This window comes from Clostridium sp. MF28 (assembly GCF_002969175.1).
In the GTDB taxonomy this organism is placed as follows: domain Bacteria; phylum Bacillota; class Clostridia; order Clostridiales; family Clostridiaceae; genus Clostridium; species Clostridium beijerinckii.
In genome coordinates this window covers 632,501-690,171 of the sequence record NZ_CP014331.1, presented here as the reverse complement: position 1 = coordinate 690,171, position 57,671 = coordinate 632,501, and the positions used below count along the sequence as shown (strand labels likewise).

Annotated in this window: 45 protein-coding genes, 5 pseudogenes, 1 riboswitch and 1 other annotated feature (2 of these 52 running past the window's edge); of the genes and pseudogenes, 38 read left to right on the top strand and 12 right to left on the bottom strand. The window is 29.4% G+C overall.

Translation table 11 applies throughout. The annotated features are described in order from the left end of the window. The 8 genes and pseudogenes from AXY43_RS02830 to helD all read left to right on the top strand — a co-directional run. A protein-coding gene (locus AXY43_RS02830) for a methyl-accepting chemotaxis protein (RefSeq protein ID WP_039771431.1) crosses the window boundary here: on the top strand, positions 1-1,182 show its 3' portion. Its footprint begins 927 nt before the window's first position; 1,182 of the gene's 2,109 nt are visible here — the last part of the coding sequence; the start codon falls outside the window, past its left edge; it ends in the stop codon at positions 1,180-1,182. 201 nt (positions 1,183-1,383) lie between these two features. Beyond that, positions 1,384-1,638: an SHOCT domain-containing protein gene (locus tag AXY43_RS02825; protein WP_105410949.1), complete on the top strand. Its 255-nt coding sequence runs from the start codon at positions 1,384-1,386 to the stop codon at positions 1,636-1,638. 113 nt (positions 1,639-1,751) lie between these two features. Then, positions 1,752-2,467: pseudogene (locus tag AXY43_RS02820) on the top strand (response regulator transcription factor). Continuing rightward, positions 2,464-3,879, top strand: coding sequence for a HAMP domain-containing sensor histidine kinase (locus tag AXY43_RS02815; RefSeq protein ID WP_105410948.1), 1,416 nt, complete (start codon positions 2,464-2,466; stop codon positions 3,877-3,879). Before AXY43_RS02820 ends, AXY43_RS02815 begins: the two are co-directional and overlap by 4 nt. 118 nt (positions 3,880-3,997) lie before the next feature. Then, on the top strand, positions 3,998-4,471 hold the full coding sequence (locus AXY43_RS02810) for a spore coat protein (RefSeq protein ID WP_012059143.1): 474 nt from the start codon (positions 3,998-4,000) through the stop codon (positions 4,469-4,471). Between the two features lie 238 nt (positions 4,472-4,709). Continuing rightward, on the top strand, positions 4,710-5,255 hold the full coding sequence (locus AXY43_RS02805; protein ID WP_039771421.1) for a metal-dependent hydrolase: 546 nt from the start codon (positions 4,710-4,712) through the stop codon (positions 5,253-5,255). 23 nt (positions 5,256-5,278) lie between these two features. Further along, complete coding sequence (locus AXY43_RS27490; protein WP_185677397.1) at positions 5,279-5,464, top strand: hypothetical protein; 186 nt, start codon at positions 5,279-5,281, stop codon at positions 5,462-5,464. Positions 5,465-5,658: 194 nt separating this feature from the next. Continuing rightward, complete coding sequence (gene helD / locus AXY43_RS02795; protein ID WP_105410947.1) at positions 5,659-7,926, top strand: RNA polymerase recycling motor HelD; 2,268 nt, start codon at positions 5,659-5,661, stop codon at positions 7,924-7,926. A gap of 208 nt (positions 7,927-8,134) precedes the next feature. Here helD and AXY43_RS02790 read toward each other — a convergent pair whose 3' ends face one another. Beyond that, complete coding sequence (locus AXY43_RS02790; protein WP_105410946.1) at positions 8,135-9,511, bottom strand: DUF2334 domain-containing protein; 1,377 nt, start codon at positions 9,509-9,511, stop codon at positions 8,135-8,137. A 264-nt stretch (positions 9,512-9,775) separates the two neighbouring features. Between AXY43_RS02790 and AXY43_RS02785 the strand changes: the two genes are divergently transcribed. From AXY43_RS02785 to AXY43_RS02740, 10 genes and pseudogenes are all read left to right on the top strand, one after another. Then, complete coding sequence (locus tag AXY43_RS02785) at positions 9,776-10,201, top strand: SHOCT domain-containing protein (protein ID WP_241397522.1); 426 nt, start codon at positions 9,776-9,778, stop codon at positions 10,199-10,201. 80 nt (positions 10,202-10,281) lie between these two features. Further along, a complete protein-coding gene (locus AXY43_RS28610; protein ID WP_241395459.1) occupies positions 10,282-10,614 on the top strand; it encodes a 4Fe-4S binding protein in 333 nt (110 codons plus the stop codon). 25 nt (positions 10,615-10,639) lie between these two features. Next, positions 10,640-11,401 carry a 4Fe-4S binding protein gene (locus tag AXY43_RS02780; RefSeq protein ID WP_341457880.1) on the top strand — a complete coding sequence of 254 codons (762 nt, stop codon included), beginning with the start codon at positions 10,640-10,642 and terminating at the stop codon, positions 11,399-11,401. A 397-nt stretch (positions 11,402-11,798) separates the two neighbouring features. Further along, a complete protein-coding gene (locus tag AXY43_RS02775) occupies positions 11,799-12,092 on the top strand; it encodes a hypothetical protein (protein ID WP_039771416.1) in 294 nt (97 codons plus the stop codon). Positions 12,093-12,551: 459 nt separating this feature from the next. Then, positions 12,552-13,208 (top strand): 4Fe-4S binding protein, encoded by a 657-nt coding sequence (locus AXY43_RS02770; protein ID WP_105410945.1) that lies wholly within the window; start codon positions 12,552-12,554, stop codon positions 13,206-13,208. Positions 13,209-13,349: 141 nt separating this feature from the next. Further along, positions 13,350-13,490: pseudogene (locus tag AXY43_RS02765) on the top strand (Crp/Fnr family transcriptional regulator); the annotation flags it as partial. 55 nt (positions 13,491-13,545) lie between these two features. Then, positions 13,546-13,866 carry a rhodanese-like domain-containing protein gene (locus AXY43_RS02760; protein WP_105410944.1) on the top strand — a complete coding sequence of 107 codons (321 nt, stop codon included), beginning with the start codon at positions 13,546-13,548 and terminating at the stop codon, positions 13,864-13,866. Positions 13,867-13,930: 64 nt separating this feature from the next. Then, positions 13,931-14,176: pseudogene (locus AXY43_RS02755) on the top strand (FAD-dependent oxidoreductase); the annotation flags it as partial. 704 nt (positions 14,177-14,880) lie between these two features. After that, a complete protein-coding gene (locus tag AXY43_RS02745; protein WP_105410943.1) occupies positions 14,881-17,367 on the top strand; it encodes a CoA-disulfide reductase in 2,487 nt (828 codons plus the stop codon). 189 nt (positions 17,368-17,556) lie between these two features. Further along, a complete protein-coding gene (locus AXY43_RS02740) occupies positions 17,557-17,919 on the top strand; it encodes a DsrE family protein (RefSeq protein ID WP_017209146.1) in 363 nt (120 codons plus the stop codon). Between the two features lie 60 nt (positions 17,920-17,979). Here the strand turns inward: AXY43_RS02740 and AXY43_RS02735 are convergent, their stop codons facing one another. The 7 genes from AXY43_RS02735 to dapB form a co-directional block, all read right to left on the bottom strand. Beyond that, on the bottom strand, positions 17,980-18,345 hold the full coding sequence (locus AXY43_RS02735) for a DUF4363 family protein (RefSeq protein WP_105410942.1): 366 nt from the start codon (positions 18,343-18,345) through the stop codon (positions 17,980-17,982). A gap of 14 nt (positions 18,346-18,359) precedes the next feature. Then, positions 18,360-19,088: a DUF421 domain-containing protein gene (locus tag AXY43_RS02730; protein ID WP_012059136.1), complete on the bottom strand. Its 729-nt coding sequence runs from the start codon at positions 19,086-19,088 to the stop codon at positions 18,360-18,362. A gap of 412 nt (positions 19,089-19,500) precedes the next feature. After that, positions 19,501-20,292, bottom strand: a complete 792-nt coding sequence (locus AXY43_RS02725; protein WP_012059135.1) for an SDR family NAD(P)-dependent oxidoreductase — start codon at positions 20,290-20,292, stop codon at positions 19,501-19,503. 583 nt (positions 20,293-20,875) lie between these two features. Further along, positions 20,876-22,456: a ClC family H(+)/Cl(-) exchange transporter gene (locus AXY43_RS02715; protein WP_039771399.1), complete on the bottom strand. Its 1,581-nt coding sequence runs from the start codon at positions 22,454-22,456 to the stop codon at positions 20,876-20,878. 247 nt (positions 22,457-22,703) lie between these two features. Further along, the gene (gene ablB / locus AXY43_RS02710; protein ID WP_105410941.1) at positions 22,704-23,558 is read right to left on the bottom strand and encodes a putative beta-lysine N-acetyltransferase; all 855 of its coding nucleotides are present in this window, start codon (positions 23,556-23,558) and stop codon (positions 22,704-22,706) included. Further along, positions 23,545-23,727 (bottom strand): hypothetical protein, encoded by a 183-nt coding sequence (locus tag AXY43_RS02705; RefSeq protein WP_241395457.1) that lies wholly within the window; start codon positions 23,725-23,727, stop codon positions 23,545-23,547. Before AXY43_RS02705 ends, ablB begins: the two co-directional genes overlap by 14 nt. 76 nt (positions 23,728-23,803) lie before the next feature. Continuing rightward, the gene (gene dapB, locus AXY43_RS02700) at positions 23,804-24,667 is read right to left on the bottom strand and encodes a 4-hydroxy-tetrahydrodipicolinate reductase (protein WP_105410940.1); all 864 of its coding nucleotides are present in this window, start codon (positions 24,665-24,667) and stop codon (positions 23,804-23,806) included. A gap of 119 nt (positions 24,668-24,786) precedes the next feature. Next, positions 24,787-24,918: riboswitch (cyclic di-AMP (ydaO/yuaA leader) on the bottom strand. Positions 24,919-25,231: 313 nt separating this feature from the next. On the opposite strand from dapB, the gene AXY43_RS02695 reads away from it, so the two are divergent. Both AXY43_RS02695 and nhaA read left to right on the top strand, forming a co-directional pair. Then, on the top strand, positions 25,232-25,849 hold the full coding sequence (locus AXY43_RS02695) for a GGDEF domain-containing protein (protein ID WP_023975804.1): 618 nt from the start codon (positions 25,232-25,234) through the stop codon (positions 25,847-25,849). 86 nt (positions 25,850-25,935) lie between these two features. After that, positions 25,936-25,991: a sequence feature (sodium ion sensor (DUF1646 type); this cis-regulatory element may regulate processes involved in with the transportation of sodium ions), on the top strand. A gap of 104 nt (positions 25,992-26,095) precedes the next feature. Next, positions 26,096-27,310 (top strand): Na+/H+ antiporter NhaA, encoded by a 1,215-nt coding sequence (nhaA, locus tag AXY43_RS02690; protein WP_087701626.1) that lies wholly within the window; start codon positions 26,096-26,098, stop codon positions 27,308-27,310. Positions 27,311-27,398: 88 nt separating this feature from the next. On the opposite strand, the pseudogene AXY43_RS27485 reads toward nhaA, so the two are convergent. Beyond that, positions 27,399-27,547, bottom strand: a pseudogene (locus AXY43_RS27485) (YvrJ family protein). A 356-nt stretch (positions 27,548-27,903) separates the two neighbouring features. Here AXY43_RS27485 and AXY43_RS02685 point away from each other — a divergent pair. From AXY43_RS02685 to AXY43_RS02625, 12 genes are all read left to right on the top strand, one after another. Continuing rightward, a complete protein-coding gene (locus tag AXY43_RS02685) occupies positions 27,904-28,602 on the top strand; it encodes a FadR/GntR family transcriptional regulator (protein WP_105410939.1) in 699 nt (232 codons plus the stop codon). 146 nt (positions 28,603-28,748) lie between these two features. Further along, positions 28,749-29,276: a GNAT family N-acetyltransferase gene (locus AXY43_RS02680; RefSeq protein ID WP_242986158.1), complete on the top strand. Its 528-nt coding sequence runs from the start codon at positions 28,749-28,751 to the stop codon at positions 29,274-29,276. 596 nt (positions 29,277-29,872) lie between these two features. Continuing rightward, complete coding sequence (locus AXY43_RS02670; RefSeq protein WP_039771389.1) at positions 29,873-30,064, top strand: cold-shock protein; 192 nt, start codon at positions 29,873-29,875, stop codon at positions 30,062-30,064. Positions 30,065-30,300: 236 nt separating this feature from the next. After that, entirely contained in the window at positions 30,301-31,875 is a 1,575-nt protein-coding gene (locus AXY43_RS02665) for a DEAD/DEAH box helicase (protein WP_077869077.1), read from the top strand. A gap of 563 nt (positions 31,876-32,438) precedes the next feature. Beyond that, positions 32,439-33,425: an efflux RND transporter periplasmic adaptor subunit gene (locus tag AXY43_RS02655; protein WP_105410938.1), complete on the top strand. Its 987-nt coding sequence runs from the start codon at positions 32,439-32,441 to the stop codon at positions 33,423-33,425. Positions 33,426-33,440: 15 nt separating this feature from the next. After that, complete coding sequence (locus tag AXY43_RS02650) at positions 33,441-34,094, top strand: HlyD family secretion protein (RefSeq protein ID WP_039771381.1); 654 nt, start codon at positions 33,441-33,443, stop codon at positions 34,092-34,094. An 8-nt stretch (positions 34,095-34,102) separates the two neighbouring features. Next, complete coding sequence (locus AXY43_RS27480; protein ID WP_243099162.1) at positions 34,103-34,999, top strand: DHA2 family efflux MFS transporter permease subunit; 897 nt, start codon at positions 34,103-34,105, stop codon at positions 34,997-34,999. Continuing rightward, entirely contained in the window at positions 34,996-35,646 is a 651-nt protein-coding gene (locus AXY43_RS27475; RefSeq protein WP_243099161.1) for a hypothetical protein, read from the top strand. The genes AXY43_RS27480 and AXY43_RS27475 overlap by 4 nt, the downstream gene beginning before the upstream one ends. A gap of 474 nt (positions 35,647-36,120) precedes the next feature. Then, the gene (locus AXY43_RS02640; protein WP_039771377.1) at positions 36,121-37,575 is read left to right on the top strand and encodes an ATP-binding protein; all 1,455 of its coding nucleotides are present in this window, start codon (positions 36,121-36,123) and stop codon (positions 37,573-37,575) included. Between the two features lie 174 nt (positions 37,576-37,749). Continuing rightward, positions 37,750-38,448, top strand: a complete 699-nt coding sequence (locus AXY43_RS02635) for a response regulator transcription factor (protein WP_039771375.1) — start codon at positions 37,750-37,752, stop codon at positions 38,446-38,448. Positions 38,449-39,125: 677 nt separating this feature from the next. Then, complete coding sequence (locus AXY43_RS02630; RefSeq protein ID WP_105410937.1) at positions 39,126-40,388, top strand: efflux RND transporter periplasmic adaptor subunit; 1,263 nt, start codon at positions 39,126-39,128, stop codon at positions 40,386-40,388. A gap of 12 nt (positions 40,389-40,400) precedes the next feature. Continuing rightward, positions 40,401-43,493, top strand: a complete 3,093-nt coding sequence (locus AXY43_RS02625; protein WP_039771371.1) for an efflux RND transporter permease subunit — start codon at positions 40,401-40,403, stop codon at positions 43,491-43,493. 240 nt (positions 43,494-43,733) lie between these two features. On the opposite strand, the gene AXY43_RS02620 is transcribed toward AXY43_RS02625, so the two are convergent. Next, positions 43,734-45,329, bottom strand: coding sequence for an NHL repeat-containing protein (locus AXY43_RS02620; protein ID WP_105410936.1), 1,596 nt, complete (start codon positions 45,327-45,329; stop codon positions 43,734-43,736). 601 nt (positions 45,330-45,930) lie between these two features. On the opposite strand from AXY43_RS02620, the gene AXY43_RS02615 reads away from it, so the two are divergent. From AXY43_RS02615 to AXY43_RS02595, 5 genes and pseudogenes are all read left to right on the top strand, one after another. Further along, complete coding sequence (locus AXY43_RS02615) at positions 45,931-46,872, top strand: IS982 family transposase (protein ID WP_105410935.1); 942 nt, start codon at positions 45,931-45,933, stop codon at positions 46,870-46,872. A 425-nt stretch (positions 46,873-47,297) separates the two neighbouring features. Next, positions 47,298-49,196, top strand: coding sequence for a sigma-54-dependent Fis family transcriptional regulator (locus tag AXY43_RS02610; protein ID WP_105410934.1), 1,899 nt, complete (start codon positions 47,298-47,300; stop codon positions 49,194-49,196). 355 nt (positions 49,197-49,551) lie between these two features. Next, a complete protein-coding gene (locus tag AXY43_RS02605) occupies positions 49,552-50,553 on the top strand; it encodes an NAD(P)-dependent alcohol dehydrogenase (protein ID WP_105410933.1) in 1,002 nt (333 codons plus the stop codon). Between the two features lie 81 nt (positions 50,554-50,634). Further along, positions 50,635-50,775: pseudogene (locus tag AXY43_RS02600) on the top strand (sulfide/dihydroorotate dehydrogenase-like FAD/NAD-binding protein); the annotation flags it as partial. 440 nt (positions 50,776-51,215) lie between these two features. Next, the gene (locus tag AXY43_RS02595) at positions 51,216-51,944 is read left to right on the top strand and encodes an MORN repeat-containing protein (RefSeq protein ID WP_179208008.1); all 729 of its coding nucleotides are present in this window, start codon (positions 51,216-51,218) and stop codon (positions 51,942-51,944) included. Positions 51,945-52,218: 274 nt separating this feature from the next. Here the strand turns inward: AXY43_RS02595 and AXY43_RS02590 are convergent, their stop codons facing one another. Together AXY43_RS02590 and AXY43_RS02585 are read right to left on the bottom strand one after the other, a co-directional pair. After that, positions 52,219-53,271, bottom strand: coding sequence for a galactose ABC transporter substrate-binding protein (locus tag AXY43_RS02590; RefSeq protein WP_105410932.1), 1,053 nt, complete (start codon positions 53,269-53,271; stop codon positions 52,219-52,221). A gap of 254 nt (positions 53,272-53,525) precedes the next feature. Continuing rightward, on the bottom strand, positions 53,526-55,544 hold the full coding sequence (locus AXY43_RS02585) for a Na+/H+ antiporter (protein ID WP_105410931.1): 2,019 nt from the start codon (positions 55,542-55,544) through the stop codon (positions 53,526-53,528). A 695-nt stretch (positions 55,545-56,239) separates the two neighbouring features. Between AXY43_RS02585 and AXY43_RS02580 the strand changes: the two genes are divergently transcribed. Continuing rightward, on the top strand, positions 56,240-57,671 hold the 5' portion of the coding sequence (locus AXY43_RS02580; RefSeq protein WP_105410930.1) for a methyl-accepting chemotaxis protein. The gene runs 572 nt beyond the window's last position; 1,432 of the gene's 2,004 nt are visible here — the first part of the coding sequence; the start codon lies at positions 56,240-56,242; the stop codon falls past the right edge of the window.

Sequence of the window (57,671 nt, the reverse complement as noted above, 5' to 3'; positions counted from 1 at the left end):
ACATTAGAAAGCTATAATAAAATATTTAATGTTATTTTAATTTCAGCAGTTTTATCATTATTAATTGTTATTGCTGTAATACATATTGTAATTAAAAGAATGACAAAAGGAATAAGATACGCGGAAGAACAAATGGAGTTACTGGCTAAAGGAGATCTTACAGTAGAGGTTGACAAAAAATATGTGGATAGAGAAGACGAAATAGGAAAAATGTTTAAGTCTATAAATGAAATGCAAAAATCATTAAGGAATATAATAACTGGTGTTAAAGGTGAATGTAATGTGGTTTTAGATTCAATAAACTTTACACAAGATAATATAGTAGACTTAAATAACCAAATTTCAGATGTATCCGCTACAACTGAGGAGTTATCTGCAAGTATGGAGGAAACGGCAGCATCTACAGAGGAAGTAAATGCTTCATCAGTAAATATGAAATCCATAATAAAGACTATGGAATCAAGAGTTGGAAGCGGAGAGGTAACTGCAAAGGAAATTGAGGAAAGAGCTAAAAAACTTAAATCTGACGCATTGCAATCAAGGGAGCAATCTAGCAGCATAACTTTGAAAATGCAAGAAAGCTTAAGCGTTGCAGTGGAGAAATCTAAAGCAGTAGATAAAATAAATGAATTAACAGCTAGGATATTAGAAATAACCGAGCAAACAAATCTATTAGCACTAAATGCAGCAATAGAATCAGCAAGAGCAGGAGAAGCTGGTAAAGGATTTGCAGTTGTTGCAGATGAAATAAGGAAGCTTGCTGAAAACTCAAAAGAAACGACAATGGAAATACAGCAGATAAATAAAGAGGTTGTTATGGCTGTGAATGACCTTAAAGGAACATCAAATGAAGTAATTAATTTTATTGGAACTCAGGTGATGAAAGATTATGACAAACTTGTAGACACAGGGGAACAATATAGAAATGATGCTATTGTATTTAATGAATTAGTTAGCACTATAGGTGAAATATCAGACGAGCTTATTAATTCCACAGAAGATATTATAACAGCTATAAATGAAGTTGCAGAGGCAACTAATGAAGGCGCTACAGGAACAACTTTAATTGCAAATAAGTCAAATGAGGTAGTTAATTTAACAGAAGAAGTTGTAGAACAAACACATAAGACAAAAGAATGTGCAGATAAATTATTAGAAGCAGTATCCATATTTAAGATATAGGGAATTAACATCGAAAAATAGAAGCTTGTAAAGGCTTCTATTTTTTATATAAAACTAATCTACTTTAAATTTTGAAACTTGTCTTTGATTTAATCGGGCACCAGATTTTTTAACTAAATCTCCATAATTCCTCCATAATTGACTTATATAATTAGTTACATAGAAAATAATTAATTTATAAGTGTAAGGAGGAAGTTATATATGTTTTGTAGTGGTTTTGGAGGATATGGCGGTTTTGGGGCAGCAAGCTCTATAGGATATGGGGGAATGTTTTTAGCTATTGGAGTTAGAATGTTAATATTTATTACATTAATTGTGCTTGCTTTTAAATTATTTAAAAACTACACCAATAAATCTAATGATGCAATGAAAATCCTTAATGAAAAATTTGCTGGAGGAGAAATAACTCAAGAAGAATATTTGAAGAGAAAATCAGTACTTTCACAAAAGAATTAGGTTTATTATTAAGATTAGAGTGGAGAGATGTTTATAATTTATTGTCTAGCTCTAGTCTTTTTTATAGGCTTACACTATAATATAATCACAAAAAGAGAGTTGGGGGTGTAAATGTGAATAATAAATTCAAAATATTAGTTGTAGATGATGAACAAAATATATTAGATGTAATAAAGGCATACCTCGAAAAAGATGGCTTTGATGTTATTACAGCCATGGATGGTAAAAGTGCGTTAGATATATATAGTAACGAAAATATTCATTTGATTGTTTTAGATTTAATGCTTCCTAAAATGACGGGTGAAGAAGTATGCAATAGAATCAGAGCAATATCGAGTGTTCCCATTATAATGCTTACTGCAAAAGCAGAAGAGTACGAGAAAATAGAAGGCATATCGATGGGAGCTGATGATTACTTAACAAAACCATTTAGTGTTCGTGAGCTTGTAGTAAGGGTTAGGGCATTGTTAAGGAGAGCTTACAGAGATTTTTCTCCAATGGCAGATATTTTGATTTTTAATAACGGAGATTTGGAAGTAGATATTAAAAAGATGGTAGTTAAGAAGCAAGGCGTGGTTGTAAATTTGACAGCAATGAATTTAAAATTTTAATAATTTTTCTTTCAAATCCAGAACAAGTATTTTCAAGAGAAAAATTAGTAGAAAAAGCTTTTGGAGCAAACTACGAAGGGTTTGACAGGACAGTTGATTCTTATATTAAAAATATTCGTCAAAAAATAGAAAGTAATCATAAGGAACCTACGTATATAACAACTGTATATGGAATGGGATATAAATTCATTCCGAGTAATGATGAGGTAAAAAAATGAAGGTATCTTTAGTGAAGAAATTGTCTTTAGGCTTTGTTTTAGCAGTATTGGGTTCGATAATTTTAGCAAGTGCTATATCAAATTATACAGTAGGGAATAAATTTAAAGACTACTTAGTTGATGAACACAAAGAAAAAATAGATAATGCAGTAAAAATCATAGATGACCTATATGGTGGACAAAAAAACTTTTCACAAATAAATAATGATGAAATTCAAAGGTATGCTGAATTACAGGAATTATATATAGAAATTAGGGATTTAAATGATAATACAATATATACTTCAGGAAAATCTTATTTGCAGCATAGAGGAATGATGGGAAATGGAAACATGATGGGACCTATGGCTGGAATGATGCGTAATTATTCTGGGATAAACATGGGGGAATACACTGAAGAAAATTATCCTCTAAATATTGATGAAAAGGAAGAAGGCAAGATAATTGTGGGTTACTTTGGAACTTCTTATTTATCTTCTGCATCAGTAACGTTTATAAGTACATTAAATCACTCATTTTTGATATCAGCTATTGCAGCTTTAATATTTGGAGTTATTATCAGCATAATCATTTCAAGACAAATATCAAAACCTTTAGCCAAAATAACGGAAACTGCAAACGAAATGAGAAAGGGTAATTTAAATGTAAAGGCAGTGGTAAATTCAAGTACTAAAGAAATAGTTGAGCTGTCTGATTCTATGAATTATCTTGTAGAATCTTTAAATAGTCAAGAAATGCTAAGAAAAAGATTAACTTCAGATATGGCGCATGAATTAAGAACCCCTTTAACTACATTAAAAACTCATATAGAAGCATTTGCAGATGGAATTTGGCAGCCAACTAGTGAGAGATTTGAAGTTTTTTTTGAAGAAATTGATAGAATGACTAAAATGATTGATGACCTTCGTGATCTATCAAAACTTGAGCAGACTAGTATAGGATTAAATAAAAGCAGGATTAATATTTCTAAAGAATTAGAAAAAATTATATATACCTTTAAACCACTTTATGGCAAGGAAAATTATGAGTTAGATACCAGTATAACTCCTAATATAGTAGCAATGATTGATGTGGATAAATTTAAACAGATTATGACTAATTTGCTTTCAAATTCTTACAAATATCTAAAACCTAACGGAAAAGTAAAAGTTGAATTAAAAAAGGAAAATGAGAATGTAGTCATTAAAGTTATTGATAATGGGATTGGAATACCTGAAAAAGATATACCTTATATTTTCGAGAGGTTTTATAGAAGTGATTTATCAAGAAATAAAAATACTGGAGGATCAGGTATAGGACTTACAATCACAAAAGCGTTAGTTGAAGCCCATGGAGGGAATATATATTTAGAGAGTAAAATTAATCAAGGTACTAAATTTACTATTCATTTTCCGTTAAACCATCAATTATAACTGGTCAAAGAAGTTATAATATAGCTTTAGCGATTTAAAAGAAGAGGAAGATAAATTTTAATTATAAATGAATAAAAAATAGAACACTTTCAAAGAATAAAAATGGAGGTGTTTTATTATGCAAGTAAATTTAACGCAAAAAGAAAAAATGTTACTAGAAGACCAGAAAAGTCATGAAGAAATTTGTATACAAAAATATTCAAATTATGCTAATCAGGTACAAGATCCACAATTGAAACAAATTTGCAAGAATAATGAGCAAATTGAAAGGAGCCATCTTAATACAATTAATCAGTTATTAAGTGGCAATGTTCCTCAGATGAATCAACAACAAGGTGGGCAACAAAAGCAAGGTGTTGATCAAGATATAAATAAATCTCAAAGTACTACAAGTAATTTGTCAGATAAGGAAATATGCTCAGATTTATTAATGACAGAAAAATATGTGTCAGGAGCTTATGATACTGCAATTTTTGAATTCAAGGATACTGAAGTACGAGATGTATTAAATCATATACAAAAAGAAGAACAAAAGCATGGAGAATCTATATTTAAGTATATGGAGAGTAAAGGCATGTATAATGTTCAATAATTAAAAAACATTATTAAAAGTATAAGAAAGTTTAGCTTTTTTTAGGCTGAGTTTTTTTGTACTTTTAATAATTTATATCTATGTTTTATAGGGTAAAATTGACTACATAAGAGTTTTAGTGATAAAATTTAATGAAAAGTTATTTTGTTAAATTAGTTGTAACAAAAAAATAGATTATATTGTAATTAAAAAACTAGAACCGATAAAAAATAGTTTTTATAATAATGGAGGAAAATGAATGATTTTTTTTGGACATTTGGGGTTAACAACTGAAGCGATAAAGGCATATGAGGTGATTTTACATAAAGATAATAAGTTAAGTGGCAAGGAAGTTTTTGTTGATTATAGATATGTTTTGATTGGATCAATATTACCTGATATTATTGATAAGCCAATTGGTGCTGGGGTATTTCGCAGTGTATTTCATAATAGCCGAATATTTGGACATACCTTGATGTTTTCTCTAGTTCTGATTTTGATAGGCATATATATGATAAATAGAAATGGAAAAAATAATATTTTATTCTTGGGTATCGCCAGTTCTATTCATTTAGTATTAGATAGCATGTGGTTATATCCTAATATATTGTTTTGGCCATACTTGGGATGGAAGTTTCCTGCAAGACCAGAAGGTAATTGGGTAAATAGCGATATTGTTAGACTTATCACAGATCCAACTTATTATTTACCTGAATTAATAGGCTTTGCTATTATTGCATATTTCTTTATAAGACTTTTTAGGAGAAGGCAAATAAAATGTTTTTTAAATAAAGGAAAGTTATAGCGTTAATCATGATAGGTATACTTGTGGGGAAAGAAATGACTTTTGATGAAGCAACTAGTAAGATAGAAGATTGGGAAACATCTGGTATATCTAAACTTTTAGATAAGAGTAAAGTACTCGAAGTAATATTATATTTACAGAACGTTAAAAACTCAAGTGATTCCAATAAGAAATTAATTGAGTTTTTAATTTTATGTTTTGGTGTTTAAAAAACCAACTGCAAGCGAGTAGTTCTGACTGTATTTAGTAAAATAATATACATTGATCTAGAAGTGAAAATTTATTAGAAAATTTAAATTATTAATTCGAGATATTATGGTATAATACCTAATTATAGTAATTTATCTTAATGGAAGGAAAAGTATAATGAATTTTGCTACCTGTCATTATATAGTGTGTAAATATGGATACAATTTTGAATGAAGAAAGAGACGTATTACTGCAGAAGAAAGATATAATAAAACAAGAATTAAAAGAAAAGAAACAAAAATTTGAAGAAGTAGGGGAAAAAATTAAAACTTTAAATAAACAAGTAAAGAGCTTTAGTGAAGAAAAGCAGGCTAATGAAAGAATATTTAGTTATTTATCTCAAGATATTGAGAAATATGAAGAGTCTTTAATAGAGCCTTATTTTGGTAGAGTAGACTTTAGAGAAAATATGGGGTTTACTGAAAGTATATACATTGGGAAAAAAGGTATAAGTAATAGCAAAGATGGAGAAGAAATTGTTGTTGATTGGAGAGCTCCAGTTGCGGATCTTTATTATAGCGGAACTGGTGGAGATGCGTATTACAAAGCACCACAAGGAATAGTTGAAGGAAAGCTAGAATTAAAAAGAAAATTTTTATATAAGAATAGTGATATAGAAAAAGTATTTGATGAAGGAATAAATAACATCATTATAAATGAAGAAGAAGGACAAAATTTAGTTGATGAGTTTTTAAAGATAAATCTTGAAGAAAGCAGTGGGAAAAAGCTAAAAGAAGTTGTTGCAACAATTCAGAAAGAACAAAATGAAATAATAAGATGGCCTAAAAATCTGCCTATAATAGTACAGGGGTCAGCAGGTTCGGGTAAGACAACAATAGCGTTACACAGGTTAGCTTATCTCATTTATAGATATAAAGAAAGCATGAGTGGAGATGAAATTTTAGTTTTAGCTCCTAATAAACTATTTCTAAGTTACATTTCAGATATTTTACCTAGCCTTGGAGCGGAAGAAGTAAATCAAAGTACTTTTGAGGAAATGGTATTATCAAAGTTAAAACTAAAAGGAAAAGTTTATAATAAGGATGAAAAATTATTAAAGATAATAGAAGAAAATGATGAAAATCTAAAAAAGCTTATTGTAAATTCAAGCAAAGTTAAAGGAACCATGCTATTTAAAACAATGCTTGATAGATATATAGCATTAATGGAAAGAGATGCAATTCATATTGAAGATATTAAAGTTGGAAATGAGATATTATTTCATAAAAAAGAAATAATGAGGTTATATATAAAAGATTTAAAAGCTTATCCTATTAACAAAAGAAAAAAGGAGATAAAAAGATATTTAAATTTGAAAATAAAAGAAAGAATAGAAAGCCTATTAATAGAAATAGATAATGAATGGGAAAAGAAAATAAGAGAAATAAGAAGAGAAAATGAAGATTCACTGGAAAGAAGAAAATTGCTTATAAGTCGATATGAAGAGAGAGACAAAATAAAGGAAAATGTAAAAACTAACGGTAAAAAGGAATTTAATAATTACTTTAAAGATTGGAAGGATATAAATTCTAGAGATATCTATTATAATTTTTATAATGATGAATTATTTGAAACAGCAACTGGAAGTAAGATTCCTAAGGTATTGGCAGATTATATGAAGGAAGAATTTAATAGTAATTTTGAGAAGAATATAATCGATGAAGATGACTTGCCAGCTCTTGCATATATAAGAATTTTACTTGAAGGAATTGATGAGGAAGAAAAATTTAAATATATTATAGTGGATGAAGCTCAGGATTATAGCCCATTCCAAGTATATTTAGTTAATAGTTTTGCTAAAGGTAATGCGTTAACCTTAGTAGGGGATTTAGCTCAAGGTATTTATTATTATAAAGGTCTAAAGACGTGGGAAGATATAACCAAACAAGTATTTGAAGGAAATGCAACCTACATTCAATTGACGCAAAGCTATAGATCAACAGTTGAAATAATTGATTTTGCAAAGAAAACATTACAATCTCAAAACTTAGGACTAAAGGATGCTAAACCAGTTTTAAGACATGGTGAAAAGCCTAGAATAGTAAAAATTTCGAGTGGATATGAGTATATTTCAGCTATAGAGAAAATCATTAATGAAGTGCAGAACCACGGAAAAAGAACAGTAGCAATAATTACAAAAAATATGTTACAAGGTGAAGAGATATACAAACTTCTAAAAGGAAAAAGCAAATATAATTTTGAACTAATATTAGGCAAGGAAAAAGAAATAGCAGAAGATCTAATAATAATCCCATCATATTTAACAAAAGGATTGGAGTTTGATTGTACAATAATATTGAATCCAAGTGAAGACAACTATAAAGAAAACATTTTAGATGAAAGGTTATTATATGTTTCTTTAACTAGGGCATTACATTTAGAATATATAATAATAAAAGATGAAGCTACAAATTTAATTTAGAGAGAATTTATCTGCTATAAAAGTTACTGGAAAGGAAAGAACATATAGGCTAATACATTACTTAAAGTTATAGAAGTTTAGGTTGATTATATAATAAAAGATTATTAACATATGCCGTTTATATATTATGATTATATTATTAGTGGCATATGTCAATAATCTTTATTAAGTAAAAAAGAGAAATAAATAAATTTGAAAGTTTTTGAATTTATTTATCTATAAGTTCATCAATATGAACTGTAACATAATTATCGGATTTAAGAGTTTTAACTATTTTTTGCAACGGAGAATTTTCATCATAGGTTACATTAAGTTTATTATCATCAATATTAAAATGTATATAATTTAATTCAACAAATGGATGATAATAAAAACTATGAAGTATATCAGGATCATCATTATTAAGCCCATCAGTTATGGATGTAGGGTCTGAATTGTGTACATATCCTAAAGGTGTTGGAACAAATAAATGGTAGTCATCTAAATTATATATATTGTTTCGTGTACTGTCGAAAGGTTCATATATAAATTGAAAATAATCTTCAATAACGTTTCTTTGAAGTTCAGTTTCCCCATAATGAGGACTTTCGTAGTAAGAAATAGGAATATTTAAAGCACTTGCAGTATCAATTCCCTTTTCGACTATATCACGTACTTGATCAACTGTATTATTCACATCTTTAGTCATTTCATTACCAGGTCCACTTTTTTCATCATCATGTTGATGAGTATAACCATGCAGTCCTATTTCACCACCTTTATTAATGAGATAATCTAATAGATTGACAAATCCAACATTTGTTATATTGTCAGTTGTCAATAAATCATTATCAATATTCTCAGTAGGAGATTTAAATCTAGGAATCCAGCTAACGTGATATTTCATTCCTTGTGAATAAAAAAGATTCGCCATTAATTTTATTTTTGTTTGATTTTTATCACTAGAATAATTACCTCCACATCCGAAATCTTCTAATCTTATTAAAGCAACTTTATCACTATAAGATATTGAAGAGTTTTTAGGTATTGAGACGCTGTTATCAAGTAAGCTTATATTATTGTTTTTAAAGTCAAAAATAGCAATTAAATTAAAAAGTTCCTCTATATCAGAAATAGAAATATAGTTAACGCCATCATTATTTATCAGATCCCCACGAAGAGAGCCTGTCCTAGAATTTTTAGTATAAGAATTTTCAGTTAAAGAAATTGTATTATCTTTGTTAGATAAAGAAATTTCATTATTTGAAATATCAATAGTATAGTTGAGTTTATTACAAATAAAATTGAGTGGTATATAGTATCTCTGTGATTTAAGCAGCATAGGAACATTAGTAATATTAGATTCATCTAAAATATTTAAACTTATGCTGTTAACCTTTGTTACAGGTCTATCTTCGAATTTGATTTTTGGAGTATATGTGCTTTTAAAAGTATTATCTGGAAGTGAACTAGCATATACAGTATTGTTTATAACAGTTAAATCCTTATCTAAAAACTTGTAGTAAAAAAGTGGATGAAAGAATATAAAAACTGATAAAGATATTGATAATATTAAAAAAATGGATACTTTCTTTTTCTTCTGCATAAATTTTTTCGCCTCTTTATTAATAAAATAATTTCCAAAAAATATACTACTACAAGTTTGTGGCAAATAGTTGTCATAAATATATGCAAAGCAAATAGAATATTCAAATACTTAAATATTTTGAATGTCTTGGAAATGTTTTTAATAGATATTTCTGAAGAATACGACAATGTATATTCTTCAGAATATGTGCAGCTGAAAATTAAGAGCATTTATTCATTCGATAACTATTTTATTCTCAATTATGTAGACGGAGGTGATTTTATGAGATATGAATACCATATGGGATTTGGAAATGGGTATGGTTATAATATGGGATATGGCTTTTGGGGTTCAGATATTTTAATATTTGTTTTTATAATTTTTGCAGTTTTCTTATTTGTTCTATTTAGAAATAAGAAAATTGAAAATCCATATTTAATAAGATTAATTGATATTCTTAAAGAAAAATATGCTTTAGGAATAATTAATGCTGATGAATATATAGAAAGAAAAGCTATTATTGAAGATACAAAGGATTCTAATCCCTATATTACAATACTTCTAAAAAGATATGCACACTGTGAAGTAGACACCAAAGAGTTTTTTTGCATTAAGAATGAAATTGAAAGTACTAATATTGATAATATTACAAAGGAAAGACTTGCTAAAAGGGGATTATCCTATGATGAGTTTAAACTTAGGAAATAGAATTGCTTTTCATAAAGAGAATATAAATTCATAAAAACTATTGAATGGAAACAAATAAAAAGTATTAGGGGGGAAAATAAATGCCAAATAATAAAGTTTTAAAAAGTCTACGTTATATTCTACTTGCGATATTTTTGATACATAGTACTGTAGAAGCTTATCTCCACCAGCTTCTAGGAGGAGGAGGTAAGGAACCATCTATACATGCTTTGTGTCCTTATGGAGGATTAGAGTCACTTTACAACTTAATTTTTGGAGGAACATTTATAGATAAAATATTTTCAGGTACAATAATTATTTTTGTAATAACATTGATTATAGCATTAATTTTTAGAAGAAGTTTTTGTGGGCTTATATGTCCATTTGGAGCACTTCAAGAATTCTTTGGAGTCATAGGAAAAAAAAGTATTTAGAAAAAGATTTATTATTCCAGAAAGCATGGACAAGCCTTTGAGATACCTTAAATATATTATTCTCATAGTTACATTGTATTTTGCTTGGATAACTGCTGGTTTATGGGTAAATCCATATGATCCTTGGGCTGCATATGGACATGCATCTGCAGGATTTGAATCTTTAATTGACGAATATTCAATTGGTTTAATTATTTTAATAGTTATTTTAATTGGTTCATTATTATATGATAGATTTTTCTGTAAATATCTTTGTTCTATGGGTGCATTTTATGGAATAGCTTCAAAATTAAGTCCATCAAAAATCATAAGAAATGAGAATACTTGTGTTAATTGTGGGATATGCAATAAAAACTGTCCTGTGAATATCAAAGTTTCTGAACTTAAGGAAATTAAATCTGCTGAATGTATTAATTGCCAAAGCTGTATACTTTCATGTCATAAAAATAATACATTAGAATTTAAGATTAGTAATAAATCCATTAAACCAGTGTTTGTGTTATCATTAGTTTTTGTACTATTCTTTGGAGGAATAGGAATCACAAAACTTATGGGAATATATGAGATTACGCCGCCGCCTATAACTTCGGAAACAAAAATAAATCCAGAAGAAATAAAAGGGTATATGACTTTGGAGGAATTATCAATTGGATTAAGTATGCATATAAATGAAGTGTATAAAAAACTTGATTTACCAGAATCTATTTTAAAAGATACTAAATTAAAAGATATTAAAAATACAATTCTTGATTTTGATGTAGAAGGGGCGAGGGAAAAGTTAAGATAATCAAATTAAGTGATGATACAGAAAGAACAAGGAACACTTGTAGCAGGAATTACGAAGTTTTATTATTAAATAGATTTAGAAAATAGTAGCTCTATTGCTGCTGTTTTTTTATTCTATAGGAATTTATAATGTAATAGAATCTGTGGATAACTTATGAAGAAGGCTATTTAATTAGTTTTTGTATAGAAAAAGAATAAAAAAGAAATCTTATTCGCCTGCCAGATTTTCCTCACATGCGTTCGGAAAGGCAGATGCGTAAAAAAAATCTACGGCTCCACAGTCGCCTGCGATTTTTTTATTGGTATATTCGATTTAATACATGTGTTTAAAATTTAATTTTAATAAGTATTTGCGCATTTATAGATAATAGTAATGTTAGATAAAAGGAGAGATTTAAATGAAACTATTGAAAAAGATATTATTAATTATAGAATTAGTAGTTTTTATTTTTACTATGATATTTTCAAATAGCTATAAAGAAGCCCATGCTCAAACAGCAAACCAACAGCAAAATTCTGTAAAGGCATCTGTATTATTATATAGATTTGATGATGCTTATATTTCTTTAGTTCGCCAAAGTTTAGAAGATATCCCAAAGAACAATGAAGGTAAAATTGAATTCACTTTTTATGATGTCAGAGATAGCCAAGCAATACAAAATCAAATGTTGTTACGGCTAGAGTTTTGCTAATCATCATAAATGATTGAACTACCTCCACAGCCTGTTTTGTTTTTAGAGATTGTGGAGGAATTATATTAAAGTAGATGTTTAATGTAAAAAATACTTATTCCTAGAATGATTAAAAGATTATATCCTTAGTATTAAGAAAGGAAGCGAGTTTCTTAAAAATGTATAATAGCTTTGAAGCGCTAAATGATAGAGATGGATATATTTTTAGCATCATACAGGAAAAATGGAATTAAAAATTTTAAAAGGACATTGGATTGATATTTTTATTTTAATTATTTATTAATGATAAACTTGCTATTTTAAATTAAATGGCAGGTTATCATTTTTATATTCAAAATTTATGATAGTTCGTGACAAAGTTACAGAGAATTATAGAATGATTTAATAGAATAAAGAAGAAGTGTTTAAACAATATAAAATTTATATGAAATAATTATAGTGAATTCGGGGAGGATAATAATGGAAAAAAGTTCAAAGTTATGGAAGAAGTATTCATTTACACTATTAATAGCATTTATAGTATTAGGTATGTTTGATTTAAGATTTGCTGTAGTTGCAGCCGTTTGTATGATAGTACCGATAATTGTATCTATTTATAAGGGGAGATTTTGGTGCGGGAATTTATGTCCAAGAGGAAATTTTTATGATAATGTAGTTTCAAAATTTAGTAATAAAAGAATACCACCTAAATTTTTTAAGTCATATTATTTTAGAGCTATAATACTAACAGTAATGATGAGTGTGTTTACTTCAGGTGTATATAAAAATTGGGGTGACCTTTACGGCATAGGAATGGTATTCTATAGGTTGATTGTTGTAACAACGATAATAGGTATAGCATTATCATTAGTATACAATCATAGAACTTGGTGCAACTTTTGCCCTATGGGAACTCTAGCATCAATTACAGGAAAATTTAGAAAAAGTAAAAAAGTATTGCATGTATCATCTTCATGTGTTTCATGTAAAATTTGTGAAAAGAAATGTCCAATAGGTTTAGTGCCATATGATTATAAAGGTGATATATTAAGTCATCCAGATTGTATTCAATGTGGAAAGTGTGCAACAGCATGCCCTAAAAAGGCAATAGGGTATAATAAAATTACTATAAAATAAGAATAGAAAAATGATTCTGATTTAAGGTACAAAATTAAAAATTGCATACCCAAATGTATAAATTTCATTGGAGCCTTAGAAAAGAGTTTCAAATGGAATTTGTTTTATTATATTTTAGCAATAAAGTTTGTGGAGCTATTAAGTGAATTAGCTTTCGAAGTTGATTCGGTAAGAGAAGTTATAAGCAGGAATTTGAAAAGCATTGAAAAAAGAGGATATATAAAAATTAAGAGAGGAAGAATAATAGTACTAAAGGATTTAAATGAAATGCTAAAAAGTTAATGAAATATGAGGAATTAAAGAAAACTATTAGGATAAATTTTGAGGAGGAATTAAAATGTTTGGATTATTTAAGAAAGATAATGGAAGAGTAATAAATGTAAATGATATTGATGGGTTAATAGGGAAGGTTGAGTTGATAGATATTCGAGAAGATTATGAGTATAAAGGTGGTAGTATAAAAAGTGCTAAAAATATACCAATGGGTAAACTTTTAAATGAGCCAAAAAAATACCTAAATAAAAGTAAAGAATACTACATAATGTGTCAATCAGGCGGCAGAAGTGCAAGAGCCTGCAATACACTTACAAGTCAAGGATTTAATGTTGTTAATGTTTCAGGGGGTATTGGATCATATGTAGGAACTAAAAGAAAATAGTTTAGCCTCAGGAAATTTCACGATTTAAATAAGAATTTATGAGTTAAATAGGAGGTTTGTGATTATGAAGAAGAAAATATTAATAGTTGGAGGAGTTGCAGGGGGAGCATCAGCTGCAGCAAGACTTAGAAGGCTTAGTGAAGAAGATGAAATAATAATGTTTGAAAGAGGACCACATGTATTTTTTTCAAATTGTGCATTACCATATCATTTAAGTGGGTTAATAGATGAAGCTGATAGATTGGTTTTAATGAGTCCAGAAAAATTTCTAGTTCAATATAATATTCAAGCGAGAGTAAATAAAGATTTAACAATAGAATTTAATTCTCATCATGGAGTGATTACAAAACTTAGCGGAATACCTAAGATTGGATTGGATATATTACTCCATTAGTTGATGATGCATTAGAAGAAGCTACTGGTGGAGTTAGTTTAGAACATTTATTTCAGAAATATATTATGGTAGATATACTTGTAGGGCAAAGAATGACTTTTCAAGAAGCCACTAATGAGATAGAAAATTAGGAAAAGTCTGGTGTATCTAAACTGTTAGATAAGAGTAAGACGACTCAAGGTTATTAATAGTAGGTTTAATGTAGCTTAAAGATGGAATTCCTGTAGAAGACTTAGCAGGTTTTATGTTAGAATAAAATATAACAAATAAAGTAAATGCATATTTATAAACAGTAGCATAAGAATTAATGTGCAAAACAGGTAGTCTAAATTGTGGTTAGACTACCTGTTTTAATATACAGAAATTTTATTATAATATTGCACAATATATATAGGTTGCAGCATTAAACAGGATAAAAATATAACACAATTTTCAAAAGAATAATCTAAAAAGTCATATGTGTGATAAAGTCACAGACAATAATAACTATATAAATTAAACTTAAATTAAGATATATTGCAATGCAGAAAACTAGATTAATGAATATATCTTGAAGATATAAAAGAATAGCAATTTTATGATTTCCAATACTAGTTAGTTAATTAAAAGGAGAGATTCTTATGAATAAAAAGATTATTATTGTTGGTGGCGTTGCAGGTGGTGCATCTACAGCAGCTAGACTTAGAAGGCTAGATGAAAATGTTGATATAATTATGGTGGAAAAAGGTGAATACATATCTTTTGCTAATTGTGGACTTCCATATTATATAGGAGAAACTATTGATGAAAGAGGAAAATTAATAGTTCAAACAGTAGAAGAAATGAGTAGCAAGTTTAATTTAGATATAAGAAATTTAAATGAAGTTATAAGTATAGATAAAGAAAATAAAAAGGTTAAAATAAAGAATTATAGAACAAATGAGGAATATGAAGAAACTTATGATATTTTGGTTTTATCTCCAGGCGCAGCTCCACTTAAACCAGGGATACCTGGGATAAATGAATGTGATAATTTATTTACTTTAAGGAATATACCAGATACAGATAAAATTAAATCTTATGTAGATAACAACAAGCCTAAACATGTAACTGTAATCGGAGGTGGATTTATAGGACTTGAAATGGCCGAAAATCTTCATGCTAGAGGAATTGATATTACACTTGTAGAAGCAGGTGAGCAGGTAATGGCTCCTCTAGATATAGAAATGGCAAGTATAATACATGAACACTTAATTGATAAAAATGTAGAATTAATATTAAAAGACGGAGTGTCTGCATTCGAGAGTAAAGGTAAAAAGATAATACTAAGTAGCGGAAAAGAAATCACAACTGATATGATTATATTATCAATTGGTGTTAAGCCAGAAACAACAATAGCAAGAGAAGCTAATCTTAACTTAAATGAAAGAGGCGCCATAGTAGTTGATAAATTTATGAAAACTTCTGACCCAAGCATTTATGCATTAGGAGATGCCGTAGAAGTTATGGATTTTGTAAATAAAAAGCCAACAATGATTCCACTTGCTTGGCCAGCTAATAGACAAGGAAGAATAGTAGCAGATAATATATGTGGAAAAAATACTGAATACAAAGGAACTCTTGGATCATCAGTTGCAAAAGTGTTTGACTATACGGTAGCAACAACAGGTAATAACGAAAAGATACTAAAGAGATTGGGGATAGCATACGAGACTATTCATATTCATCCAGGTTCTCATGCTGGATATTACCCTGGATCATTCCCAATAGCTTTTAAATTGCTATTTGATCCAAAGTCAGGAAAAATATTTGGGGCTCAAGGTGTAGGTCTTGATGGAGTTGAAAAAAGAATAGATGTACTTTCAGCTGCTATTAAAGGAAATTTTACAGTCTTTGATTTACAAGATTTTGAGCCTTGTTATGCACCTCCATATAATTCAGCAAAAGATCCTGTTAATATGCTTGGATACTATGCATCAAATATTATTGAAGGATTCGAGAAAACAATTCAATGGAACGAAATAGATAAATTAGACAAAGAAAAATCATTAATAATTGATGTTAGAGAAGAGTTCGAATTAGTTACGGGAGGTTTTGATAATTCTATTCATATTCCTCTTGGGCAATTAAGAAGTAGATTAAATGAAATTCCAAAAGATAAAAACATATACGTAACTTGTCAGGTTGGACTTAGAGGATATGTTGCTTGCAGAATTCTAGAACAAAATGGAATACGGTGCGCAAATATAGATGGTGGTGTAAAGACATATCTATATGTAAAAAGAGCAGAAGAAAGCATTAAAAATCAATATGAAAATAATGAAGAAATAAAAGATGAGGTGGCTGTAATGAAATTAGAAGATCTAGATATAACAGAAATAAATGCAAATGCTACGTTAAATGCATGCGGTCTCCAATGTCCAGGTCCAATAAAAAGAGTATTTGAAGAAATTAAGAAGATGGAAGATGGCAATATATTAGAAGTTAAAGCAAGTGATCCTGGATTTACAAAAGACATAAAATCATGGTGTGATTCAACAGGAAATACTTTATTAAAATCTGAATTTGATAATAAAGAAAAGGCCTTCATAGCATATATTCAAAAGGGAACATCATCAGACTTAATGAAAAATGCTTCTTCACCAAATGTTGTGGAAAAGAATGGAGCAACATTGGTTGTATTTAGTGGAGATTTAGATAAAGCAATAGCTTCATTTATAATAGCAACAGGAGCAGCATCTATGGGGAAAGAAGTTACTATGTTCTTTACATTCTGGGGGCTTAATATACTAAAGAGTGCAGATAAGCCTAGTGTTTCTAAGGATATGATGGAAAAAATGTTTGACGTTATGTTACCAGCTCATCCTGGAAAATTACCGTTATCACAAATGAACATGATGGGAATGGGACCTGCAATGATAAAGCAAATAATGAAAAAGCATAATGTCGATAACCTAGAAACTTTAATAAAAAATGCCATAGACATGGGTGTTAAAGTTGTTGCATGTTCAATGAGTATGGACTTAATGGGAATAAAAAAAGAAGAATTTATTGATGGAGTTGAAATAGGTGGAGTTGCTTCATATCTGGGGGCAACAGAAGATTCTGGATTAAATTTATTTATATAGTATATAATATCTGCTATTCTTGATATTATATTTAAGGATAGAGTTTAGTAAGAAAATGGACTTTGTGAAAAAATACAATATGGAAAATAAAAAAGTGCTTAAAAAATTCCATATAAAATCTTTATAGGCTTCATATTATTAATTGAAAAATAAAGATATATGAAGCTTATAGTATATTTTTAAAAGGAGATGACTATCATTTTAGAATATAAAGTTATATTTCATATAGATGAACTAAGTAAATGGAGTATAGTCCTAAAAAATACAAATAATTTATTGGAGGCTATAAATACTAACAATTTTAATATTGAAATTTTAGCAAATTCAGAAGCTGTAAAGGCTTATGCTTACGATAATGAATTAGATTTAAGGATTAGCAGTGAAATGAAAGAGTTAGATCATAAAGGGATTAAGTTTGTTGCGTGTAACAATGCGTTAAAATCTTATAGTATAAAAAAGGAAGATTTAATGTCGTTTGTAGATATTGTTCCTACCGGAATTTTGGAACTTGTAAATAAGCAAAGTGACGGCTATAGTTACATAAAACCATGAATAATTTATAGTTTTATGTATTTTAACAAGCAGATTATTCATTTAGAAAAGCTCTAATATTTATTTTCCAAGGTCATTCCAATGAGCATAAGCCTCATTTAAAGCAATAAGTGAACTGGATTTATCTCTAGCCATTATGGCACCGCGAAGATGTGAGATGCATATATCAAATTGATTTATTTCATCTCTTTCAGAACTAAATTGAACTCTTTTGGCTATTTTTTTCCATGAATTAGAGAGGTTGTCTGTTTTAATATTGGCACTTTCCCAATTTCCTGATTCTATATCCTGTATAAGTAGCTGTATTGATTCAGGAATGTTATCATCATTGCCAATAGGTTCCTTCAAAATATTGCCACTAAGCATGATTAATACAAAAAAAATTAGTGCAACTATAGGTATCGATATTACTAAAAATTTTCTCATGATAAATTCCTCCTTTAATATGGTCCTTTATAATCACCAATATCAGTTACTTTTACCATATGATCATCATATTTGTCTATATATAAGGAGCCAGAAGGAGTTAAGGTCGCAAGAAATACTTCTGAAACATCCTTAACTTTATGAATTTTTAGTTGATTCATAAGCCATTTTTCAGTTTTATTAAGTTGTTTCAAATTTTCATTTATAAGAATTCCATCATATATGAGTTCAGTACTTATACCGCTTGGTTCTTTTTGAATACTCATATCCTTAGGTGTTAAAGGTTCATACTCTGGTTTCTTTAGAACAGATAATTGGCCATTTGGCTCAATAATTGCAAAATCTACTTGAGACAAATCAAAAATATCTTTAACTCTTAATAGTCCCATGAGATCTGATGCTGTATATTTCATTTTTTTTAATGCACTTTCCATTATCTTGCCATTCATAATTACAATTGTAGGTTCGCCTTCGATATATTTTGCAGCGTATCTCCATTTCTCGGTAATGTACTCCATTAAATATCCAAGTAAACACCAAGTAAGCAATCCAACAAAATGAGGCCATGCCCTGCTTGATAAGTCCGTAGTAAGAGTTGCAGCAATTGATCCAATTGTTATTCCAAGGGCATAATCAAAGAATGTCAGTTGACTTATTTGTTGTTTTCCAAGTATCTTTGCGAAAATAAGTAAAGAAAAGAATGCAATAATAGCACGCACAAAAACTACTAATCCTTCATTCAATTATCAGTACCTCCGATCTTAACAGGATATATTTATTATTCTACTTGAATCATATTTTATACTGTTAAATTAATTTTTATGTAGTTCCGGAAGAATAAAAGGTTTTTCGGAGGTAGCAAATAAATACATAAAAACCGAGAAGGGATCATTAGGACGTGTATGGCTTATATCGATTTTTACTTTTATAGATTATTGTTTCCACGCTATCTCTACAGGAACAATTGGAAAGGCATTGATAGAAAAAACTAAAGGAACCAAAGAAAAATTAGCCTTACAACATTGCTATCATAATAATTTCTGTTTACTATTTTGGAATTTACATATATAAATATATAACATAAGAGTTATTTTTGATTTTTAAGAACCAATAGAACCGATATAATGAATTACTAAGTTCTATTGGTTTTTTTAGTTATTTTTTTAGGATGTTTTTAATTTTAATGAAAGCACCTTGGCTTGAAGGGGATACATATCTTTCCTTTGGATATCTGTCTTCTACTGCTTTTATGTATTTATCTATAATAGAATCAAAATTAGTGGATTCTGTCAGCTTAAAGTATGTATATTGCTTGTTTTCTAGGGAATGTATATTATTTTTGAAATAAGAATGAATCTTCATCCAATTAAATTGTTTTGATATATTTTTTTGATTAAATCCAGTAGCATAGCTTCCTGGCTCTATTAATATTACAGGAATATTAACATTTTTAAGTTCTTTAAGCTCTTCGTTTAAAGACGGACATATGGATTCCAGTGCAAATTTAGTTGCGCAGTATGGAGATAAAAATGGAATGGGGGAGCGTCCAGCCAAAGATGATACAAAAATTATCCTTCCTTTTTTTCGAGGAATCATTTGTTTTAATACAAGTTGAGTCAATTCAATTGGACAAAAAACGTTTGTTTCAAAAGTTTCCCGATATATATCAGAATCCACTTCAGCCACTGAACCTGAATTTCCAATGGCTGCATTATTTATTAAAACATCAATTTCAAGATTAGTTATCTTCAATCTATCATTGCTATTTAAAATATCCAATTTAAAGCTTTCAATAGGAAGGTTATATTTTTTATTGAAAGAGTTAATTTCATTGGCTTGTTCTTCAGTATGAGTTGTTGCATAGACATAATGACCTCTATTTGCTAAAGCAAATGAAGCTTTACGTCCAAGACCGGAACCACAGCCGGTAATTAGAATTTTTTTCATGAGATCACCTTAATTTACTTAAGTATAGTATATGATATTTATAAATTGTATTTTTGAATAAAAACTTAAAAATGCAATTTATATGAATACATTTATGTAAGAGTTACGTTATTATTATCTCTATATTTAACAAAAATATTAATAGAGTGAATATATCTATAGATGAATTAAATTAATATAGCTTAAATACCGCACGTTCACAATAGGAATTTGCGGTATTTTATTTTAAAACTATTTAATTATGAAATTAAAAATACAGATGTATTATATGTCTAATAAATTAGACTTTTGATTATAAAATGGTTATTTGAGATTCTTCATCAACTCTTTGGATAGCGCCAATTATTCGTAATAAAGCACCAATACAAGAATATGTGAAACCAATAGTTATATTTATTATATTAGGGGTAATAGTAAAGTTAGTATTACCTTCTTGAATATTGTTATATACTTTGTAAAGTCTAATAAAAGAAACATTAGTATATGAAAGAACGGCATATAAAGAAATAAACAGGTATGATTTTATATAAAGAAATCATACCTGTTTATTTTTATTTAAAAGACAAATTAAATTATAATATATTTATTTTAGAGTGTCAGAAGTTTCAGACATTAATAATAGGGTGTCATTTATTTTAGGAACTCTATCCTCATTAGTTAAGACAGTTAAATAGTCTCCAGGCAAAATAACAGTATCTCCCTTAGGAATTATTTCATTTTCGCCACGTCTAACTGCTACGAGGAGACAGCGAGATGGCCATTTTACATCTTTGATTTGTTTACCATCTAACTTCGATCCTATACATACAGCAAATTCCAGTATAGCTTTATTTATCTTATCGCCAATGGGTGTTCTATCACCTTGATTTTGCAGAAATTTTTCTAGTAAAGCTTCATATATAGGCTTAGAAGCAAGAAGGTCTGCTACAATATATGATATTACCGAGACAATAGCCAAAGCAAGCAAATGGTTAAATGAACCTGTCATTTCGGTAATTAGGATTGTTCCTGTTATTGGCGATTTTACTACTGAGGCGAAATATCCAGCCATAGCTAAGATTATAAAATTATTTATGTAAATGCTATCTAAGTGAGCAATGTGAATAAGAACTTCGCCATATACATTTCCAATTAGTGCTCCAATTGTAAGTAGCGGAAGGAAAATTCCTCCGGGAGCACCTGAGCCGAAACTAGCCATAGTAAATGAAAATTTAATAACTAGAATAATAACTAATAATATTAAAGAAAATTTATATTCAGTTAATGAAGTTATTAGTTCATGACCTCCACCTAAAGCTTCTGGTAATAAAAGACCTAGGGCTACTGATAATAATAGAGGAATTATAATTCTAAATTCTTTTTTTAGCCAAGCTTGTTTTATATATAGGTTTTGCGTCTTTAAAAGAACTTTATTAAAAAGGACCCCGAGAAATCCTACAATTACACCTAATATGATTACATAAAAGTAAAAGTTTAGTGGCAATGTAGCAAAAGCTCCAAAATTAAATACTGGTTTTAGTCCAAAGAAGCTGCTTGCAATAAAATCTGCTGATAATGCAGAGGAGAGTGCAGAAAGTAAAATTAATGGTGAAAAGTTTTTATGAACTTCCTCTAATGCAAACATTGCTCCAGCTAAAGGAGCGTTAAATGCAGCTGCGAGTCCTGCACTAGCACCACTAGTAATAAGATATTTTTCCTCAATTTTTATTCTTCTAAAGACTTTACTAAATCCTTGTCCTATTGCTGCACCTAATTGAACAGAAGGACCTTCTCTTCCTAATGAAAGGCCAGAACCTATTGAAAGGACACCTCCAAAGAACTTACCGAGAATGACTTTCCACCAAGTCATATCTAGTTCCCTAAGTAAAACTCCTTCAACCTGAGGTATTCCACTACCACTAATCATAGGTTCGTTTTTTACCATCAATCCCACTATGTAGCCAATGATTATCAGCAGCATAATCCATGGTAATAGAATAATGGGGTTAATTGATATAAGCTTATAAATATAACTTAAAAGATATCCTGCTTCTTCAAGTGCTAAACGATATAGCACAATTACTAAACCAGTGACCATACCTATGCATATTCCTTCAAATACAAGTTTTAATTTAAAACTATGCCAATGAAACAAAGTGCTATAGGTACTCTGTTTTTTTTCCATTTCTATTCCTCCAATTTATTTATATGAAAATTATTTGCTATATAATTATACAAACATATATATGTTATCATATGTATGAGAACATGTTAATAGTTAATGTGATTTTTAATTTTATTAAAGGTGAATAATTCATAACAAATTTGCACTAGTTTATAAATATAAAAAAGACTGCCTTTTCTCTAAAACTGAAAAAGCAGTCAATTAGTTCTTATTAAATATATTATAATTTAAGCTTAAGCTCCAATTATTAATTAATATTCTTTACCCAAATATTCATATCTTCAAAAGTGCCACATATATTGCAGTTGTTTACCATTCTTCCTGTAAATTTATAATTATGCTTACTTAATACAAAGTTTATACTAGGGTTTATAGCTCTACATAAACTATATAAAGTAAGGAAACCTTTAGCTTTAAGATCGCATTCTAAAGAATAGATTACATTTGCAAGAATCCCTTTACCTCTATATGCAGGGGAAGTAGCGCAGTCTGTTATTTCAGCATTTAAATTTTTCATATCCATATCTGCTGAAGCTATGCTAACTATTTTTTCATCATAAACGGCAACTTTATATAAAATTTTATTATTCATAGTCTCTTTTAAATACTCTTGATTATATATAGGGGTAGGGTAAGTTAAAAATACTGTAGAAAATAGCTTGATCATTTCAGGAATATCATTTTCAGTAGCAGTTCTTATTTGATACACCTGATTATTTTCATTGTATACATAGCTGTTTTGCAAACTTAGACATTGCTTTACGAGTAAGTCTTTTTGAGTAAAATTACTGCATATATTTCTATCACTATTAATATAATAAGACATACAAAATGCATCTTCACCTTTAAAATATCCATTAATTCTACCTTCTATAGCAAAACCAGCACTTACAAAAGCTTCCAAAGACTCTTTGTTAGAATTGCATATAATTTTTCCTAGGTGAAGTTTTGATGAAAAATGAATTATTCTTTTAAGACTTTGAAGCGAAATAGCATTTAAATCAAGTATTTTTAGACGTTTATTTGTTAAATCAACAAAGGCTTTTGTACGATCTATCTTAGTATAATAATCATTGTTTAAGTCGCATCTATCTGCTCTCATAAAATTGTTCTCTCCTTTTCATTCTAACGTTACTTTTTGGCGTCAGACAAATTCTTTCATCCCTATAGAGTTTTTCAAGACCTTTATATTCGTCTTTCTTAAATTTATCACATATTCCACAATTCTTGCATTCATGGCTTTTATCAGAAGGTTCAGTATAGGTGCACAATGTACCTTCATAATTTCTTTTACAAATTAAAAACTCCTCTCAAACGTTAACATATTTATTTGTAAATTCTAATGTATTATTGAATATCCGTTGCTATTAGATTCTCAAGATTATTATTAGCGTCAAAATTATTTTCATGAGCATATAAATCTTTTATTATCTTTGATAGGCTTAAAACATCACTCATTTCATAGAATCCAATCTTATCTTGTATAAAATTTATTGCATGGATTGCTCCACTGGCAAAAACTTTTCTCGAAAAGGATTCATGAGAAATTGTAATTCTGTCATTTTCTCCAACAATCATAACTTCATGTTTTCCAACAACACCACCAGCTCTAACTGAATTAATTGGAATATTTTCTTTAGAAATATCCTTACCTAAGTAAACTAACAACCCATCTTTTATTTCATTAGCTATCTTTAAAGCAGTACCAGATGGAATGTCCTTTTTTTCTCTATGATGTATCTCAGAAATTTGAAAATCATAATTATTTAATAGGACGGAAGCTAATTTGGTTAATATCATCAGCACATTTACTCCAAGAGTTATGTTGGGAGCATACACTATGCCAGTGTGATTTCTATAGGCTAGATTTCTTATTTTATCTAAATCTACTTCTGAAAATCCTGTGGTACCTATTATCATATTAATCCCCATTTGAGATATTATTCTAGAGTTCTTTAAAGTAGCTTCAGGCGTAGAAAAATCGACTACAACATCTGGCCTGCAAAGTACAAGTGTTTCTTCTAGTTTATTAGTTCCTTCAATTTTTATACCAATTTCTTGAATTCCAATTACTTCACCTAGATCAATATGCTTTTTCAAGCTCCCAGGGCTGCACATGGCAGCTACAATTTTCATATTCCTTTGGTTGAATATCATTTTTGCAATTTCTTTTCCTGTTTTTCCAAGTCCAATTAAACATACTTTTAACATAAAAAGCCTCCTTTTTTAAATTACTAGTTAAAAAATAATAAGCTATAGAGAAGTCTCTATAGCTTATTAAGCAATAATATTTATGGGTATACTAAAAAAAAGTATATTAGCAGTATACAAAAACTTCTCTTCAACGCTTACGAGATTAGCTGACGGATTCGGATTGAAGAAAAATAACCCTACTTATCCTAAAATAAGATTCACCCCAAAAAATGGTTCTCCCGCTCAAAAAGATTCAGCGTTATAATTATTCTTTTTTTTGTCATTATCTGTATATAAGCATATCATGTCAACATATATATGTCAATATATATAGATATGTATATATTAAATCAAATATTGGCTTTTGCTTAACATACATATGAATTTAATATTTTAGAAATTATAATAAATAACTTTAAATATTCATAGGATTTTTGAATATATGGCATAGCAAAAAGGATATTAATGTTTAGTATATATTGACGCATATATATGTTGGTGTTAGTATAATTAAGTCATGGTATATTTATAAGAAAATAGAGTGATTTATAATAAGTAGTTAATTATATATGGAGGTTATTTATGGATAACAAGCTTACATCAAAAGAGGAATTAATAATTAAAATGGAGGAATTAATATCTAATAATGAAGGTCCTTTTAGCATAGTTGTTGCAGATATTGATGATTTTAAGAATTTGAATAATTTATATGGTAACTCTATTGGAGATGAGGTAATAAAAAAGCTTATTTCAATTTTAAATAACAATTTATCTTCAACAGATATGGTATTTAGATCAGGTGATGAATTTAATATATTACTTGTAAAAAAGGGAGCGGAAAGAAGCTTTATGGAGCTTGAAGAAATAAGAAGGTATTTATCAGATAATACATTTAATTTAGATGAAAATTCTGATGATAATGTTTATTTTACTTTAAGTTTCGGTGTAGCGAGTTATCCAAGAGATGCTAAAAATGTAGTTGAACTTTTTAGAGTAGCTGATAGTGCATTATTTAGGGCAAAAGAATTAGGTAAGAATAGAGTATGTCTTTCTGAAGCAGAGAGTATGGTACTAAAATCTAATTATTTCACTAAGACTCAACTTGATAGATTATCAAGGTTGTCAAAAGCAACTGATAGAACCGAAGCATTTCTTCTTAGAGAAGCCCTAGATGATTTGTTTAAAAAATATAGCAAATAGTCATTAAGCGCATTGAGCAAATCTTGATTATTACATTAATGTGTAATATAATATATAATATAAAATGAATTAATGTGGTTAGATACGGTTGGGCAAATTATATAATTTGTTTTCAAGCAATTAGTTTCTGGGGTGGGAAGCTCTTTTTTGAGTTTTACCGCCTCTTTTTTTATGGAGATTTTTAATAAAGCCAAAACATTTTTAAGTAATATTCTAGCTAGCATCGCATTAAAAAGGAGGGTAATAATGAAAGATAAAATAAAAACTAAAATATTAAGTCCATTCTTATACTTTTTAAAAAGTGAGTCTTCTAGTGGTATAATTCTTTTAATTTGCGCTATTGCAGCAATTATGATTGCAAATTCGAGCTTTTCAGGAGGCTATGAGCATATATTCCACACAAATATAACGATTGGATATGGTGTGTTTTCATTATCAATGTCAGTTCTTCACTGGATTAATGATGGATTGATGGCTATATTTTTCTTAGTTGTTGGTATGGAAATAAAAAGAGAGGTTGTGTTTGGTGAACTAAAATCTTTTAAAAGGACAATACTTCCAATATCTGCAGCTATAGGAGGAATGATTGTGCCTGCAATTATTTATGCATTATTTAACTATAAGGAGCCAACCATTACAGGATGGGGGATACCCATGGCAACAGATATTGCATTTGCACTTGGAATGCTTTCTTTAGTTGCAAAAAATGCTCCAAAAGGAATAGTTGTATTTCTTACTGCACTCGCTATAGTTGATGATTTGGGTGCTATTATAGTAATAGCAATATTTTATAATAGTCAAATTTCATGGATAGCGCTTTTATTAGGATTAATAGTTTTTGCTACGCTTATCTTGGCTAATAAATTTAAAATTAAATATACATCTATTTATATTATTTTAGGTATAATTCTATGGATTTGTCTTTTAAAATCCGGTATACATGCAACAATTGCAGGAGTCTTACTAGGCATGTCATTGCCAATTGGAGAAAATATTCATAAATTTAAAACTTCAATATTGTATAAACTCGAACATATTTTAACACCATGGTCTAGCTTTTTGATTATGCCAATATTTGCGTTTGCAAATGCAGGTATAATAATTAATACTGATAATTTTTCAGGCAGTTTGTTTTCACCAGCTTCATTAGGAATTATATTTGGTCTTTTTGTAGGAAAGCAAATTGGTATATTTGGAACTTCATTTATTTTAATAAAATTGAAAATAGCTAAGTTTCCATCTAATGTAACCAAAAGACATTTATATGGTGCAAGTGTTTTTGGTGGCATTGGATTTACTATGTCAATATTTGTGTCATCATTGTCATTTGCAGATGCCAATATATTATCTGAAGCAAAAATGTGTATTATGATTGCATCAATTTTAGCTGCAACATATGGTACAATAGTATTTAAATTTATAAATTTTAAAAATGAGAAATTAAACTACAAACAAAGCTAAAGGCTATAAGCATTGAATTTTCAATGTTTATAGCCTTTACTTAAGCCACTTTATTAGAATCATCACTAAGAGTTACATCTAGAGCTATTCAAAGTTTTGCTGATATTATAGTATTTAATTTATTAATTGAATTAGATAGGCTTCCAATTTGTTTTTCCAAGCGGATTAGTAATATGCAGTTACCGCTATAGGAAAACCATTGTTAGCCACGATACTAATTAATTCATTAGTATCCATTATGTTATCACCTCCTATTAAAGATATATGGCTAACATGTATATTTAACATGGTGAATTTAAATACAAGTTGATATTTGATGACTAGTTTAACAATAGAATATTTAAAATTGTTAAATTTTCGATATTATCAATTGCAATTCATAGTAGCGCTTTCATGAAAGTAATACAGTGCCATTTTTTAAATATGAGCTTTGGATATATGTTTAAATATCGTATGATGCTAATATGGCAAAGAATAAATATTGTGAAGAATGTTACCATAGAAGAATACATGTTCTTCAGAATATTAGAATTTAGAAAATTGATGTATAATGTATTAAGAAATATCAATAAGAAAAGGAGGGGGCATAACATATGCTTGTACCTAATAAAAATCCAAAAGTATATGATCAAGTTATAGAGAAAATTAAGGATAAAATAAAATATGGAGAAATAAAAAAGGGAGATAAATTGCCGACAGAAAGAGAAATGGCAGAATCTCTTGAGGTATCGCGTGCATCTGTGAGGGAAGCGATGAGGGCTTTAGAAGTCATAGGATTAATAGAAAGCAGGCATGGAGCTGGAAATTATATACGAACAAATTTTAATAACTCTTTGCTTGAACCTCTTTCAATAATGTTTATGCTGCAGGAGAGTTCGCCAAAAGAAATGTATGATTTAAGGGAAACACTAGAACTTCAATGTTCTAAATTAGCAGCTAAGAATATAGACGATGGTGAGCTTAAAATCTTAACAGAGTTATTGGATAAGATGTATGTTGCTAGTAGTGAAGAAGAAAGTGTTGAATTAGATATTAAGTTCCATCAATTAATTGCAAAGGCTTCAAGAAATGTATTATTAATTAATGTACTTAATGTTATATCTCAACTTGTAGACGAATTCATACGGAATGCTAGAATGCAAATTTTTCATGAGGGAAATACCAAAGAAAGCTTATTATGGATACATGAGAATTTATTAAGAAATTTAAAGAAAAGGGATGAGTTACTAGCTTACAATGCTATGCAAGAACATTTCGATCTAATTAGGAAATCTTATGGATACGAAAATTAGAATTGTGTTCTAAATGAAAATATAAAATCTTATAAGAGTGATCTTAAAAAATTTAATAACGCTACGTGTTAAGATTTCATATCTAATTGAAGAAGATATTATATATTTTAGACAAGCCACTGAGAGAATGGGAGGAGTAAGATAATTTGAATAAAAATCCATATGAACAATTTCCTCATATTTCAGATGATGAAATAACACTAAGAAAAATTTTTGATATTGACCTTGACGAAATTTTCGAAATATATAGAAATGAAGAACTTTTTAAATATTCTCCTGTAATGATTAAAAAGAATAAAAATACCGTTGTTAATATGATAGGACATTTTGAGAGAGATTTTCATAAGAAAAAATGCATATTTCTTGGCATATGTCTAAATAATGAACCGGAGAAGGTTGTTGGAATAGCAGAGATATTTGATTATTCTAACGAGGTAAATATGATAACTATAGGCTATAGGTTAAACAATAAGTTTTGGGGTAATGGAATTGCGACTAAAGCTGTAAGGGTGATGGTAGACTATTTATTTAATGACATTGGAATTAATAGAATACAAGCATTTGTAATGCCAGAAAATATTAAATCCCAGAATGTATTGAAAAAAATGGTTTTATTAAAGAGGGGACAATTAGGCAGGGATATACTTGGAAGGGACAAGGTGTTGTTGATTTGAATCTATATTCTTTATTAAAATCTGAAGCTGAAAAATAGATATTTTTATTTCCTAAATTTCTCATTTTGTATACAAACAATCAAATCACATATAATACTATAAAGGATAAAACCAAGGAGCTTATTTTAATGCTAGATGTAGAAACTAATTTTGATGAATTAGTGGATTATTCTTTGAGTTAGAAAAAAGTGATAATAAATATCTAATCTGTAAATTTAAGATTTATGGAAAGAAAATCCTAATAAACATAGATTCTTCTCTAATAATATGTTACTATAATTATATCCATAATATTACTAGAAAGCACCAATAAAGGTAGGTCAGTTAGAAATACTTGGCATGCCTTTTTTGTAAATTTTCAAAATTTTATATGCAAAAATCAATCATGAAGCAGAAATAATCATATTAATTGCCAGGAAAATAAAAATTAATAAGAATGTATATTTTACTTTGTTCTTATAAAAGTATTGTTTTATGAAATGTTGGGAATACTTAATAATGGGAAAAGTCTAGTAAACTATAAATCATAACTTGCTTCTACAAGTGATGATATGCTTGACAAATCAAAATACAATATTTTTATAAGGAGGATATTTATGAAAACAGGTACAGTAAAGTTTTTTAATTCAGAAAAGGGATTTGGTTTTATAGAGGTAGAGGGAGAAAAAGATGTTTTTGTACATTCATCTTCTCTTTCAGGATTTAGTATACAAGAAGGAGATAAAGTTCAGTTTGATGTTGAAAAAGGTACAAAAGGTCCTCAAGCAACCAATATTCAAAAAGTATAAAATAGCTTCTTGATGTTTATTAACAACATAATAGGTGATTTTTGCCGCCTTGTTTAAGGTGGCTTTTTATTGAAATAAAGTAAAATTTGATTAAGGTGGGGGATAGGAATCTCCATCTGAATCTTAGTTGAACCAATCTTAGGGCATGTTACTGTTATCTACAACCTAAAAAGAGGTGGGAGTGTTACATTGTCTAGAGATCAGATAAATTTATAAAAAAGAAAGAAGGGGTTAATTTGGGAAATAAGGTATTTAGTGAATTAGGTCTTGATGAGAGTATTCTTAAGGCCATTGATGCAATGGGATTTGAAGAACCTTCTAAGATTCAAGCTGAGGTAATACCAGTTCTTTTAGAAGGTCATGATGTTATTGGGCAGGCACAAACAGGAACAGGAAAGACACTGGCATTTGGTGCACCAATATTAAGCAGAATTGGAAAGCAAGATGGTAAGGTAAATAGTATAATACTAACGCCTACAAGAGAACTTGCTATACAGGTAAATGATGAATTGAATCGTATAGCTAAATTTACTAAGATTAAGTTGCTTCCTGTATACGGTGGTCAACCTATTGACAGGCAGATTTCAGCTTTACGTAGAGGGATAGATATAGTAGTAGGAACTCCAGGTAGAGTGTTGGATTTAATAAGAAGAAAAGTTTTAAATTTGAGCTCTATTAGATTTCTTGTATTAGATGAAGCCGATGAAATGTTAAACATGGGATTTATTGATGATATAGAAGAAATAATAAAAAATTCAAATCAAGACAGACAGACAATGTTGTTTTCAGCTACTATGCCTGAAGAAATCAAAAGACTTGCTAAAAGATATATGAAGTCTGAAACGAAACACATAGCCATTTTAAAAAATGCAATGACTGTAGCTACAGTGGATCAATACTATTATGAAATTAAAAACAAGGATAGATTTGAAACACTATGTAGGATACTTGATGTTGATGAACCTACATCTGCAATAATCTTTTGTAAGACCAAAAGGAACGTTGATGAACTTGTTGAAGGTCTTCAGGGAAGAGGGTATACTGCTGAAGGAATGCATGGAGATATGAATCAAAATCAGAGAATAAATACCTTAAGAAAATTTAAAGAAGGAAATTTAGAATTCCTGATAGCAACTGATGTTGCTGCAAGAGGCATAGATGTTGAAAATGTAACGCACGTAATAAATTACGATTTGCCTCAGGACGTAGAATCCTATGTTCACAGAATAGGCAGAACAGGTAGAGCAAATAGAAAAGGTGTTGCTTACACATTGGTTACTGCAAGAGAATATATGTCTCTTAAACATATTGAAAAGGTTACAAAAAGCAAGATAAGAAGAAGAGAAATTCCTACTGTTGATGAAATATTTGTTTCAAAGTACAAAAATATGTTTTCAAAGATAAAGGAAACTTTGGAGCAGGATAGCTATAAGAAATTTATACCAATGGCAACAGAACTTGATGAAGAGTTTAACCTCGTAGAAGTAGCAGCGGCATTAATGGATATGGTATATAGTAAAGAAGTGAACTATGACTATACTGAAAATGAAATAGGTTCAAAGACAGATTACAAGAGACTGTTTTTGAATGTAGGACGCTTGGATAAGATTAATCCAAGGAAGCTAGTGGATTTCTTTAATGAGAATGCAAAGGTAAAAAGAGAAGATGTCGGAGATATTGATATTCTTGAAAAGTTTTCATTTGTAAATGTAACAGAGGCTGCAGCGGAATCCATAATGAAGCATTGCACTGGAAAGAAATTTGCTGGAAGAAAGCTAAATGTCGAAATTTCAACAAAATCAAAAAGATAATTTAAAACTATACCTATGAACAAGACACATGAAGAAAGTGTTTGGTCTATAGGTATTTTTTTATTGTTCTTAGTATAGGGTCAGAACACTAGAACAAATATGGTAATATTATAAAAAATATATATTCTTGAGAATATGCACTTTAAAAAGAAAAAATGGTGGAACTTGCATCTATTAAGGATTATGATTTATTATTGCAAATATTTAGTATTGCATTTTATAATTTCCAATGTTATACTTCCTATAAGGTACTTTGGTACCTTATAGGAAGTATAACATTCGTACCTTTAGGTTTTGTAAATTCTAGATTATTAATTGGATTATTAGAGTGGTGATTTATCTCCGATGGCCACAAAAATATTTTCTTATACTTGCTGCTATAAGCCGGCAAGCACCATCAATAGAATTAGAAATCGCTGATTATGGTTCATTAAGAGAAGATCTAATAGTACTATTTAAGGTTTTAGATCCAATCTTTGAAATTATAAGACCTGATGATATACGAGATGTAATTTCAAATGAAGGCATAAAATGAATTAGTTTGTTAAAGGAGTAATTAATTTATGAAGAAATATGTATTGCTAATTATATTACCAACGCTTATAGGAACCTCTCTTTTTACGGGATGCGCTGTAAAAAATAATAAGAATGAAAATGCTATTCAAGTAGAAGAGGTTAATAAGCAAAATTCCATATATCTTATGGCTGGAATGATTGAGACTGATAATCAAGTTAATGTATCTTCAAAAATTTCCGCTAGAGTTTCAGATGTATTAGTTAATGTAGGATCAACTGTAAATCAAGGTGATGCTGTGATTACATTAGATACTCAGGACCTTCAGGCACAGGTAGATCAAGCGCAGGCAGCAGTAAATACTGCAAATGCAAATTTAAATAATGCTATGAATAGCACTCGGCCTGAACAAATATCACAAGCGCAAGCAACTTTGGATAGCGCTAAAGCAACCTATGATGTTGCTAAAAAGAATTATGATCGTACAAAAGCTTTAGTTGATGCTAGCGCAGCTACAGAGGTGCAGCTTGAAACTGCACAACAGCAACTTACCTCAGCTGAGTCAGGACAAAAGTCTGCAGAAGAACAATTAGAAATGCTTAAAAATGGTGCTACAGAAACAAGTATAGATGTTTACAAGGCTCAAGTACATCAAGCTGAAGAAGCAGTAAAAACAGCGCAGGTGGCATTAAATAATGGAACCATTACAGCACCTATCTCAGGTAATGTTACTGTTAAGAATATAAATAAAGGCGAAATGGCAGCACCTAGCAGCACACTTATCTCAATATCTAATCCAGATGCTTTGAGTGTAAATGCATATGCGCCTCTAAGGATTGTAAAAGATTTAAAAGAGGGACAAACTGTAGCAGTTAAAGTATACGAAATAGAAGATTCAGAATTTGAAGGAACCATATCAGTAATAAATTCAACATTAAACTCTCAAAACTCCAATGTTTTAGTTAAAATAGTTTTAACAGATTCAAAGGGGCAATTGAAACCAGGTATGTTTGCTGAAGTTGGTATAAAAGGCTAAGAAAGGATGACAGGGATGAAAGAAAAACGTAAAACAATAATTTTATTAATATTATGTGCAATGTTAATTACCCTTGGTGGAGTAGGTTTTTATTACTGGTATAACAATGAAAACTTTGTTTCAACAGAAGATGCAAAGGTTGACGGAGATTTTATCAGCATAACTCCGCAAGTATCAGGTAAACTTCTTGAATTTAATGCAAAAGAAGGGGATAAAGATATAAAAGATCAAATTTTAGGTCGTGTGGATGCTAATGGTTTAGCAGATGCTAATATTGATTCAGCCTTACTTAGAGCACCAACTAATGGGATAATTATTAAAAAGGAAGCTGAGGAGGGACAATATGTTTCGGCTGGATCGACACTTGCTGTAATGACTGATCCAGAAAAGCTTTATATAACTGCTAATATAGAAGAAATCAAGGTTGAAAAATTACATGAAGGACAAAGTGTAGATATAAAAATTGATCAATTTGAGGGGAAATCATTTAAAGGCAAAGTTGAGTATATAGGAAAAGCTTCAAATTCAGCATTTTCACTTCTACCATCCTCTTCTGGTGGAACTTTCACTAAGGTTGTTCAAAAGGTACCTGTAAAAATTGAATTTGAGAAAAATGATGCTAATCTTCTACCTGGTACAAATGCAGATATAAAAATACATATAAAGTAGGTGGGAGTATGGAAAATAAAAAAGAATCTTCATCTAAATGGCTTATTATGAGTGTTGTAATCATGTCAATTTTTATGGCAAATCTTGATACAAGCATTATTAATATCTCTATTACTAAAATGATGCAGACATTTAACGCATCAATAGATCAAATACAATGGGTTGTTAGTGCATACACTCTAACTTTGGGAGTTACAATTCCATCAACAAGTTATTTTGGAGATAGATTTGGAACTAAAAATGTATTTGTTACTGCGTTGATTTTATTTACTTTAGGTTCGTTACTGTGTGGTGTTTCATGGAATGAAACTATAATGATAATTGCAAGAGTAATTCAAGGAATTGGAGGAGCTTGTATAATATCACTTGGTATGACAATATTAATGACTACTTTTGATAAAAGTGAGCTAGGAATGGCAATAGGGGTAATGGGAATGTGCGTAATGGCAGCACCTGCCTTAGGACCAAGTTTAGGTGGATATATTATTCAACATTTTAATTGGAGATTTCTCTTTTTTATAAACCTTCCAGTTGGAATAGTGGCTACAATAATGGCTATACTTATATTTAAGAAATCAGAACATAAGTCTTCAAAGAAATTCGATATCATTGGATTTTTAACTTCAAGTATCGGAATGTCATGTGTTCTTTATGTACTTGGCAAAAGTGATTTGGACTGGAACGATATAAAAAATATCGTGCTTATGATTGTCGGATGTTACAGCCTTTTAATATTTGTTGTGAATGAATTACTTATTGAAGAACCATTGCTTGATTTAAAACTTTTAAAGAATTATACCTTCTGTATGAGTAATATTATAATGAATGTTGCGATGTTAGCACTTTATGGTGGTGTGTTTCTAATGCCAATATTTCTTCAACAAATAAAGGGTCTTGTTCAATGAATACAGGCTTGATTTTATTTCCAGAAGCAATAGCGACAGCCATATCTATGGTTTTGTATGGGAAAATTGGTAATAAATTTGATGTTAGGTTGTTTGCTGTATTTGCGTTGATTTTGATAGGCATTAACAGTTATAGTATGTCAAAAATTACGTTGGATACTGCCAATATAGAGATTACAGTCTTATTAATGATTAGAGGTTTTGGCGTAGGATTTCTTATGGCGCCAGTTCAAACAGTAGGTTTTAGCGGATTGCCAAAGGCAGCAATGTCAAATGCCTCTGCTTTGACTAATACAGTTAAGCAAGTAGGAACTTCCATAGGTGTCACAATTATTACAAGTATTATGCAGCATAGAAATGTGGTCGATTATTCTAACTTAGCTTCGCAAGTGACATCTTTTAATAAAAATAGCATGAAGCTATTTGAAATGCTTCAAGGTACCCTTATTAAGGGAGGGATATCAAGCAGTGATGCTAAAGGAATTGCTTTAAGTAAGATTTTTGGCGAAGTTGCAAGTCAGGCACAGCTTCAAGCACTTAATGAGACAATGTTTATAATTTCAATCATAACTGCTATTGTAATAATTCCAACACTTTTATTAAAACAAGGCAAACAAGAAGAAACAGATGCAGCAGTGGCAGAATGATAAAAACGACTTAATGAGGTATTTTACGAATAAAATCATTAATTGTCAGAATGATATAGAATTAATAAATATGCAGTTACAATTGTAAGCGTATTTTTCATGAAATTTATTAATACATTAATAATAACAGCTCTAAGGTAAAGATTGACCTTGGAGCTGTTATACTTTCATCTCATGCCTAGATAAAGTGAAAATTTATACATATAAGGAGCAGATGTGTAAAAATGAGTAGTTTTATAGTAGCAGTAGGCCATATTATTATAAGTGGACATATTGGTTGTGAAGTTATTGATAGGTTAGTTTAGAATGATTGAATTATTAAAATACTAGCATTGATTAACGATGGATAAAGTGGTATTTTATATTATAATTATGTTAATTTATGAGAGTAAGCTAAAAATTAGCCATTTTGGTGGGGCATACTTTAGCAAAAGTATTTGATTAACAGAGAAATTAGAAGGAGATATTGTAATTATGATGATAAAAAAACGGCTGGCTATGTCAAATATTTTTATGTTGATAGTTCCAGCAATATTGATAGTAGTTATTGCAGTTGGAGTTCTAGAAGGATTTACAGAGATATATGGTAAGAAAATAAAAGTTTTTGAAGAGGATAGTGGAATATCATTTATTCAGAAAACTTTATTTATGTATAATAAAGAAATTAGGAATAATTATGATAAAATTAATGATTATAACAAGACGAAGGAAGATCTTAAAAATGCCGGTTATGACTTTATAATTACAAGTGACGGCGACACAATATTTTCTAATATAACTGATGCTGATAAAAATGCTATGTCCAAGCTTGAGCGAGACGTTCTTACATCTTCAGATTCAATAGTCCTCGAGGTTAATTCTATTAGTTTAGTTAAAAATAGTTTAACTAAAGATGGAAAAAATATTAATATGCTTGCTGTAAAATCAAATAATAATTTAATGAGCAGACAGCAGATGAAAGCAGAAGCAAGAACTTTTTTATTAAGTTACATGGGGGTTGTATTCATAGTAGCGCTGCTTATAATTATTTTAACTAATGGGATATTATCGTCACGAGTAGCTAAAAGTTTGATTAAACCTTTAGAGTTACTAAGCTATGGTGCGGGACAAATAGAAGAAGGGAACCTTGATTTTAAGCTGAGTTATCAAGGGACAGATGAATTTGCAAAAGTTTGTAGGGATTTTGATAAAATGAGAGTAAGGCTTAAAGAATCAATTGATATGCAGCTAAAATATGAGCAAAATAGAAAGGAGTTGGTCGCAGGAATATCTCATGATTTACGTACACCATTAACAACAATTAAAGGATATTCAAAAGGATTAAAGGATGGAATTGCAAATACAGATGAAAAATGTGAAAGATATTATGAAATTATATATAGTAAAACTTGTGATATGGACAAGCTTGTAGATAAATTATTTTTCTTTTCCAAATTAGATACCGGAAAATTTCCTTTTAACTTTGAAAATATAAATTGCAATGAGTTCTTTTTAGATTTTTTTAGCAATGCTATACCAGAATTTAGAGGTAAGGGGCTTGATTTAACTTATAAAAATAATTGTAAAGATAATATTTTTATTAGAATGGATTTTGAAGAAATTCGAAGAGTGCTTACAAATATACTCGAGAATAGTGTAAAATACAAAGTGAAAGAATATGGTAAGGTAGATATTACCATAGAAGAAATGGAAGACAGCGTTGTTTTAAAAATAAAGGACGATGGACCAGGGGTTTTAGAAGAAAATTTGTCAAAACTATTTGCTAGTTTTTATAGGGAAGATCAATCGAGAGCCAATTCAAGTGAAGGAAGTGGACTTGGGCTTTCAATTTGCGAATATATAATAAAAGCTCATAATGGCACAATTACTGCTGAAAATGATAATGGATTAGCCATTATTATAACTTTGCCGATTAATAATAAAATTTAGCATATATACTCTAAAAAGTTTAATTTATAAAAATATATCTTAAGCTAGAAGGAATTGTGTACTAAACGATAAAAAATGAATTGTATTGCTTTGAATTCGTATATTGACTGTTATAAGAAAAATTATATTGTTTATCAGGCTTAATTGCATGTAAACATAATGGGAGAAAAGAAGATGCGAAAAATATTGATAATAGAAGATGATAAATTGATTGCAGAACTAGAAAGGGATTATCTTGAGGTAAGCGGATTTAAAACTGAAATTGCCTTTAATGGAGAAGACGGATTAAATTTCGCATTGAATAGAGAATTTGATTTAATACTGCTTGATTTAATGCTTCCAAGTAAAGATGGGTTTCAGCTTTGCAAAGAGATAAGAAGTAATAAAGAGATACCTATACTAATGGTTACAGCTAAAAAGGATTCGGTAGATAAAATAAAAGGTTTTAATCTTGGAGCGGATGATTATATTGTCAAGCCTTTTGATCCAAGTGAGCTTGTCGCTAGAGTAAATGCACATCTTGCGCGTTATGATAGACTGACTTCAATTGGTAAAAAAGACAATATAGATAATGGAGTCATGGTATTTAAAAGATTAAAAATATTAAAAAGGGAACGAAGGGTATATGTTGCTGATAAAGAAGTTAAATTGGCTAACAAAGAATTTGAACTGTTACTATTTTTAGCAATAAACCCTAATATCGTATTTTCAAAAACAATTCTTTTAGATAGAATTTGGGGCATGGATTCTTTTGCTGACGTTGCAACTGTTACTGTGCATATTAATAGAATAAGAGATAAAATTGAGGAAGATAGTAGCAATCCTCAATTTATTGAGACTGTGTGGGGCGCGGGATACAGATTTAAATTATAGTTAATTATTAAAAATATCACAAATGAGATAAGAAGCATTACTTATATTTAAGTTATAATTTCTAATGAATATGTAGGGTTGAAGTTTTGGCAAATTTTTAAATATGTTTATTTAAAAAGTTGAATGTTTAAATTATACATCTATAAAATTAAGAAAAGATCTTAGGATAATAATAAATTTATTAATCTAAGATCTTTTTATTTTCTAGTATTTATAATACTAGAAGGGAGCGAAACGTTTGTGCTCTTAAAAGTAGTTATATAAATAAATAGATAAATAATATGAGTCTAACCTGCAAAAAAATGATTAAAAGAGAGCGTGGGGTAGCCATTTCAGTTTTTATCTTGAAAATTATATCGTTAATTTTAGATTATATTTTAAAATCTAAAAAAGTTTAGAAATTGTTTATAAAGATATGAAAAAATATACATAGATGCCTAGATTAATAGAATTCTACATAATATGGAAATATGACTAATGACAATGGGATTAGATAAAATTATACTTCTAAGAATTATAGATAAGTTAAATGTTAAATTCTCAGAAGTTTAATAAACATGAGCAAAAATGAAAATTATCCTATAGGAGCATTTAAGAGGAGTGGAAGCAAAAGGGGATGTACAAGTAAGTATATAAGAAAAGCGAATATATGATGTTGCAAATAGAGGAGGATCAAAATGAAAAACGTAAAAAAAATAGTTGTGTATGCTGTGATTATCGCAGTTGTGGTAGGAGGGGCGATTTCACTTAAAAGTAGGTTATCAGCAAGTGCAAAAGGCAAACCAACTCAAGCAGTTGCAAGCAAAACATCAGTAGAAGTACAGACAGCTAAAACAGTAGAAAAAAATACAGGAGATACATACAAGGCTAGTTTAGAGGCTGTTCAACAAGGTACAGTAACAAGTAAAATAGCAGCGAAAATTGTTTCCGTATCAGTTGAAAATGGACAATATGTAAATGCGGGTGATACAATAGCAACTTTAGATGACCAAGATATACAAAATAGTATAAAGACTGCGCAAGCTCAAATAGCTGTAAATGAGAAACAAGTAGAAGTAGCTGAGCAATCATTAAATGTATCCCAGGTAGCCCTGGAAAAATATAAAATTAATTTAGATGATGCTCAGCGTAATTACGAAAGACAAAAAACATTATTTGATGGTGGAGCCATATCACAAACAGATCTTCAAGCAGCGGAAAAAACTTTAAGCTCAGCTAAGGCTGATTATGATTCAGGAAATGCAAGTATTCAAAGTTCACAGGCAAGTATTGAAACATCAAAAGCAAATTTAGAAGCACAGAAGGTAGCGTTAGCTAAAAACCAAAGTGATTTAGCTAACATAGTAATTAAAGCACCGATAAGTGGAGTAATAAGTGGTAAAAGTATGAATATTGGGCAAATGGCATCTACAGGTACAGCTCTTGCAATTGTTAATGATATATCATCCGTATATGCAACAATACAGGTACCACAAGAAAAAATAAGTGAAGTAAAAATAGGACAGGCAGCTACCGTTATAGTTGAAGGAAGTGACCAAACTCATAATGGAACAATACAAACTATTGATGCAGCAGCGGATCCAACTTCAAGGGTATTTAACTGCAAAGTTAAAATAGATAACAGTGATAAGTCTTTATTGCCAGGCATTTATGGAAAGGTGACGCTTGTAAGTGATCAAAACAATGAAATAATCACTGTACCAGTTAATGTTTTAGTGGGAAATGAAGGGGACTATTATGTTTTTATTAATGATAATGGAACGTCTAAGAAAACTAAAGTTACTATCGGGGAAACTAATGGTAATAATGTAGAAATAACTTCCGGCATTAAAGATGGAGATCAAATAATCTGTTCAAATACAAGTACACTGCAAGACGGTAGTGAAGTAGATGCAGTAGTAAAGCAAGATGACAGCACAGAAGACACAACTTCTAAGTAGGAGGGACCATAGGTGAATATAGCAAATGTTAGTATTAAAAGACCAGTATTTATAACAGTTATCATGTTAGTTTTTGCGATTGTGGGTATGGTATGTTATGAAAGATTAGTTGTTAATGACATGCCAGAAGCTGAGAATGCATCAGTTTCAGTTTCGATTACAGAAACAGGAGGATCTCCAACAGATATAGAGACAAATGTTACAAAAACTGTAGAAGATGCGGTTGGAAAAATTTCAGGAGTTAGTCATATAACATCAACTGTGACAGAAGGAAGTTCAAGGACTAATATACAATTCGATTTAGATAAGGATCCAGAAGTTGCAGCGCAAGAAGTTAGAGATAAAGTTTCAAGTATTAGGGGATTACCAAGTGACATAGATACACCTATTATTTCTAAATTCGATTCATCAGCAACATCAATTTTATCTGTTGCTGTTTACGGACTAGATGATAACCAACAATTATCAGATGTTGTTGATAATATTGAAAAGAAACTGTACACAGTGTCTGGTATTGGGTCAGTAAATATATCTGGTGAAGATACAAGAGAAATCCATATAAAGTTAGATAATAATAAGCTTTTAAAGTATGGACTTGCAACAACTGATGTATCAAATGCCATTAAAAAAGATAATGTAGACCAATCTACAGGTAAGATTACTGATAAAGATAATGAGATTTCTGTTAAAATAAGCAGCAAGATAAAAAAAGTAGATGATTTTAAAAATATTTTAATAGCGAATAAAAATGGTACAGAAATTAGAGTAAAAGATATTGCAGAAGTTGAAGACGGAGTTGCAGATAGAAGCAGTTATGCATATTACGATGGAAAGCCAGCAATTGGTATTGATATAGTTAAGCAATCTGGTTCAAATACTGTTCAATTGGCAGATGATGTGAAAAAGACATTGACTAAGCTTAAATCCTCTTTACCAAAAGGGGTACATGTTGATATTGTAAGTGATGACTCAGTATCAATACAAAGCACTATAGATAGTGTTTTAGAAACTATGAGGGATGGTTGTATACTAGCAGTTGTCATAGTATTCTTATTTTTAAATGAATGGGAAAGTACCCTTATAAGTGCAACAACACTTCCAATTTCAATAATAACAACTTTTGTTTGCATGAAAGTAAAAGCTTTTTCTCTAAATACAATGACTTTAATGGCATTATCAGTTGCAGTAGGACTTTTAATAGATGATGCTATAGTTGTTATAGAAAACATTGTGCGGCATTTGCATATGGGAAAATCACCAAGAGAAGCAGCTAGAGAAGCAACTTCTGAAATAGGCTTTGCCGTAATAGCTACAACATCAGCTGTTATCTCTGTATTCTTACCAGTATCAATGGTAAGTGGAACAATTGGAAGATACTTCTTTCAATTTGGACTTACAGTTGTATTTAGTATGGCAGTTTCATTATTTATATCCTTCACTCTTGTGCCTATGCTGTCATCTAAAATGCTAAGACTAAAAAGAAATAAGAAAGAAAATATTCTTAGCAAATTCTTTAAGGGATTTAATAGTAAGTTTGATATCTTAGCGCATAAGTATTCAAGGCTTTTAGTTATGTCTCTTCATCATAGACTAATAATTATAATAGTTGCAGGAGTTATGTTTGCAGGAAGTCTTACACTTATTTCATCTCTTGGATTTACTATGATGCCATCAACAGATAATAATCAAGTGACTGTAAGTGCAAATTTTGATTCAGGTATAACATTAGATAATGCATCAGAAAAAGCTAAACAAATTGAAAGTATTATTAAGAAATATCCAGAAGTCAGTGGTATGTATACTACTGTTTCAAAAAATAGTTCATCAATTAAAATAGAACTAACAGACAAAAACAAACGTAAAGAAAATTCAAGAGATTTCGCTAGAAAACTTAGTGGAAATCTACAGAACATACCAGGAGCACAAGTGTCAGTAGCAGCTGCCTCTATGGCAAGTGGTGGAAGATCATCAAAAGATGCTACTTTTGAGCTTGTTGGAGACAATAGGGAAGAGCTTCAAGCTTTTGGACAAAAAGTAAAAGAAGAATTGGCTAAAGAGTCTGGGGTAAGAGAAATAAGTAGTAATGATAAATCAGGTCTTCCAGAAATAGCTTTAGAAGTTAATCGCGATAAAGCGGCAGATTTAGGAGTAAGCAGTTCGGATGCTGCGACTACGTTAAAGACTTTATTTAGTGGTACGACTGTAACTAAATATGATGATGGAAAAAATAGAGATGACGTAGTATTGTATTTACAAAAAGATCAACGTGCAAGTCTTGACAATCTTAAACAAGTTTATGTTTCAGGTTCAAATAATAAGCTTGTTCCGCTATCAGAAGTAACGGACGAGGTTTTTGAAACAGCGTCAGCACAATTGACTAGATATGATAGACTTGCAGAATTGCAGATCTCTTGTAATATTTCGGGTTCAGCTTCAGGTACTTTCATGAATACCTTCATGAAAAAGATTCAAACTCAAATGAATATGCCAGAAGGTATTTCAGTATCTTTAGGAGGAGCTGGGGGATCTATGACAAGCAGCCTTGGAAGTTTAGAACAAGCAATGGCTATGGCTGCATTATTCTTATATTTAGTTATGGCAGCGCAGTTTGAAAGCTTTGTTGATCCTATATCTATACTATTCTCTTTGCCACTTGCAATCATTGGAGCTGTTTTAGGCTTATTTGTTTGCAAAACTCAATTAAGTTTAATGTCTATTATAGGAATAATAATGCTTATGGGGTTAGTTGCAAAGAATGGAATATTGCTTATAGATGCTGCTAAACAAAGGATTAATGAAGGCATGGAAAGAGAAGAGGCTATCAAGCAATCAGGGTTAATAAGATTGCGACCAATAGTTATGACTACTTTAGCTATGATCTTTGGAATGATTCCTCTTGCCGTATCTAAGGGTATGGGTTCTGAAATGCGTGCACCAATGGCAGAAGCTGTAATTGGTGGATTAGTTACTTCTACAATTTTAACATTATTTGTAGTACCAATCATGTATACAGTTTTTGATGATTTGAAAAGAAAGTTTAGAAAAAAGATTCATTCTAAAGAATCACAAGGAACAGAAGATATGAATGGAAATATAAGTTTATAAAGTGAAAGATAAAAGAGATTATTCAAATTCATTTAATAGAAAGCAAAGCTTTGAATTGTTTGGGGAATTAAGATAAAAAATAGAATTTAATATATAGAAAAGAGATAGCAGGGAGAATGGGGGAATTGCTATCTCTTTTTGTGTTTGAGTCTGAACAACTATATTATTTGCAGAACATTGAGAAATATTCATTAAAGATAATTAAAAATTACTTAAAGAGCATTCTGGCCAGTCAATCCTTTATTCCTGTGTAGGATTATTTAGATTATATTCAAATATATCATCATTATCTGACATATAAATATTTCCGTTCGAATCCACATCAGTACTATAGTAATTTTTATCAGGTAAAATGTTAAGTAAATTGCCATTAAGGTCAAATTTATAATTTCCATTAAAACTTTTTACATATAAATTATCGCTATTATCTATAGAAATTGTCTCAATGTTGGTATCTTCATTATTAAGTTTTAAATCTAAATATTTAATGAAATCTCCATTAGAATTATATACATATATCTTTTTGCTATATTCACTAAAGATATAGATATTACCAGAACCATCTAATTCCAAGTCAGCATTCATACCTGGATCATCTTTATTAGCTTTCTTTATAATATTATTAAAACGAGCAAGTATTGCTCCATCAGAGTTTAGCTTAAATAATGTGTTTTCTGTTGCTGAAGAAGTTAGCAAATATATATTATTATCCTTATCAACTGCTAAAGGTCCATAATAATCATTTCCCTTAAAAGTTGAGGATAAACTACCGTCAGCTGTTTTGTATTTTTGAATCGTGCTGCCAGAAGAGACGTATAAATTTCCATTCATATCTGCAGATAGTCCTTTAATCAGTTTGGAATCATTTTTATCTCCATTTATTTGAATCATCTTAATGAATTCACCAGAGTTATTAAACTGCTGAATCCTCCCATCAGTGTAATCTGCTATCCAAACATTATTATCAGAATCTACTGTAATATATCTTGCGTCATTTAATTTTCCAGAATCTGTACCTTTTCCGCCAAATATAGCGACTAATTCTCCAGCAAAATTACTGTTATTAATAGAAAGAATTTTTATATTTAACTCTTCAAGCTTTTTCTTGAGAGTAGAGTTTTCAGGATCCAGTTTTAATTGATCTTCTATATTAGATCTTTCTAATAAATAATTATTAAGCTGAAGCTTTGTTGCGTTTTCACTAGTATTACCACTATTGCTATCAATAATAGATTGAATTTTATTGTCCAATTCTTTAAGTTTTTCTTTAAGATCAGAGTTTTCAGGATCCATCTTTAGTTGGTTCTCTATCTTAGATTTTTCTGATGAATACTTATTAATCTGAAGTTGTCTGCCATATTCACTATCATCATTGGCTATAATAACAAAAGCTTTTGGATAAGCTTTTATATACTTTACATTAAACTTGACTCCAGTTGAAGGATAGGAGTATCTATTAAGTGAATCGTTATGAACAATATTAAAATCTGAGGATAAAAAGTAAGTTGAAATAGCATTGCCATCATTCTCTGGCTTAATCATAACATTATAACGATAGACTCTTTCATTATTATATTGGTCTGATGTTGGCGAATTATCTAAAATCATAGCCTCCCCTTTTTTACCAAAATTGTCAATAATGATATTGGTGAAAAAATGTCCTACAAAAATATTAGCAATAATAATCACAAAAAAGATTATAGAAAATTTTGCTAAATGGAATCTGGCTCTTTTGGGGAAAGCAAACTGACTAATGATAACAAAAAGAATGCATCCCCAAATACTCAGCACTGGGTGAGATTTTAATACAACCAAAAGAATAGCTATATATGTCATTTTATTACCTCCATAATGTTAAAAAATCCTCAATGCAAATAGCCTCAATTTTAAATTATGTTTTTATATATATTCATAATATGGCTTTTTAGATATGTATTGAGTAGATTTAAATTTATTTTATTAAAATTAGCTTTAGTAATATGAAAGAAAATAGCAAGTACAAAATGTACAGACAGATTGACTTGGTATTTTTTGATAATGACTTATTATATCAATAATAAAATTTTCAATCAAGAAAGAATTAAAAAATATGTTATATTATGCTAAAAACTATATACTTTTTGTAAAATTTAGTTTCAATCTTTTTATGTAATGTATATTTGAAAATTGCTACTAAATGCAAATATTTACTTGAATTCAGAATATATTTGAGATAGATTTAAAAGATATTTATATTTAGAATGAAAGGAACTATTTGAATGACATTGTAATCTTGAATTCTTTATTTTTTAGAAATATTGATTACTTGTAGTGACAGGATAAATATAGATAAACGCGTTGTGCTAGTTAAAATTTAATAAAGAAAAACTCTAACAAAATTTAATCATCCCAATTATAATTAAATTAACACTAAAAGTATAATAAGGAGATGATTAAAATGTTAGAGTTCACTTATTATAATACTGAAAAAATTGCTAATTTAAAAGATTTTTTTACAGTTTCTTTTGTGTTAATCGATGATGTTTACAATGAAGTAATTCCTGAATCCATCAAAAATAGAAGAAATATTTCTGAATCTAAGCTCTCAGACTCAGAAATAATAACAATTAGTATCGTAGGCGAAGCCCTTACAATTGATTCTGAAAAAGCTTGGTTCTATTTTGTTAAAAAGAATTATTCAGATTTATTTCCTAATATTTGCGATAGAACAAGATTTAACAGAACCAAAAGAAATTTATACAAAGTAATTTTAGAAATCCAAAGATACTTTTCAAGTCTGGCAATATTTAGTGATGAAGATACTAGAATTATTGACAGTATGCCTATCCCAGTATGCAAATTCGGAAGAGCCTACTTTAGTAAATTATTCAAGGACATATCAACTTATAGTTATTGCGCTTCAAAAAAGGAAACTTATTTTGGATTGAAACTTCACGCTTTAATTACTACTGATGGTTTCATAACAGATTTTCTTTTAACGACTGCTAATACTGATGATAGAGATGCTGTATTCGAACTCATTCAAACAAACGCCAATATAAAGATACTCGCTGATAAAGGATACATCGGTAATGAGCTTAAAGTATCATTAGCTAAAGAAAAAGAAATCTTGTTTTTATCGCTGAAGAGAAAAAATAGTAAGATACCACTAGAAAAACGACTTCGTAACGCTTTATCAAAAGCGCGTCGGAGAGTTGAAACTAGTTTTTCTCAATTAGCTGGCCAATTTAATATTGCAAGAGTTCTAGCTAAGTCAAAGTGGGGGTTAATGCTGAGAATTACTCTAAAAATACTTACTCGTAATATATCATTTGTACTAAATGCAATTACAGGAAATACTATTCATATAGCTCAAATTAAACATCTTGCATTTGGTTAAAATTTATTAAATTTTACTCAAGGATATTTTGCGCATTTTTATACTATAATAATTGCAATACAAAAATTAGCACAACGCTTTAGATAAATAAAAATTTAATGTAAAAAATAGGCTGTGCTTTTGTTAAAATATGCTATAATTTGATTATATCAATTGGTAATATGGGTTAAATATTTGTTTAAGAATTCCAGTATGAGGAGAGTAGAGAGAAATCTTTATTCTCCTTATTTGTTTTATATCAATAGATACATAATATAATAATAGTAGTAGTAACTAATTATCTGACTACTGATTTCTATATCTTATGATGCGATAAATAAACAAATAAAAGCTTGTATTTGACGTGAAAATATAATTTTTAAAACAATATAATAGATTAGGTTTTTATAATTTTTATATAATAAAACTGTATGGGGGAATATTAGATGATCAGAAGATATACTTATAATGAAATAATAAAGGAGTCACATAAAAGATGTAATGATTATGGTATAAAAAAGGATATACCATGTCCATCTAAAATTCTTAGGGGGGAAGAATTTAATGTGCTTATACAAAAAAACAAGTCATTAATAGAAATAGCCAGACCATTTATGGAAATACTATATAATTTTTTGAAAGGGTCAGGTTTTTCATTATATTTTACGGATAAAAATGGAGTAGTTTTAACTATTATTGGTGACCAAGATATAATTAGAGATCAAATTCACATGGGCATTATTGAGGGAGCTGATATGAGCGAAAAAAGTGCTGGCACTAATGGAATTGGCACTGCAATTGCTGAAAATATTTCTCTTCAAATTTCTGGAGAAGAGCATTTTATAAAAGTTTTTCAGGTATGGACTTGTTCCTCGTCGGTTGTTCATGACGAGGATGGAAATATAATTGGGTGCCTTAATTTAACTGGACGCCGTCAATTGGCTCACCCACATACATTAGGTCTTGTAGTGGCAGCAGTAAAATCTATTGAAAATCATTTGAAAGTTAAAAACACACAAAAGGAATTAGTTAAAACATATCAATATTTAAATAAAATTATGAATTCAGTAAATCTAGGAATTTTCGCGGTAGATACAAAAGGAATAATAAAAGCCATAAATAATAGCGCATGCGGTATGTTACACATGAAGGAGGAAGAGGTTATAAATAGGAATTTAGACACAGTTTTAGATAACTGGAAATACATACTTGAACAACTAAGGAATGGACAATCATATGAGGATGAAGAAATTGTATATTCGGATAAAAAGAAAAGGTTCAATATAAATGTATACCCCATTAAAGATAAAAATTCTAATATTACTGGGATGGTAGGAATATTTAAAGATATTCAAAACGTCTATAATCTGGTTAATAAATATATTAGCAGAACAGCAAAGTATACATTTGACGATATTATTGGCCAAAGTGAAGAGGTTCATAGATTGAAAGAACAAATAAAGAGCATATCTAATAGCCCTTCTACAGTACTTATTCAGGGAGAAAGTGGAACGGGGAAAGAACTTATTGCTCAATCAATACATAACAATAGTAATCGAAGAAATAAAAGTTTTGTGGCAATAAACTGTGGAGCTATACCTAAAAGTTTAATAGAAAGCGAGCTTTTTGGGTATGAAGAAGGATCATTTACGGGGGCTAAAAGAGGTGGATGTCCAGGAAAATTTGAACTTGCAAATGGAGGAACTTTATTTTTAGATGAAATAGGTGAAATGCCATTAGATATGCAGGTAAATCTTTTAAGAGTTCTGCAAGAAGGATTTGTTACTAGGATTGGTGGAAGTAAATATATTAATGTAGATGTAAGAATTATTGCAGCTACAAACAAAAACTTAAAAAAGGAAATAGAAAATGGAACATTTAGAGATGATTTATACTATAGACTAAGTGTAATTCCAATATATGTACCACCTTTAAGGGAGAGAGCTAAGGATATAGAAATTCTTATAGATCATTTCTTGAAAATAAAAGCTGCTAAATTAGGAAAGCCTATTCCCAAAATACAGAAAAATATATATGAAAAACTCTTAAATTATAATTGGCCAGGAAATGTTAGAGAATTAGAAAATTGTATTGAAAATATTGTAAACATGGATGGAAATACTTCCTTTAGTTTTGAAAATAAAACGATAAAAAGAGATTTGAATTATTGTAATAATGAAATACTGGAATATGATATGTGCTCACTAGAAGAATTAGAAAAAAGAGCGATTTCAATTTGTATTAATCAATGTGAAGGAAACGTATCTAAATCATGCAGGATACTAGGAATAAATAGGAGTACAATGTATGCAAAAATGAAAAAATACAATATACAAGTAAAATAAGTTTTTTCATGCGTTTTTTTTAACAAGTTAATTACATAAAAATTGTATTAAAATGCAACAGTGTTTAATAATCCAACAGTAATTAAAGATAAAAGTGTAGAAATTTACAACAGTATTTTGAATAAAGATGAATAATAATATTAATGTTATGAAAAAAAGAGAGCTATATTATTAGAGAAAACAGTGATGAATTGCTAAATATCATTAATTAAAGCATCGTAATATGTTCCTTGCAATATATCTTGGCATTATATTTGCTTAAGTATATATATGAAACTAAATTAGGTCTAAAAAATAATTTTTTAACAATGTATTTAGGATATTAAAGGAATATTTTTAAGGAGGAACATATTTTATGAAAGGTTTTGCAATGCTAGGTATCAATAAGTTAGGATGGATTGAAAAAGAAAGGCCCGTTGTTGGTTCATATGATGCTATTGTACGTCCATTAGCAGTATCTCCGTGCACATCAGATATACATACTGTTTTTGAGGGAGCTCTTGGAGATAGGAAGAATATGATTTTAGGGCATGAAGCTGTAGGTGAGGTTGTTGAAGTAGGAAGTGAAGTGAAAGATTTTAAAACTGGTGATAGGGTTATAGTTCCTTGTACAACTCCAGATTGGAGATCTTTAGAAGTTCAAGCTGGTTTTCAACAGCACTCAAATGGTATGCTTGCAGGATGGAAATTTTCAAATTTCAAGGATGGAGTTTTTGGTGAATACTTTCATGTAAATGATGCGGATATGAATCTTGCAATTTTACCAAAAGACATGCCATTAGAAAATGCGGTTATGATAACAGATATGATGACTACTGGATTTCATGGAGCAGTTGGTTTAATGGGAATAGCAGGTGCTAAATTACGCGGAGCAGGTAGAATAATTGGAGTGGGGAGTAGACCGGTTTGTGTTGAAGTTGCAAAATTTTACGGAGCAACAGATATTGTAAATTATAAAAATGGTGATATAGTTGATCAAGTTATGAAATTAACGAATGGAAAAGGCGTTGACCGAGTAATTATGGCAGGCGGTGGTTCTGAAACATTAGCCCAAGCAGTATCTATGGTTAAACCAGGAGGAATAATTTCTAATATAAATTATCATGGAAGTGGAGATACTTTACCAATACCACGTGTAGAATGGGGATGCGGAATGGCTCACAAGACTATAAAAGGAGGTCTTTGTCCAGGAGGGCGTCTAAGAGCAGAAATGTTAAGGGATATGGTAGTATATAATCGTGTTGATCTAAGTAAATTAGTTACACATGTATATCATGGATTTGAACACATAGAAGAGGCTCTGCTATTAATGAAAGACAAGCCAAAAGACTTAATTAAAGCAGTAGTTATATTATAACATAGTAGATCATGATCAGGAAAAAGGAACAGTAACTATAGTTTTTAAAACTGTAGGAAAAGGAACAAAAACAGTTAGAATGAATTTAAGTGGACTGGATCAGGTATGCTTAAAAAATTAGTTAATAATCAAGCTAAGAAATATGATCATGCAATTATTATTAGATCAATGATAATGATGAAATTTACTTCTATGTTAACTAAGGAATTAGGAATTTCAACAAATAGTCTTTTTTGTGCCACAATGATAAATATAGGTATCATTATATTTGATTTTACAGAAGAATAAAATAAATTATGGAAATAAACCCAACAGAGAATATAAGTTTTTCTGTTGGGTTTATTTTATCATTTAATTCATATAATATTGCATTTTGTTAGAGTATAATTTTAGTAGGCAAAAATAGTAAAGAATACTATATAAATGATAAAGTAGATGCCAAAACCATCTACTCAATACATAAACTATCTTTGTGGTGTATTAGCTCAAAGGATGAAGGGCATAAAAATGAGCTGGTCTATTAAAATTCTTGCCAACTTTTACTTGACTCAAATTTGAATTTTAAGTTCCGTAGAAAAATGTCAGCATAGTATGTTATAATGCTATTAATGTAAAAAATATGGAAAATAAAAATGACAGTTATTGAAAAAAGGAGTAATAAAATGAAAAGTGGTGTTTTTAGTAAAAGAAATTATTCTTCCATTATAATAAGTGGAATTTTGCTTGTACTTGGTTCAGGTTTACTTATTTCATGTGATTCTAATAAAGAAAAGACTATTGATTATTCTAATGGGGATAAATATGTTGGACAGATAAAGAGTGAGAAGAAGGACGGAGTAGGAACATATACTTATGCAAATGGTGATGTATATGTGGGTGAATTTAAAAATAATAAAAGAGAAGGAAAAGGTACATTAACTTATTCCAATGGTTGTAAATATACAGGCGAGTTTGCAAATGATGAAATGGAAGGTAAAGGGATATATTCTAATCCTAATGGCGATAGATATGAAGGCTCATACAAGAATGGATTAATGGAAGGAAGCGGTACATATGCATATACAGATGGTGATGTGTATGTAGGTGAATTTAAAAATGGAAAAATGGAAGGCAATGGGGAACTAACTTATTCTACTGGCAATATCTATAAAGGTGAATTTGTAAATGATAAAATAGAAGGAAGAGGTATATTTAATTACGCAAATGGTGCAAAGTACGAAGGTGAGTGTAAGGCTGGAGAAATGAATGGAATAGGAACATTAGTTTATGCCAATGGTAATAAATATGAAGGGGAATTCAAACATGGTAGAGAAGATGGGACAGGCACATTGATTTTGATAAATGGAACAAAAAAGCAAGGGCAGTTTTTAAATGGCGAATTCCAAGGATAAGATACATAAAAAGATAGTTTCAAATCTAAAGATATATTATATATAGTGATTTTGTAAAGCAAAAATTTAAACTGTATGCAATTCTTAACCCCTTAACAGACATGGTTCAGAATATATATTCTAAAGAATATGTACTCAGAATGGGAGCTTAGAGTTATTTGGTATAAAATAGAATTTATATTTAGTATTTTTTGTTTATTATGTGCTTCAATTATAGAATTGATGGAAGAAAAAACTAGGGAATAATTTTATAAGCAGTAGCTAGGTGATTCAGCTACTGCTTTTGTGGTTTATATTCTTGATAAGGGATGTTAATTGTAACTCCACTTTCATCAAATTTATAATTGGTACCATTAAGAGGATTGTTGCCAGAAATTAGATTCATTCCTATTGTATAAATTGCATTAGCATGAGCTTGTGAATCTTGTACAACAGTACCTGTCATAATACCTTGATTAATTAATTCTTGAGCTTTTGGCAAACCATCAATACCAACAATCGGAATGTTTCTTGAGTTATAACCTTTATTATAACCATATTTTTGGAGCGTTTTAATGGCACCTATTGCCATGGCATCATTATTAGAAATTATTGCTTCAATTTTACCATCAAGTGTTAATAAAGTTGATTCCATTGAAGTTCTGCCACATTCCTCTTCCCAATTGCAAGGTATTGATAAAAGCTCTTGAGTTTTTATTCCCGCTTCATTAATTGTTAATATAGAATATTTAGTTCTTTCAATTGTTTCCGGACTATTAGATGGGCCCTTTAACATAATGTATTGAATTATATTATCTTTATTTTTATCTAAATTTTCTTTATTAGCATTCCATGTATCTACTATGATTTTGCCTTGAATAATTCCAGACTGATCAACATCTGTATCAATAATAACAGAATTATGATAATTTTTTATAAAATTTACTATTGGTTTAGTTTTTGCATAGTATAAAATTAATGGAATGTCCTTTTGTGCTACTTTATTAAGAGTATCTTGAAGCTGATCCATATTAGTGCTGACAGGATTTAATACAAGAAGATTAAAATTATCATTGAGTGCTTTGTCAACATCTTCATTTTGAATAACTTGATTTCCATTGGCATTAAAAAAAGTAAATTGAACTTTGTTTTCATTTTGTTTTTGAATATCCTCTAAGTTTTTCTTTACGTTAGAAATAAATAGATCACTAAAACTATTTAAGAATACACCTACTTTAAGTGGAGTTTGAGAACTAATATCCGGGCTAGCATATGTAGTTTGGCTAATAATATATAATAAAAATATAGATATGAAAGTAAGAGACAGTATCTTTTTTAATATCTTCATTTTAATCCTCCGTGCACACTTGTCAAATTATAATATTCAATATTAGATTATCTCTCAATGAAAAATTTATACTATATGGAAATCATTTTTTTTAGAATTAGAAGTGCAACACTAAATGTAAAATAACATAAAAAATCGTAGGTGACTCTGGAACTGTAGATTTCAGAATTAGTCTCTCTAATAACTTCTCATAGATTTAACTTAAATATGAATTTCTAGAAAATAGAAAATAGGCTTATAAAAATAAAAGCCTATTACCTTAAAACATCACTTTCAATATAATTTAGATTTTTTCTTAGTTCAGATGCTATATTCCAAGTTATATCTCCATTTTCAAATAAAGATTGTATAGTATTTCTTTCTAGTTGCATTGCTTTAATTTGAATTTTTTTCTTTTCATACTTGCTAGCTTTTCCTAAGATTGGTTTGCTTGCAACCCAATAGACACCTTGATAATATAAAATTATTTTCTTTAGCGTTTCTTCATTTTCAGGAGTAATGATAGATTTAACATATTGAATTAAGTATTTTGCATTAGTAGAATAAAGGTCTTTCATGGCCAAATCTTTTAATTGTTGTTCACTTCTTTTTTTGTTTTCAATTCCTCTTAATATATACCTAAGTTTTTTAATATTAAAAATTAAAGAAGAAATCCGCATTAAAGCCTCTTTGAAAATCAACGAAAAACCTTCAACTGATGACATTAATTTGATTTTATTTCTAACTGATTTTTCATAGAAGTATGCAGTTGATTCATCTATCTTATTTTCTTGTAACATCTTTCTGGTATTTTCAATTTCTTTTTTAAAACATATAAGCATCCATTTCTTTTCCTCTTTGCTGCTCCTGTTCCAGTTCTTATAATAAGAATTTCCACGTTTTAATTGATGAATACGATATTTATACTCGCTTATAATCATATTAATGTACTTTTTATTATCAATTTCTAATTTTAATTTATTTATAGTGTTAGCCCAAACTTTTATCTGTGCTTTATTCATTATCTGTAAATAATCGGTCTCTTTATGGATATTTTTGTTAGCAAATAGGGGTAATATGAAAGTTGTAATAAGAAGTGTAGTTAGAATTATCCCAACGGACAAAAATAAAATTAATGTTCTCTCAGGAAAGGGTTCACCATTTTCTAATGCCAAAGGAATCGAAAGAACTGTAGCTAATGTGACAGCTCCTCTTACTCCTGAAAGGGAAGTTAAAAGTGCAGCGTGAAATTTAACACTTCTTTTTTCTGCTTTGCAGGCATTATCTCCAAACTTATACATAAATAAAACCCATAGATATCTAAGTGTAAGTAAGGATAATGTTATTAATAAAACATCAATGATAGCTTCAAAATTATTGATTGTAGCTTCATAAAAAGCAATTTTAATTATATTTGGCAGTTGCAATCCAACTATTATAAATATAAGACCATTTAGAACGTAGGCCAAAACTGACCAAGTATTTTCTGATACAGCATTTAGTCTAGCATTTCTAAACTTCAGTTTTTTAGATGATAGTGAATATACCATTCCAGCTACAACCACAGCTAATATACCTGAGACTTTAAATACTTCCTCTGATACAAGATATATTATAAATGGTGTTAGAATTTGAAGTAGTATTTCAACTGTAATATCTTCCATTCCAAGACTTCTTATCCAAAGCTCGAACTTAATTAGAATATGCTCTAAAACTAATCCTGCAATGATTCCCCCAATAGAGACTATAAAAAAACTTATAGTTGCATCGAATAATGAGAATGTTCCAGTTGGTGCTGCAGCTAATGCGAATTTAAAAGATACTAGGCCTGATGCGTCATTCATAAGTCCTTCGCCTTCGATAAGATGAAGTACTTTCCTTGGAAGTGAGATTTTTTTTGAAAGTACGCTGACAGCAACATAATCAGTTGGAGATAAAGCAGCTGCAAGTGCAAAAGCTGAAGGCAATGAAATAGATGGAATTAACTTATTTATAATTAATCCAACTAATATTACAGTTGCGATAACTAAAGCTAGTGCCATTAAAAGGATATTTCTTCTCTGTTTCCATAGAGATCTTTTATCTGCATTTTTCCCATCACGGAAAAGAAGGGGAGCAATAAACATTACTAGAAATGTATGAGGATCCAGCTCAATACTAAATTCTGAATGTATTATTGCAATTAGTGATCCAATCGCAATTTGTATAATAGGAACTGATAAGGAAGGTATAAATCTACTTATTATAGTTGATAGTAAAATGCAAATTAATAATATTAAGATATAAGTAAACATATATAATCCTCCTTATTTAATATTTATGTGAAAGCATATAATTAATACTTAATGTGAAAATTAATAGGCTGACAGAAAATACACTAATTATAGTATATTAAATTGCTGAGAGTTTATGTAACAGATTTATTTCTGAAATTTAATGATGCAATTTTATATTGTACCTATATATTTTTTAGCATTAATAAATTGATGAAAACTTTGTGTACTGAGATTTAATAAGTTCTTTTGAAGAAACAGATAATTAACTTGCATTGCTTTATAGATTGAGATGGCTTTTGATGAATTAATTTTTTTAGAATATATATTGCAAAAATAATCATTTATGATAATTCTAAAAATATTACAAGAATTTTAGCTGTAATTGTGAAATGTGCATTGTGAATTAAAATATATATTAAAAAATATTTGCTAATTTACAGTAAAACATTTATCGGTAATCAAATAGTATGAATTCTAACAATTTTCGATAAAAATAATAAGTATTGACAATAAAAGACACTACATATATAATGGCAATATGATTAAATGATGGTAAAAGTTAATATAATTAAAATTATAATGAGTCTTATTTTGTGAAATTTATGAAATGAGACTTTTTTGTTTTTATAACACAGTAATACTACTTTACAATAAAATTTTGTACAACAATATTTATAAATATTTAATATACTTGCGATAAAGGGGAAATAATAATGAAGTTAAAGAAAATTAAACTAAAAAGTATTAGAACCAAGCTTGTTATGAGTTTATTAGGAATATGCTTAATTCCTTTGATAATTCTTGGATTTGGTGCCAATGAACAAGCTAAATCGATTCTTAATCAAAAATTGAAACTTACAAGTCAACAAACTCTTTTAGAATTAAATGATGGAATTGATAACTATTTTAGTGGGTTTGTAAGCATGACTAAAGCATTATCAACTAATTATAATTTTGTTAATTCGGATAAAGATGAATCATACTTAGCTATAGCTAGTATGTTAAAAGATGTCAAGGAAAGTGATAACGATATCTTTAGTACATATTTTGCAAGTATAGATGATAAATTTGAAATATATCCTAGTGAGAAAATGCCAGATGGATATAAGGCTAGTGATAGGGATTGGTATAAGCAAGCAATAGAACATAAAGACCAAGTTATAATAACTTTACCATTTAAAAGTGCTCAAACTGGGAAAAATGTTGTAGCTATAGCTAAGGCGATGGAAAAAGATGGGAAATTAGTTGGCGTATGTGCAATGAACGTGTCTTTAGATACAATTACAGAAAAGATATCAACTAAGAAAATAGGTAATACCGGATATATATTTGTTTCAGATATAGATGGTAAAAATATGATAGCGCATAAGAATAAAGATTTAATTGGAACAGATGTAGCATCTAAGCAATCATTTTGGGAAGATGTAAAAAATAATAATGCGGGATTCTTAACATATGAATTTAATAATACAAAGAAATTTGGAGTATATGGGACAAACCCTACTACTGGATGGAAGGTCGTAGCTACTCTTGATGAGAAAGAAGTAACTAATGATACCAATTCAATACTTGCGACAACAGTATACATATCTTTAGTTATATTAATAATTTGTATAATGCTATCATTATTTTTAAGTAAAGGTATAGCACAAAATATTAAAAAGTTAAAAGAAGTATTTGAAAAAACTTCAAAGGGAGATTTAACTGCATCGATAAATTTATCTACAAAAGATGAATTTATGGAACTGTCACAATCTTTTAATGATATGATATCTAATATATCAAAGCTTATAGAAAATGTTACAGAATCATCTAAAACAGTATTAGAGACATCGTCAAACCTAGCGAATATGTCAGAAGAGGTAACAGCATCAATAGAAGAAGTATCCAAATCAATAGAAGACGTTTCACATGGTGCAGTTAATCAGTCTCAGAATGCTCAACATGGGGTTTTAGAAATGAATGAGTTATCAGGTAAGTTGGATGAAATTAATGAAAACTCACATGAAATGGACAAACTTTCTGCAAATACTAAGGAATTAGGATCAAGAGGACTATCTATGATTGACACTTTGATAGAAAAATCAGATAAAACGAAAAATGCTACAGATGAAGTTAATGGAATAGTTCAAGAAATGGCTGAAA

Coding starts and splice junctions, on each gene's coding strand:
- AXY43_RS02785 (WP_241397522.1), top strand. CDS start 9,776: ATGAGATATGAATACCATATGGGATTTGGAAATGGGTATGGTTATAAT.
- AXY43_RS02595 (WP_179208008.1), top strand. CDS start 51,216: ATGAAAAGTGGTGTTTTTAGTAAAAGAAATTATTCTTCCATTATAATA.
- AXY43_RS02650 (WP_039771381.1), top strand. CDS start 33,441: ATGAAAGAAAAACGTAAAACAATAATTTTATTAATATTATGTGCAATG.
- AXY43_RS02655 (WP_105410938.1), top strand. CDS start 32,439: ATGAAGAAATATGTATTGCTAATTATATTACCAACGCTTATAGGAACC.
- AXY43_RS02740 (WP_017209146.1), top strand. CDS start 17,557: ATGACTATCATTTTAGAATATAAAGTTATATTTCATATAGATGAACTA.
- nhaA (WP_087701626.1), top strand. CDS start 26,096: ATGAAAGATAAAATAAAAACTAAAATATTAAGTCCATTCTTATACTTT.
- AXY43_RS02810 (WP_012059143.1), top strand. CDS start 3,998: ATGCAAGTAAATTTAACGCAAAAAGAAAAAATGTTACTAGAAGACCAG.
- AXY43_RS02635 (WP_039771375.1), top strand. CDS start 37,750: ATGCGAAAAATATTGATAATAGAAGATGATAAATTGATTGCAGAACTA.
- AXY43_RS02585 (WP_105410931.1), bottom strand. CDS start 55,544: ATGTTTACTTATATCTTAATATTATTAATTTGCATTTTACTATCAACT.
- AXY43_RS02760 (WP_105410944.1), top strand. CDS start 13,546: ATGTTTGGATTATTTAAGAAAGATAATGGAAGAGTAATAAATGTAAAT.
- AXY43_RS02670 (WP_039771389.1), top strand. CDS start 29,873: ATGAAAACAGGTACAGTAAAGTTTTTTAATTCAGAAAAGGGATTTGGT.
- AXY43_RS02640 (WP_039771377.1), top strand. CDS start 36,121: ATGATGATAAAAAAACGGCTGGCTATGTCAAATATTTTTATGTTGATA.
- AXY43_RS02815 (WP_105410948.1), top strand. CDS start 2,464: ATGAAGGTATCTTTAGTGAAGAAATTGTCTTTAGGCTTTGTTTTAGCA.
- AXY43_RS02695 (WP_023975804.1), top strand. CDS start 25,232: ATGGATAACAAGCTTACATCAAAAGAGGAATTAATAATTAAAATGGAG.
- AXY43_RS02790 (WP_105410946.1), bottom strand. CDS start 9,511: ATGCAGAAGAAAAAGAAAGTATCCATTTTTTTAATATTATCAATATCT.
- AXY43_RS02630 (WP_105410937.1), top strand. CDS start 39,126: ATGAAAAACGTAAAAAAAATAGTTGTGTATGCTGTGATTATCGCAGTT.
- AXY43_RS28610 (WP_241395459.1), top strand. CDS start 10,282: ATGCCAAATAATAAAGTTTTAAAAAGTCTACGTTATATTCTACTTGCG.
- AXY43_RS02605 (WP_105410933.1), top strand. CDS start 49,552: ATGAAAGGTTTTGCAATGCTAGGTATCAATAAGTTAGGATGGATTGAA.
- AXY43_RS02610 (WP_105410934.1), top strand. CDS start 47,298: ATGATCAGAAGATATACTTATAATGAAATAATAAAGGAGTCACATAAA.
- AXY43_RS02735 (WP_105410942.1), bottom strand. CDS start 18,345: ATGAGAAAATTTTTAGTAATATCGATACCTATAGTTGCACTAATTTTT.
- AXY43_RS02780 (WP_341457880.1), top strand. CDS start 10,640: ATGGACAAGCCTTTGAGATACCTTAAATATATTATTCTCATAGTTACA.
- AXY43_RS02685 (WP_105410939.1), top strand. CDS start 27,904: ATGCTTGTACCTAATAAAAATCCAAAAGTATATGATCAAGTTATAGAG.
- AXY43_RS27480 (WP_243099162.1), top strand. CDS start 34,103: ATGGAAAATAAAAAAGAATCTTCATCTAAATGGCTTATTATGAGTGTT.
- AXY43_RS02715 (WP_039771399.1), bottom strand. CDS start 22,456: ATGGAAAAAAAACAGAGTACCTATAGCACTTTGTTTCATTGGCATAGT.
- AXY43_RS02805 (WP_039771421.1), top strand. CDS start 4,710: ATGATTTTTTTTGGACATTTGGGGTTAACAACTGAAGCGATAAAGGCA.
- AXY43_RS02745 (WP_105410943.1), top strand. CDS start 14,881: ATGAATAAAAAGATTATTATTGTTGGTGGCGTTGCAGGTGGTGCATCT.
- ablB (WP_105410941.1), bottom strand. CDS start 23,558: ATGAGAGCAGATAGATGCGACTTAAACAATGATTATTATACTAAGATA.
- AXY43_RS02590 (WP_105410932.1), bottom strand. CDS start 53,271: ATGAAGATATTAAAAAAGATACTGTCTCTTACTTTCATATCTATATTT.
- AXY43_RS02775 (WP_039771416.1), top strand. CDS start 11,799: ATGAAACTATTGAAAAAGATATTATTAATTATAGAATTAGTAGTTTTT.
- helD (WP_105410947.1), top strand. CDS start 5,659: ATGGATACAATTTTGAATGAAGAAAGAGACGTATTACTGCAGAAGAAA.
- AXY43_RS02725 (WP_012059135.1), bottom strand. CDS start 20,292: ATGAAAAAAATTCTAATTACCGGCTGTGGTTCCGGTCTTGGACGTAAA.
- AXY43_RS02825 (WP_105410949.1), top strand. CDS start 1,384: ATGTTTTGTAGTGGTTTTGGAGGATATGGCGGTTTTGGGGCAGCAAGC.
- AXY43_RS02770 (WP_105410945.1), top strand. CDS start 12,552: ATGGAAAAAAGTTCAAAGTTATGGAAGAAGTATTCATTTACACTATTA.
- dapB (WP_105410940.1), bottom strand. CDS start 24,667: ATGTTAAAAGTATGTTTAATTGGACTTGGAAAAACAGGAAAAGAAATT.
- AXY43_RS02620 (WP_105410936.1), bottom strand. CDS start 45,329: ATGACATATATAGCTATTCTTTTGGTTGTATTAAAATCTCACCCAGTG.
- AXY43_RS27475 (WP_243099161.1), top strand. CDS start 34,996: ATGAATACAGGCTTGATTTTATTTCCAGAAGCAATAGCGACAGCCATA.
- AXY43_RS02615 (WP_105410935.1), top strand. CDS start 45,931: ATGTTAGAGTTCACTTATTATAATACTGAAAAAATTGCTAATTTAAAA.